Annotated in this window: 58 protein-coding genes and 1 pseudogene (1 of these 59 only partly in view); 22 read left to right on the top strand and 37 right to left on the bottom strand. The window is 48.9% G+C overall.

The annotated features are described in order from the left end of the window. On the top strand, nt 1-472 hold the 3' portion of the coding sequence (gene yihA, locus ACYVI1_RS25885) for a ribosome biogenesis GTP-binding protein YihA/YsxC (protein ID WP_460913876.1). It extends 131 nt beyond the left edge of the window; 472 of the gene's 603 nt are visible here — the last part of the coding sequence; the start codon falls outside the window, past its left edge; the stop codon is at nt 470-472. Nucleotides 473-591: 119 nt separating this feature from the next. Then, complete coding sequence (locus ACYVI1_RS25880) at nt 592-1,092, top strand: DUF5606 family protein (protein ID WP_460913875.1); 501 nt, start codon at nt 592-594, stop codon at nt 1,090-1,092. Nucleotides 1,093-1,267: 175 nt separating this feature from the next. Here ACYVI1_RS25880 and pyk read toward each other — a convergent pair whose 3' ends face one another. From pyk to priA, 8 genes are all read right to left on the bottom strand, one after another. Beyond that, nucleotides 1,268-2,704: a pyruvate kinase gene (gene pyk / locus ACYVI1_RS25875; protein WP_460913873.1), complete on the bottom strand. Its 1,437-nt coding sequence runs from the start codon at nt 2,702-2,704 to the stop codon at nt 1,268-1,270. Nucleotides 2,705-2,816: 112 nt separating this feature from the next. Then, nucleotides 2,817-3,119 (bottom strand): type II toxin-antitoxin system VapC family toxin, encoded by a 303-nt coding sequence (locus ACYVI1_RS25870; RefSeq protein ID WP_460913940.1) that lies wholly within the window; start codon nt 3,117-3,119, stop codon nt 2,817-2,819. 75 nt (nt 3,120-3,194) lie between these two features. Continuing rightward, on the bottom strand, nt 3,195-3,425 hold the full coding sequence (locus ACYVI1_RS25865) for a hypothetical protein (RefSeq protein ID WP_460913872.1): 231 nt from the start codon (nt 3,423-3,425) through the stop codon (nt 3,195-3,197). Nucleotides 3,426-3,500: 75 nt separating this feature from the next. Beyond that, the gene (locus tag ACYVI1_RS25860; RefSeq protein WP_460913870.1) at nt 3,501-3,902 is read right to left on the bottom strand and encodes a hypothetical protein; all 402 of its coding nucleotides are present in this window, start codon (nt 3,900-3,902) and stop codon (nt 3,501-3,503) included. Next, nucleotides 3,886-4,113 carry a DUF433 domain-containing protein gene (locus tag ACYVI1_RS25855; RefSeq protein WP_460913868.1) on the bottom strand — a complete coding sequence of 76 codons (228 nt, stop codon included), beginning with the start codon at nt 4,111-4,113 and terminating at the stop codon, nt 3,886-3,888. Before ACYVI1_RS25855 ends, ACYVI1_RS25860 begins: the two co-directional genes overlap by 17 nt. Before the next feature lie 116 nt (nt 4,114-4,229). Beyond that, the gene (locus ACYVI1_RS25850) at nt 4,230-4,457 is read right to left on the bottom strand and encodes a prevent-host-death family protein (RefSeq protein WP_460913867.1); all 228 of its coding nucleotides are present in this window, start codon (nt 4,455-4,457) and stop codon (nt 4,230-4,232) included. After that, nucleotides 4,454-4,714, bottom strand: a complete 261-nt coding sequence (locus ACYVI1_RS25845; protein ID WP_460913866.1) for a type II toxin-antitoxin system RelE family toxin — start codon at nt 4,712-4,714, stop codon at nt 4,454-4,456. Before ACYVI1_RS25845 ends, ACYVI1_RS25850 begins: the two co-directional genes overlap by 4 nt. Before the next feature lie 45 nt (nt 4,715-4,759). Continuing rightward, the gene (gene priA / locus ACYVI1_RS25840) at nt 4,760-7,285 is read right to left on the bottom strand and encodes a replication restart helicase PriA (protein WP_460913865.1); all 2,526 of its coding nucleotides are present in this window, start codon (nt 7,283-7,285) and stop codon (nt 4,760-4,762) included. 213 nt (nt 7,286-7,498) lie between these two features. On the opposite strand from priA, the gene ACYVI1_RS25835 reads away from it, so the two are divergent. Both ACYVI1_RS25835 and ACYVI1_RS25830 read left to right on the top strand, forming a co-directional pair. Continuing rightward, on the top strand, nt 7,499-10,681 hold the full coding sequence (locus ACYVI1_RS25835; RefSeq protein ID WP_460913863.1) for an SdrD B-like domain-containing protein: 3,183 nt from the start codon (nt 7,499-7,501) through the stop codon (nt 10,679-10,681). A gap of 123 nt (nt 10,682-10,804) precedes the next feature. Then, nucleotides 10,805-11,809 carry a YpdA family putative bacillithiol disulfide reductase gene (locus ACYVI1_RS25830; protein WP_460913862.1) on the top strand — a complete coding sequence of 335 codons (1,005 nt, stop codon included), beginning with the start codon at nt 10,805-10,807 and terminating at the stop codon, nt 11,807-11,809. A 56-nt stretch (nt 11,810-11,865) separates the two neighbouring features. On the opposite strand, the gene ACYVI1_RS25825 is transcribed toward ACYVI1_RS25830, so the two are convergent. Further along, entirely contained in the window at nt 11,866-12,417 is a 552-nt protein-coding gene (locus tag ACYVI1_RS25825) for an RNA polymerase sigma factor (protein WP_460913861.1), read from the bottom strand. A gap of 265 nt (nt 12,418-12,682) precedes the next feature. On the opposite strand from ACYVI1_RS25825, the gene ACYVI1_RS25820 reads away from it, so the two are divergent. Both ACYVI1_RS25820 and ACYVI1_RS25815 read left to right on the top strand, forming a co-directional pair. Next, on the top strand, nt 12,683-12,910 hold the full coding sequence (locus ACYVI1_RS25820; protein WP_460913859.1) for a hypothetical protein: 228 nt from the start codon (nt 12,683-12,685) through the stop codon (nt 12,908-12,910). Between the two features lie 122 nt (nt 12,911-13,032). Continuing rightward, on the top strand, nt 13,033-13,980 hold the full coding sequence (locus tag ACYVI1_RS25815; protein WP_460913857.1) for a YihY/virulence factor BrkB family protein: 948 nt from the start codon (nt 13,033-13,035) through the stop codon (nt 13,978-13,980). Nucleotides 13,981-13,990: 10 nt separating this feature from the next. On the opposite strand, the gene ACYVI1_RS25810 is transcribed toward ACYVI1_RS25815, so the two are convergent. Both ACYVI1_RS25810 and ACYVI1_RS25805 read right to left on the bottom strand, forming a co-directional pair. Further along, entirely contained in the window at nt 13,991-14,230 is a 240-nt protein-coding gene (locus tag ACYVI1_RS25810; protein WP_460913856.1) for a hypothetical protein, read from the bottom strand. 129 nt (nt 14,231-14,359) lie between these two features. Continuing rightward, nucleotides 14,360-15,133, bottom strand: a complete 774-nt coding sequence (locus ACYVI1_RS25805) for a PAS domain-containing protein (RefSeq protein ID WP_460913855.1) — start codon at nt 15,131-15,133, stop codon at nt 14,360-14,362. Between the two features lie 924 nt (nt 15,134-16,057). Here ACYVI1_RS25805 and ACYVI1_RS25800 point away from each other — a divergent pair. Next, complete coding sequence (locus tag ACYVI1_RS25800; RefSeq protein WP_460913853.1) at nt 16,058-16,243, top strand: hypothetical protein; 186 nt, start codon at nt 16,058-16,060, stop codon at nt 16,241-16,243. 123 nt (nt 16,244-16,366) lie between these two features. Here the strand turns inward: ACYVI1_RS25800 and ACYVI1_RS25795 are convergent, their stop codons facing one another. From ACYVI1_RS25795 to ACYVI1_RS25765, 7 genes and pseudogenes are all read right to left on the bottom strand, one after another. Further along, nucleotides 16,367-17,248 carry an HlyD family efflux transporter periplasmic adaptor subunit gene (locus ACYVI1_RS25795; protein WP_460913852.1) on the bottom strand — a complete coding sequence of 294 codons (882 nt, stop codon included), beginning with the start codon at nt 17,246-17,248 and terminating at the stop codon, nt 16,367-16,369. 34 nt (nt 17,249-17,282) lie between these two features. Further along, nucleotides 17,283-17,330: pseudogene (locus ACYVI1_RS25790) on the bottom strand (hypothetical protein); the annotation flags it as partial. Between the two features lie 595 nt (nt 17,331-17,925). Continuing rightward, nucleotides 17,926-18,825 carry an alpha/beta fold hydrolase gene (locus ACYVI1_RS25785; RefSeq protein ID WP_460913850.1) on the bottom strand — a complete coding sequence of 300 codons (900 nt, stop codon included), beginning with the start codon at nt 18,823-18,825 and terminating at the stop codon, nt 17,926-17,928. Between the two features lie 95 nt (nt 18,826-18,920). After that, complete coding sequence (locus tag ACYVI1_RS25780; RefSeq protein ID WP_460913849.1) at nt 18,921-19,796, bottom strand: hypothetical protein; 876 nt, start codon at nt 19,794-19,796, stop codon at nt 18,921-18,923. Between the two features lie 569 nt (nt 19,797-20,365). Beyond that, nucleotides 20,366-20,584, bottom strand: coding sequence for a hypothetical protein (locus ACYVI1_RS25775; protein WP_460913847.1), 219 nt, complete (start codon nt 20,582-20,584; stop codon nt 20,366-20,368). 143 nt (nt 20,585-20,727) lie between these two features. Further along, complete coding sequence (locus tag ACYVI1_RS25770) at nt 20,728-21,354, bottom strand: hypothetical protein (RefSeq protein WP_460913846.1); 627 nt, start codon at nt 21,352-21,354, stop codon at nt 20,728-20,730. A gap of 23 nt (nt 21,355-21,377) precedes the next feature. After that, a complete protein-coding gene (locus ACYVI1_RS25765; RefSeq protein ID WP_460913845.1) occupies nt 21,378-22,199 on the bottom strand; it encodes a 5'-nucleotidase, lipoprotein e(P4) family in 822 nt (273 codons plus the stop codon). Nucleotides 22,200-22,530: 331 nt separating this feature from the next. Here ACYVI1_RS25765 and ACYVI1_RS25760 point away from each other — a divergent pair, with 331 nt between their 5' ends. Both ACYVI1_RS25760 and ACYVI1_RS25755 read left to right on the top strand, forming a co-directional pair. After that, nucleotides 22,531-22,821 (top strand): osmoprotectant transporter permease, encoded by a 291-nt coding sequence (locus ACYVI1_RS25760; RefSeq protein WP_460913844.1) that lies wholly within the window; start codon nt 22,531-22,533, stop codon nt 22,819-22,821. A 53-nt stretch (nt 22,822-22,874) separates the two neighbouring features. Then, nucleotides 22,875-23,252 (top strand): hypothetical protein, encoded by a 378-nt coding sequence (locus ACYVI1_RS25755; protein WP_460913842.1) that lies wholly within the window; start codon nt 22,875-22,877, stop codon nt 23,250-23,252. 23 nt (nt 23,253-23,275) lie between these two features. Here the strand turns inward: ACYVI1_RS25755 and ACYVI1_RS25750 are convergent, their stop codons facing one another. After that, on the bottom strand, nt 23,276-26,323 hold the full coding sequence (locus ACYVI1_RS25750) for a ligand-binding sensor domain-containing protein (RefSeq protein WP_460913841.1): 3,048 nt from the start codon (nt 26,321-26,323) through the stop codon (nt 23,276-23,278). Beyond that, complete coding sequence (locus ACYVI1_RS25745; RefSeq protein WP_460913840.1) at nt 26,320-27,093, bottom strand: LytR/AlgR family response regulator transcription factor; 774 nt, start codon at nt 27,091-27,093, stop codon at nt 26,320-26,322. The genes ACYVI1_RS25750 and ACYVI1_RS25745 overlap by 4 nt, the downstream gene beginning before the upstream one ends. 259 nt (nt 27,094-27,352) lie before the next feature. On the opposite strand from ACYVI1_RS25745, the gene ACYVI1_RS25740 reads away from it, so the two are divergent. Further along, the gene (locus tag ACYVI1_RS25740) at nt 27,353-27,754 is read left to right on the top strand and encodes a globin domain-containing protein (protein WP_460913838.1); all 402 of its coding nucleotides are present in this window, start codon (nt 27,353-27,355) and stop codon (nt 27,752-27,754) included. Nucleotides 27,755-27,800: 46 nt separating this feature from the next. Beyond that, the gene (locus tag ACYVI1_RS25735; protein WP_460913837.1) at nt 27,801-28,067 is read left to right on the top strand and encodes a DUF4833 domain-containing protein; all 267 of its coding nucleotides are present in this window, start codon (nt 27,801-27,803) and stop codon (nt 28,065-28,067) included. 138 nt (nt 28,068-28,205) lie between these two features. Here the strand turns inward: ACYVI1_RS25735 and ACYVI1_RS25730 are convergent, their stop codons facing one another. The 9 genes from ACYVI1_RS25730 to ACYVI1_RS25690 all read right to left on the bottom strand — a co-directional run bounded on the left by ACYVI1_RS25730 (nt 28,206) and on the right by ACYVI1_RS25690 (nt 36,791). Further along, a complete protein-coding gene (locus ACYVI1_RS25730; RefSeq protein WP_460913836.1) occupies nt 28,206-29,111 on the bottom strand; it encodes a PhzF family phenazine biosynthesis protein in 906 nt (301 codons plus the stop codon). Between the two features lie 49 nt (nt 29,112-29,160). Next, on the bottom strand, nt 29,161-29,970 hold the full coding sequence (locus ACYVI1_RS25725) for an arylamine N-acetyltransferase family protein (protein ID WP_460913835.1): 810 nt from the start codon (nt 29,968-29,970) through the stop codon (nt 29,161-29,163). 63 nt (nt 29,971-30,033) lie between these two features. Further along, nucleotides 30,034-31,356, bottom strand: coding sequence for a S41 family peptidase (locus ACYVI1_RS25720; RefSeq protein ID WP_460913834.1), 1,323 nt, complete (start codon nt 31,354-31,356; stop codon nt 30,034-30,036). Between the two features lie 45 nt (nt 31,357-31,401). Then, entirely contained in the window at nt 31,402-32,337 is a 936-nt protein-coding gene (locus ACYVI1_RS25715; RefSeq protein WP_460913833.1) for a hypothetical protein, read from the bottom strand. Nucleotides 32,338-32,434: 97 nt separating this feature from the next. Next, entirely contained in the window at nt 32,435-33,046 is a 612-nt protein-coding gene (locus ACYVI1_RS25710; RefSeq protein ID WP_460913832.1) for a hypothetical protein, read from the bottom strand. Nucleotides 33,047-33,342: 296 nt separating this feature from the next. Next, nucleotides 33,343-34,137: a LytR/AlgR family response regulator transcription factor gene (locus tag ACYVI1_RS25705; protein ID WP_460913831.1), complete on the bottom strand. Its 795-nt coding sequence runs from the start codon at nt 34,135-34,137 to the stop codon at nt 33,343-33,345. A gap of 12 nt (nt 34,138-34,149) precedes the next feature. Beyond that, on the bottom strand, nt 34,150-35,193 hold the full coding sequence (locus ACYVI1_RS25700) for a sensor histidine kinase (RefSeq protein ID WP_460913830.1): 1,044 nt from the start codon (nt 35,191-35,193) through the stop codon (nt 34,150-34,152). Nucleotides 35,194-35,198: 5 nt separating this feature from the next. Then, entirely contained in the window at nt 35,199-35,504 is a 306-nt protein-coding gene (locus tag ACYVI1_RS25695; RefSeq protein ID WP_460913938.1) for a PDDEXK nuclease domain-containing protein, read from the bottom strand. A 363-nt stretch (nt 35,505-35,867) separates the two neighbouring features. Next, a complete protein-coding gene (locus ACYVI1_RS25690) occupies nt 35,868-36,791 on the bottom strand; it encodes a LysR family transcriptional regulator (protein ID WP_460913829.1) in 924 nt (307 codons plus the stop codon). Between the two features lie 92 nt (nt 36,792-36,883). On the opposite strand from ACYVI1_RS25690, the gene ACYVI1_RS25685 reads away from it, so the two are divergent. The 9 genes from ACYVI1_RS25685 to ACYVI1_RS25645 all read left to right on the top strand — a co-directional run bounded on the left by ACYVI1_RS25685 (nt 36,884) and on the right by ACYVI1_RS25645 (nt 45,644). After that, nucleotides 36,884-38,320 carry an NADP-dependent isocitrate dehydrogenase gene (locus tag ACYVI1_RS25685; RefSeq protein ID WP_460913828.1) on the top strand — a complete coding sequence of 479 codons (1,437 nt, stop codon included), beginning with the start codon at nt 36,884-36,886 and terminating at the stop codon, nt 38,318-38,320. Nucleotides 38,321-38,392: 72 nt separating this feature from the next. Next, nucleotides 38,393-38,656 carry a hypothetical protein gene (locus ACYVI1_RS25680; protein WP_460913827.1) on the top strand — a complete coding sequence of 88 codons (264 nt, stop codon included), beginning with the start codon at nt 38,393-38,395 and terminating at the stop codon, nt 38,654-38,656. 222 nt (nt 38,657-38,878) lie between these two features. Continuing rightward, complete coding sequence (locus tag ACYVI1_RS25675; RefSeq protein ID WP_460913826.1) at nt 38,879-39,160, top strand: hypothetical protein; 282 nt, start codon at nt 38,879-38,881, stop codon at nt 39,158-39,160. Nucleotides 39,161-39,819: 659 nt separating this feature from the next. Then, a complete protein-coding gene (locus ACYVI1_RS25670; RefSeq protein ID WP_460913824.1) occupies nt 39,820-41,175 on the top strand; it encodes a site-specific integrase in 1,356 nt (451 codons plus the stop codon). Nucleotides 41,176-41,198: 23 nt separating this feature from the next. Beyond that, nucleotides 41,199-42,188 (top strand): hypothetical protein, encoded by a 990-nt coding sequence (locus tag ACYVI1_RS25665; RefSeq protein WP_460913823.1) that lies wholly within the window; start codon nt 41,199-41,201, stop codon nt 42,186-42,188. A 161-nt stretch (nt 42,189-42,349) separates the two neighbouring features. Next, nucleotides 42,350-42,637 (top strand): helix-turn-helix domain-containing protein, encoded by a 288-nt coding sequence (locus tag ACYVI1_RS25660; protein ID WP_460913821.1) that lies wholly within the window; start codon nt 42,350-42,352, stop codon nt 42,635-42,637. Next, the gene (locus ACYVI1_RS25655; protein ID WP_460913819.1) at nt 42,634-43,068 is read left to right on the top strand and encodes a VRR-NUC domain-containing protein; all 435 of its coding nucleotides are present in this window, start codon (nt 42,634-42,636) and stop codon (nt 43,066-43,068) included. Before ACYVI1_RS25660 ends, ACYVI1_RS25655 begins: the two co-directional genes overlap by 4 nt. Nucleotides 43,069-43,127: 59 nt before the next feature. Beyond that, a complete protein-coding gene (locus ACYVI1_RS25650; RefSeq protein WP_460913816.1) occupies nt 43,128-44,369 on the top strand; it encodes an AAA family ATPase in 1,242 nt (413 codons plus the stop codon). 150 nt (nt 44,370-44,519) lie between these two features. Then, nucleotides 44,520-45,644, top strand: coding sequence for a BT4734/BF3469 family protein (locus tag ACYVI1_RS25645; RefSeq protein ID WP_460913815.1), 1,125 nt, complete (start codon nt 44,520-44,522; stop codon nt 45,642-45,644). Nucleotides 45,645-45,766: 122 nt separating this feature from the next. On the opposite strand, the gene ACYVI1_RS25640 is transcribed toward ACYVI1_RS25645, so the two are convergent. From ACYVI1_RS25640 to ACYVI1_RS25625, 4 genes are all read right to left on the bottom strand, one after another. After that, nucleotides 45,767-45,985: a hypothetical protein gene (locus ACYVI1_RS25640; protein WP_460913814.1), complete on the bottom strand. Its 219-nt coding sequence runs from the start codon at nt 45,983-45,985 to the stop codon at nt 45,767-45,769. Between the two features lie 83 nt (nt 45,986-46,068). Continuing rightward, nucleotides 46,069-46,437, bottom strand: a complete 369-nt coding sequence (locus tag ACYVI1_RS25635) for a hypothetical protein (RefSeq protein ID WP_460913812.1) — start codon at nt 46,435-46,437, stop codon at nt 46,069-46,071. 291 nt (nt 46,438-46,728) lie between these two features. Further along, nucleotides 46,729-47,106, bottom strand: a complete 378-nt coding sequence (locus ACYVI1_RS25630) for an FEKKY domain-containing protein (protein ID WP_460913937.1) — start codon at nt 47,104-47,106, stop codon at nt 46,729-46,731. A gap of 100 nt (nt 47,107-47,206) precedes the next feature. Next, complete coding sequence (locus ACYVI1_RS25625; RefSeq protein WP_460913810.1) at nt 47,207-47,530, bottom strand: DUF7668 domain-containing protein; 324 nt, start codon at nt 47,528-47,530, stop codon at nt 47,207-47,209. Nucleotides 47,531-47,605: 75 nt separating this feature from the next. On the opposite strand from ACYVI1_RS25625, the gene ACYVI1_RS25620 reads away from it, so the two are divergent. After that, entirely contained in the window at nt 47,606-49,075 is a 1,470-nt protein-coding gene (locus ACYVI1_RS25620) for an IS1182 family transposase (protein ID WP_460913808.1), read from the top strand. A 32-nt stretch (nt 49,076-49,107) separates the two neighbouring features. After that, entirely contained in the window at nt 49,108-50,499 is a 1,392-nt protein-coding gene (locus tag ACYVI1_RS25615) for a DUF4932 domain-containing protein (RefSeq protein WP_460913807.1), read from the top strand. Nucleotides 50,500-50,942: 443 nt separating this feature from the next. On the opposite strand, the gene ACYVI1_RS25610 is transcribed toward ACYVI1_RS25615, so the two are convergent. From ACYVI1_RS25610 to ACYVI1_RS25595, 4 genes are all read right to left on the bottom strand, one after another. Then, nucleotides 50,943-52,123 (bottom strand): IS3 family transposase gene (locus ACYVI1_RS25610; RefSeq protein WP_460913805.1). Its coding sequence is split into 2 segments (ribosomal slippage): nt 50,943-51,874 and nt 51,874-52,123, totalling 1,182 coding nucleotides; the frame shifts between segments, so codons are not numbered across the junction. 809 nt (nt 52,124-52,932) lie between these two features. After that, on the bottom strand, nt 52,933-53,385 hold the full coding sequence (locus ACYVI1_RS25605) for a hypothetical protein (protein WP_460913804.1): 453 nt from the start codon (nt 53,383-53,385) through the stop codon (nt 52,933-52,935). Nucleotides 53,386-53,657: 272 nt separating this feature from the next. Then, complete coding sequence (locus tag ACYVI1_RS25600) at nt 53,658-56,096, bottom strand: PAS domain S-box protein (RefSeq protein WP_460913803.1); 2,439 nt, start codon at nt 56,094-56,096, stop codon at nt 53,658-53,660. 302 nt (nt 56,097-56,398) lie between these two features. Next, the gene (locus ACYVI1_RS25595; RefSeq protein WP_460913936.1) at nt 56,399-56,848 is read right to left on the bottom strand and encodes a DUF922 domain-containing protein; all 450 of its coding nucleotides are present in this window, start codon (nt 56,846-56,848) and stop codon (nt 56,399-56,401) included. Between the last annotated feature and the right edge of the window lie 182 nt (nt 56,849-57,030).

Genomic DNA, 57,030 nt, shown 5'->3' with positions numbered 1-57,030 from the left:
GAGCCGTTCGACATTGGCCAAAATTTCAGGAAAACCCGGTAAAACTCAGCTAATCAATCATTTCACTATCGACAATGAGTGGTATTTAGTGGACCTGCCCGGCTACGGCTACGCGCAGGTGAGCAAGACGGAGCGCGAAAAATTTGCTGCTCTCATTGATGGCTACCTGACGAGCCGCCCGAATTTGCTGTGCATTTTTGTGCTGATCGATTCGCGAATTCCCCCCCAAAAACTCGACCTCGATTTCATGTCTAACCTGGGCGAGCGGGGACTGCCCTTTGTTATCGCCTTCACGAAAACCGAAAAACTTGGCCCTACAAAACTTCAGGCGACACTCGAAACGTATCGGGCTACGTTGCTCGAAGAGTGGGAGGAGATGCCCCAGTTTTTTGTGACCTCCGCCATTACTGCCGCCGGGCGGGAAGACATACTGGCGTTCATCAGGCCGCTTAATGAAGCGTATAAAAAATGATTGAATGATAGAATTATAGAATGATTGGATAGATTATAGGTTGCGTCAGCTATTCAATCATTGACCAAAAAGACAATACACCCACCAAACAGCACGTTACCCAATTACAAAGTCACTCTATGGAAGCATTAAAACAGATTGCCAACGTTGCCGGCTATAGCGGCCTTTACCGAATTCTGAAACCCGGTCGGGCGGGCGTGATTGTCGAATCATTGGACGACAAAAAAGTTAAAACCATGATGGGCCCGACGGCTCGCGTATCCGTTCTGAACGACATTTCAATTTATATAGATGGCGACGACGAACAATCCATCCCGTTAGGCGATGTGTTGTTGGCTGTTGATGAGAAGTACGGTGATAAGCTGACGATTGAGCCAAAAGCCTCAAACGAGCAGTTAGCTGATTTTATGGCTTCGGTTGTGCCTACGTATGACCGCGAACGCGTGCGGCCTACCGACATTAAAAAACTGATTAGCTGGTATGGTATTCTGCGTCAGTTTGCTCCAGACGTATTTACTGCACCGGCTGACACAACGGAAGAAGTAAACGAACAGGCTACGGTCGCTTCGGAGACCCCTGAAGAACCCGTTGTAGACGCGCCAGAAACGAAAAAAGTATAGGACTATAAGTCGTCCGGCCAGCTCATTAATGGAGCATAGCCTACAAAAACTTCATTTTCAGTGAGAACAGAAAAGCCGCGATGACCCTTGGTTTCGCGGCTTTTTAGTGAAAAAGAGTGGCGGGTTGTTAGCGGTCTTCTACTAACGATTCCTGACGGACAACTATCGACTCTTTTTAATCTACTGAACTCAGTTTGACCGTATTTGTCCGGCGCGACTGCGCCAGCGGCATACTGAGCGTATTAATAAAAATATCGCCGGAGACTAATCGTCCCTGACTGACCAGCGTTTGCTTGATACCTTCGACGGTTTGATCAACTGTTAAACTCAAATCAGGCTCATAAGGCATCACCTGAACTCCCCAGTATAGACCGAGTGTATTCCGAAGTTGGGCATCGTTGGAGAAAACCAGTAAATCAGCTTTGGGGCGGTGGTGCGAGAGTCGCACGGCGGTGTAGCCTGAGTTAGTGATGCCGATAACTGCCTTCGCTTTCGTGTCGCGGGCCAGGCGGCAGGCGCTCATCACGACGTTGTCGTTGATGACATTTTCGGTGGGCTGCTCATTGACGTGCGCGTGGTAGCGGTAATAAATTTTGTCGGTCGACGTTTCTACCTGCCGGATGGTATTGGCCATCGCTTCGACAGCCAGAATGGGGTATTTGCCCGATGCCGTTTCGGCGCTGAGCATGACAGCATCGGCCCCATCCATCACTGAGTTGGCGATGTCGTTGATTTCGGCGCGGGTTGGGCGGGCGGCATCAATCATGCTTTCCAGCATCTGTGTGGCCACAATAACCGGCTTGGCAGCCTTGTTGCACTTTTCGACCAGCATTTTCTGGATCATTGGCACTTCTTCGGCGGGCAGTTCAACGCCGAGGTCGCCCCGTGCCACCATCAGGCCGTCGGTAGCGGCAATAATTTCGTCGATGTTCCGGATCGCTTCGGGCTTTTCAATTTTCGCGATTACGCGGCTTTTTTTGCCTTTCGACTTGATGTATTCTTTGATTTCGAGGATTTCGGCGGCTTCCCGTACAAACGAGAGGGCAATCCATTCGGCATCATGTTCGAGGCCAAATTCGAGGTCAGCCCAGTCTTTTTCGGTTACGGCGGGCATCGACACCTTCGTGTTAGGCAGGTTTACGCCTTTCTTCGATTTCATCAAACCGCCATATACGACTTCGGTGACAATGTCGGTGCCTTCTTCCCGAAGCACCTTAACTTCCAGTTTACCATCGTCCATCAGAATGCGTTCACCCGGATGCACATCTTTGTACATGTCTTTGTAGGGTGTACTGACGCGCTCAGCAGTGCCAATGATATCGTCGTTGGTGAAAACCAGTTCCTGACCGGGTACCAGCATGACGCCATCTTTATTTTCGACGTTGCCAATTCGGATTTTCGGCCCCTGCAAATCCTGCAATACGCAGAGGTTAAGATTAAATTCGGCGTTGATTTCCCGAATGCGGGTGAGCCGCATCAGGTGGTCTTCGTGGGTGCCGTGGGAAAAATTGAGCCGGAATACATTTACTCCAGCTTTGGCTAATGCCAGCAATTGTTCTTTCGTTTCGGAAGCCGGGCCAATGGTGGCCACGATCTTGGTTTTCTTTGACATGGGACGGGAAAAATTGGGCAAAATGGGCCAGAAGCCGGTGCAAAAATAACCGGATGGTCTGATAAACGGTGGTGTTCACGGAAATTTTACGGGAGGAGCCAGAATACCCTGCTTACCAGATGGTGGTAACGACATTGCTATAAAGCGGAAAATTATGATCCGACGAAACAATTGTCAAATCGTCGGCAAGGGCCGTGGCCAATAGTATTCGGTCGAAGGGATCGCGATGGTGCTCGAAAAAGGGGAGTCGAGTATAGGCTTCAATGTGATTGGCCGATAAGGGCAGCCAAAGAAGGCCGGACTTTAGAACTGTTTTGATAATTTCAGGTAAAGGGTACTTAATACCTATATCTTTACCGACAGCGAGTTTTATGGCAATCTCGTAAAAGCTGATTGCGCTGACATAGACTAGCATCACGCGCCTTTTGAGTCAACAAAGATTCATCTGCTACATACCAGATTAGTGCTTATGTATCCAATAAAACATTCATCACATATAGTCTTTCAGGTCGTCTATCGGGTCATTAAATTCTTTGGAAAACCAATAATCGCCCACAAACGCTCCTTTCAGCAAGCCGGAGGTACGTTTTGGCTTTTCCTGAGCCTCCGATATTTCGTCAACAAGTGTCACAATTACTTTGGCATTGTCGCTTTTCACAGGCAGTTCTTCGTCCAGAATAATCTGCCCGTTTTTATAGGTTCCGGTTACTGTCGCTAACATGATCGTTGATTTTTAACAATAACGTAAAACACTCATAAACAATCCACATCGGCCACCACGCTCCCTGACGTAAACTCATAAGAACAAAAGTTCTTCACCAGATAGTAGTCTTTTGAGCGGTTCTGTTTTCTTACCCTTACTCAATTCATCAACGCTAATATGTACCAATTTGACCGGAGGTGCCGGTGGCGAGGATAAAAGATTGACTAATTTGGGTATAAACAGTTGTTGATGCGGCCAAAGTAACGTTGGAGTGTCGAGCAGGATAATAATAAATTCTGTATCGGCAAGATTTTGTTGGAAGGGGAGATTTTTATCAGCCGTGACGAAAAAGTGAAAGCCTTCCTGATTTAATCGGTCGCGCAAAATACCATTTTTCACGCCAAGCCAGCCTTTGTCCTGAACCGTAACTACGGGAAATTCGCTTAAAGCAGCTTTCATCCGTATGTCAATTTGCTCGTCAAGCAGAATGCTCATGGCGGGACCGTCGGCGGGTTAGGCGAGTAGCAGCAAGGGCTAATACTTCGTTCACCATAGAGCGGTTTATGTGTGGATAACCTACTAAAAACTCTTCTATCGTGCTATATTGAAGATAATCGAAAAGAGCCTGAACGGGAACGCGAGTGTCCCGAAAGACAGGTTCTCCGCCTAAAATATCGGGATCAGATAGAATGATGGACGTTCGCATGATCTGGCTGAATTATGGTAAAGATACACCTTTCGGGTCTGGATTGAAAGTTGAATTATAGCCTAACATACAATCCACATCGGCCACTACGCTCACCTGCCGCAGACCCTTATTGATTAGGAAGCTTTATCTGATTCATTCAGCCCTAATTCCTGCCAAACCTGATCACGGCTAAGCCAGCGTGTATTTTCAGCCTTTGTTTTCAACAGATGAACGTAATCCAAGAAATCTTCAAGTGTATCAAAATCAGCTAATTCTTTGGCCAGAGCCTGATAAGATTCATACGGCAATACGGCAAATTTTGGTTTACCTTCTTCTTCTATGATTTGTGCCTGTAGTGTCATTGATAAATATCTTTTCGGTTGCCAACGTTAATCACTTCAATAATTTTAAGGGCGTCTTCTTTATCAAAAAGGATACGATAATGACCAACCCGTAAGCGAAAGCCAGCTATTGGATAATTAGTCAACTTCTTAACATTCGTAGCTTCATCGGGATTGGCTGCTAACTGATCAAGTTTTACTAAAATTCGTCTGGCATCGGCTTTAGGTAGTTTCTTCAGGCTTTTTGTTGCTTTTTCCGTGAATAGCAATTCGTACATCGTAGCGAAACTTAATAGACTTCACTCAAATGTACTTAAAACAGATCACAAACAATCCACATCGGCCACCACGCTCACCTGCCGCAGGCCCTTGTCGGTCAGGACGTCATTGATGCGATCCTGAATGTAGGCTTTCACGGCTTTCACGTTCACCTTGTCGCGCTCGATCTTGACTAAAATCGTGAACAGAAACTGATTCCGAATCCGCTCGACCAAGGGCTCTTCCGGTCCCAATATGCGGCTGCTGCCCAGGGCGTCTGTCAACTCGGCGGCAAGGCGTTCGGCGGCCCGGTGGCTGATAACTTTGTCGGTATGCCGAACGGTCAGTTTAATCAGCCGCACAAAGGGTGGGTAGTTGAAATCACGGCGTTCCTGAATCTCTTCTTCATAAAGTCCTTTATAGTCGTTCTGAATAACTTTTTGCAGAATAGGCTGCTGCGGATTGTGAGTCTGAATGAGCACCGTTCCCTGCCGCCCGGCGCGTCGGCCCGCCCGCCCGCTTACCTGCGTAATCATTTGAAACGCCCGTTCTGTTGCCCTGAAATCAGGAAAATGAATGAGCCGGTCAGCATCGAAAATACCCACTAAACTGACGTTGTCGAAGTCTAATCCCTTCGTAATCATTTGGGTACCAACCAGAATATCGACCTGCCCTCCTTCAAATTCCTGAATGATTTGCTGATAGGCATTTTTGGCGCGGGTTGTGTCTAAATCCATTCGCAGCACCCGCGATTGGGGAAAGAAAATCTGCAACTGGTCTTCTAATTTCTCCGTTCCGAAGCCAATCGTGCGGACTTTGGTAGAGCCGCAGGTTGGGCAGGTGCGCGGAACAGGGTCTTTGTGGCCGCAGTAGTGGCAGCGCAGTTCGGCATCGCGCTGGTGGTAGGTCAGGCTTACGGCGCAGTTGGGGCACTCGGCGGTCCAGTCGCAGTCTTCGCATTGCATATAGGGCGAATACCCGCGTCGGTTCTGAAACAAAATGCTCTGCTCTTTGCGCTCGATGTTCATTTCGAGTGCGGTATGCAGGGCTGAGGAAAACTCACTTTTCATCGTCTTCTGCCGCTTCTCCTGTTGGGTATTGACCAGCAGAATATTGGGGAGCGTGGCATCGCCGAACCGCTTAACTAATTCGACTAAGCCATAACGACCCTGTTTGGCCTGAAAATAGGTTTCGAGGGCGGGCGTAGCCGACCCCAGCAGTACTTTGGCCTGCTGCCAGTGCGCCAGCATGATGGCCACGTCGCGGGCGTGGTAGCGCGGGGCAGGGTCGTGTTGTTTATAACTGGTCTCATGTTCTTCGTCCACGATAATCAGGCCGAGGTTGTCGAACGGCAGAAACACCGCCGACCGAACACCCACCACAAATTGATACTGCCCCGATACAACGCCCTTCCAGACTTCGACGCGCTCGTTGTCGGAAAATTTGGAATGATAAATGCCCATCTTGTCGCCGAAAACCCGTTGCAATCGCACCACAATCTGGGTCGTCAGGGCAATTTCGGGCAGCAGATACAACACTTGCGAACCACTGGCGAGGGCTTGCTGGATGAGGTCAATATAAACTTCGGTTTTGCCACTGCCCGTGATGCCGTGCAGCAGCACGATGTTCCGGCTCTCGAACTGCGTCATAATCTCCCCCGAAGCGGTGCGTTGAGCATCCGTCAGCCGGATTTCGGCCTGTGGGGCCAGATTATCCGAAAAACGCGGCTGGATAACCTCGAAGGTCTCGAATACCTTATTCTTGATGAGGGTAGACAGGGAGGACTGCGACAGCTCATCATCCTGGTTCAGAATCGACTTATCCAATCCTTTCTGATTGAGCAACGGATTGTGCTGCATGGGCACATGGCTGAGGTAGCGCATGACCACTTCCTGTTGCTTTGGCAGTTTATCGAGCCGTTGCAGCAACACCAGGAGTTGTTCTTTCTCTTCGTAATTGGGGTGCAGCCGAACTTTTCGTATCATTTTCGGGATGTATTTCTCCCGAACTTCCTCAAAAACGATAATGGCTTTTTTGCCCACCAGTGATTTAATCAGGGCGGCTACGTTGGTGCCTTCGCCCGCCAGCCGACCAAGCTCGTCGTAGGAGAGGGCCGGGTGTTTTTTGAGTTCAGTCAGTAAAACGCCCTCAAATTCGGTCAGTAATTCGGGATAATCGAAGTCGGGGTTGAACTGCACTTTCGACTGGCTGGAGATTTTCAGGCCCGACGGCAGGGCTACGTTCATCACATCGCCAATGCAGCACATATAGTACTCGGCCATCCACCGGAATAATTCGAGTTGGTAGCCTGTCACTAACGGATATTCATCCAGAACTTCGGTAATGTAACGTGCCTGATAAGCCGCAGGTGGTGAGTGGTGCAGTTTAGCTACCACCGCCGTCAGCACCCGGCTGTTCTTCTTGCCGAACGGTACAATCACCCTGGCACCAATTTTGAGTACGTCGGCCATGCCGCGTGGAACCCTGTAAGTGAACAACTTAGGGACGGGAATGGGCAAAATCAAATCGGCGAAGAAAGTGACTTCTTCGGCCTCAAATGACGAAAACAATGTGTTAGCCTGGTTCTCCACAACTCTGATTGGTACGTCCAGTAAATATACGGACAAAAAGCTCCGGCTACTGGCAAGGCTTTTGCCTACGAACACTTTAGTAAGTTTCGATAAGTGAACGAAATATGAAATAATGAAAATTTATAATTTATTATTTCCTGTTTGGTCACTAAATATTTACATGATGCTTACTGTATCCTACTCTTTTTTGTCAGTCTCAAAACCGCTTTTCCGATGAAACAACTTTCCGCAATCCAAGTAGTAATACCCCGGACATGGTTGATACTCCTCTGGGTAATTTTTGGCTGGTCAGGAATTGCCCAGGCTCAAGTGAAAGGGGTCGTATTTCGCGACTTCGACCTGAATGGCAGTCGATCGGATACGCTACCCATCGAAGCAGGGGTGTCGGGAATAACCGTCCGGGCTTTCGTGGACCTGAACAAAACGCCTGTCTCAACGACAAGCGGCCCCGATGGAACGTACTTTTTCAGCAGCACAGACGCGCCGGCTGGTCAACGAATCCGGATTGAATTTGACAATTTCCCCGCCGGTAATTACACCGGTCCGGCTGGCACCGGTAGCGGAACCAGTGTGCAGTTTGCGAAAGCGCCCGCCGAAAACGTAAATCTTGGCATTAACTACCCGGCCGACTACTGCCAGCGAACGGGTGTCCGCTTAATTGTACCCTGTTATGTCAATGGCAGTTCGCAGACCGATACCCTGGCCAATGGCGACTCCGTTTCCGATGAAAAACAGGCGGCTAAAGCGGATGCGTTGGTAGCGGTTGCTTATGAAGCGAATGGGATCGCCAGTGGTGTAAACTTCCCGCCCGATCACCTTGCCGCTGCCGGTCAGGTGGGGTCCGTTTGGGCGATGGCTTACCAGCGACGTACTAAAAAAGTGTTCAGCGCAGCCGTTGTGAAACGGCATATGAGTTTTGGTCCGCTCGGAACGGGTGGTATTTACATCACCGATGTGGTTGCCAAAACAACGACTAACTTTCTGAATGTCAACACAATTGGTATCAATACCGGCGATGATCCACATAGCAGACTCTTCGCCGATAAAACGAAAGCGTCTGCCGATCCCGGCTCCATGACCGCCATGGGCCGAATCAGCTTTGGCGGTATGGACATGTCGGAAGACGATAAAACACTGTATGTCATGAATCTGACCGATCGGAAGCTCTATGCGCTCTTTGTCGACTCACCCGCCCGGCTACCAGCGGACAGCGATGTGAAATCGTGGGCTATTCCCAATCCCGGTTGTTCCAACGGCGATTTTCGTCCCTGGGCTGTCAGGATGTACCACGGGAAACTGTATATCGGAGTTATTTGCTCAGCCGAAACATCGCAGCAGCAACGTGATCTGAAAGCAACTATTTACCGGTTTGACCCAACAGCGCCCGCGCCTGCCTTTGAGGAAGTGCTGGCGTTTCCGCTCGACTTTAGGCGCGGTTCTGCGGACTCGACCGGGACCTGTGCTCAATACGACCATTGGCTACCCTGGACCGACGCCTGGCCAACCCCCTGTGGTACCGGCAGTGAGCCATTCTTTGTGATGTATCCGCAACCCATCTTAACTGATCTGGAATTTGATGATGATGGGTCGATGATGATTGGTTTTCTGGACCGGTTTGGGCATCTGTCCGGCGTTTCTAATCACGACCCTAACGGCAACGGCTTTTATGACGGCTTTACCGGGGGCGATTTATTGCGGGCCTACAACAACAACGGCACGTTTGACCTGGAGAAAAATGGGAAAGCCGGACCGCTGACCGGCAATGGCGTGGGGAACAGCGAAGGACCTGTTGATGCTGCTAAGGTGGGCGGAGAATTTTACGCCAAAGACGAATGGTTTTTTGTTGACCACATCGCCCATGATGAAATAATGAACGGCGCCCTGGCTTTTATTCCCGGTTATAATGAGATTATTACGTCAGCTTATGACCCCATTGCCAATGTTTATCAATCGGGTGGCCTGAAGGTATTCAATGCCAGAACTGGTGCCGAAAATCGCAGTTTTGTTTTGTATACCCTTCATCCTGGTGCGTTCGGTAAAGCGTCGGGGCTGGGCGATACGAAGGCGCTTTGCGATCCGGCTACGGTCGAAATTGGCAATCGTCTTTGGTTCGACGACAACCGGGACGGCATTCAGGATGCTTATGAGCCGGGTGTCGATGGCCTCGTGCTGACCCTGCATGATATGGGTAATGGCGGTACTCTGATTGCCACGCAGACAACCCACGATGGCGGGCAGTTTTATTTCAACAACAGCACCGTGCCGGGTGGGCTGAATTACGGGCACCCGTATGAAATTCGGATGGATACCACTCAGCTATCGGTACTCGATATCACGCTTGCCGGTACGCAACCTCTCCTGACGGGTCAGCGTTATTATTCGCTATCGCCCGCCAACCGCGCCGACTTTGCTGCCCCCGACCTGCGCGATTCCGATGCCGGGTTGACAGGCGGCTCGGCCGTGATTGCCGTAATTACCCTCGATGCCGGTCAGAATGATTTCACGAACGATCTGGGCATTTACTCCTGCCCGGCGCTGACCAACGAAAAAGACACCGTAATGCTTTGCCCGCGCATGACGCTCGATTCCATTGTAACGGTCGGCAGTCACCTGAGCCGGGTCGATTCTGTTCGGTTTGTTCTGTTCAGCAGCCCACAGTCGGGTACGGCCATGTATGGAAACGACGGTATCGTGCTGGGTACGGTTAAGCCAGATTCGTCGACTAAGCGGGCCATGCTCTACAACCCGTCGGTCAACCTGGTTAATAACACAGCCGGTATTCTACACCAATATATCTACGCCATCATCTACCCAACGCCACAGAATCCTGCCTGTCGGCCATCCGATATAACCCTGCTTAAACTCGCTCCAGCACTATCAGCATCGGCCACGGGCGGTCAGTTAACCTGTACGGTGGAGAAAGTCACGCTAACTGGGCAGGCCCTGTATGGCGATGGAACAGCGGCTGCGGGGGCTGTATATGCCTGGACCGGCCCCAACAATTTCGCGGGTTTGGCCCCGAATCCAACGGTGTCAACGGCAGGTACGTATACGCTGACGGTGAGCGACCCGGCTTGCCCCAATGGGTTCACGACAGCTACGACCGACGTGATATCGAATACAATATCGCCGGTTATGACCACATCGCTGGTGGCCAAAACCTGCCCTGGCTGCATGGCCATTATGTCGGCTGATTGCCCGGAGGCAATCCTTTCCTGGACCGGCCCGAATAGCTACACGGCAACCGGTTCACCTATTGCGGTAATGGAGGATGGCACCTATACTGTAACTGCAACCGCCGGAAATGGATGCGTTGTTGTGGCGAGTTTACAGATAATCGCTTTTGAGTGTCCACCCCCCGGTTGTGTGGCTATTCGTTTTATCCGGCTTCGGTAATCTTGTTATAATCTTACTGGAAAAACTCCCCCTGGCGCAACCTTTGGGGAGTTTTTCCGTGTTAATAGTAAGTAATGCGGGTGGGAACCCGCAAAATGGGCGGGTTCCCACCCGCATTACGTTATGCAGCTAATTGATATTATTATCGTTGGCGGTGGCCCGTGTGGATTGGCTGCCGGTATTGAAGCCACGAAAGCGGGTCTTAGCCATTTGATTCTGGACATGGGGAGCCTGACCGAGTCTATTCGGCAGTATCCGCGCCGGATGCGGTTTTTCTCCACCGCCGAAAATATTGAAATCGGCGGACTACCGTTCCCCATTTCGGGCGTAAAGGCTGGTCGCGATGAAGCGCTTCAGTACTACCGCAAGGCTGCCGCTTATTACAAACTGAATTTTAAGCTGTTTCAGGAAGTCTGGACGGTTCAGAAAGAGGGCGACGTGTTTACGGTGACAACCAAAACGGGCGACCGCTACCAGGCCCGTAAGGTGATTATGGCGACGGGCTATTTCACCCGCCCACGCTGGCTCAACATTCCGGGCGAGGACCTGCCGCACGTTTCTCACTATTACGATGAGCCGTTCAAATACTCGTTCACTAATGTAGTCATTATCGGGGCCTCCAACTCGGCGGTCGAAGCGGCTTTGGAACTGTATCGGCACGATGTTAACATTACGGTGGTTCACCGGGGCGAAGATTTTCGGTCGACGGTAAAATACTGGTTAGTTCCCGACGTGAAAAACCGGGTGAAAGAAGGCAGGATAAAAACGGTTTTCGATTCGGTTGTTACCCAGATTGATGAGGGGCACGTAACGGTCAACAACCTAAAAACGGGCGAAGAAACCCGGCTTCCCGCCGATTTTGTGTTTATCCTGACGGGCTATATTCCAGATGCGGACCTACTTGCCCGTTGCGGCATTGACCTTGATCCGGCCACGCAGGTACCAGCCTATGACCGCGAAACGTTTGAAACCAACATACCCGGCCTGTATGTGTGTGGCACGGTGCTGGCCGGGATTTATACCGAGAAAGTATTTATTGAAAATGGCCGCGAACACGCTCAGGCCATCATCGACCACATCATGGGTCGGGAGGTGCATAAAGTAGCCGAACTGATCCAGCGGATTTAGGTATTGCTTATTAATTAAAAGTAATGGCCTGTTTTTCAATAATTTACCGACAATAATTAAATTCGATACTGCTGAGCGCACAGGTGCTGTATTTTTTCGCGGGTGCGTTTGAGTCGCATTTTCACCGCACTGGCTTTGAGGCCATAGCGTTCAGCAATCTCCTCGATACGAAGCCCTTCCTCATATTTCAGCCGCAGCAACGCCTGCTCGCTGGCGGATAGAGTTGCCATCGCCCGATTGATAACCTGAAGCGTTTCTTCGTGGAGTTGCCCTTCCTTCGATTCGGCTATATCCTGCTTCATACTGTCTTCCAGCGGGGTATAGTGTAATCGTTTGGCAATACGAAGCTGATCCGAACAATAATTATAAGCAATGGAATAGAGCCAGGTCGAAAATGTAGACCGCTCCTGAAACGCATCCAGTTTGTCGAATACTTTCAGGAAAATGTCGTGCGTGAAGTCCTGGGCTTTCTCCGAGTCTTTGGTCATAGACAAGCACCGCCGGTAAACTTTTTTGACATAGCGATTATAAAGTGTTTCGAAACATTGATTCGGTTGGCCGGGTAAGAGTTGACGAATCGTTTCTTCGTCGGTTAGAGCGATAGCCATTAAGAAGTGTAGGTTAACTGTTGGTAGTAAAAGTAAGAGCCTTTATGGTTACTACATACTATAGACTCCCGTTTTCTTATTTAGGTTACTAAAAATATACTAAACGGTTGGGTTTTTGTAAATTCATATTGTCCGTGTGTGGCCTTTGTGTTAACAAGTAGTAGTTAAATTGCCGTAATTGGGTAGGAGCTATGTTCCCCGTAAGATTTGCTGCTAGATCAGCGTTGGTGTTTTAGCAGCAAATCTGCGCTAACTTTATACGGATATGATAAGAGTAGTGACTGTAGCCATCGGTTTGGTAGTGTTGGTAGCCTGCGAAGGCGGATCATTCAGGAAAAAGAATTGCAAAAGCTGCGAGACGCTGACCAATGGTAAGGCGGGGCAAGTCTACAGAAACGAGCAGCAGGTTTGTGGTGAGGATGAATTATCGGCTTATATAATCGCCAACACGATTAACAACAGCAGTTTGACCGTGGTGACGACTTGTAAATGAACCGGCGTTTGTCGATTCAACTGGTCTGCACACTGAGCAAAACGAATACAGGCCGCACCCGAACCAAGTAAACTCTATACCTAAACCAGCCGTTACCTAATCATATCGATACCTGTTTCTCCTTGAAAAAAGTAATCCCTGTCTTGCGGTTGTTAAAAAATGCCTTCACCAACTGGCAGGCTAATGATCCGATCCGTATGGCCGGGGCAACGGCCTTCTTTGCCTTCTTCGCGTTGCCGCCCATCGTTATTATTCTCAGCAGCGTACTAAGCCAACTCTTCAACGACCGCTATCAACGCGTTAGCGGGCAGTTAGTTGAGGAGTTAGCCGATTTGTTTGGGTCAAAAAGCGCTACTCAATTAGAGGATATTTCGCAGCGTCTTCAATCCCCTAAGTCTACCCTGGGGCTGACCCTGCTGAGCGTTGGGTTGTTGCTGTTGGGATCAACAACCTTATTTGCCATCCTTAAAAACTCGCTCAACCAACTCTGGAATATTAAACCCAGGCCGGGCCATCGGTTTTGGTCTATCCTTACTGATAAGCTCACGGCCCTGGCGATTATTGTAGGCTCTGGCTTTTTATTTAGTCTTTCGGTACTGCTGGAACAACTTATGGCGCACGCCAGTATGGTCTGGTCACTGGCCTCCTTAGGCTACTATGAGGGCATGGCCACGGTTGGGCACCTGGTGGTGTCGGTGCTGATCCGCATGGTCTGGTTTGCGCTGTTGTTTAAGTTTTTGCCAGATGTCCGCCTTTCCTGGCGAGCGGTTTGGCCGGGTGCCTTTTTCACCAGTGTTCTGTTTAAAGTTGGCGAGACGGTCTTGCATCAGCTACTAATTCGCAGCCCGGTCGGTTCGTTGTATGGGCGGTCCGGCGCCATCATTTTACTCCTTCTATTCGTTTTTTACGCTTCGTTGATTTTCTATTACGGAGCGGCTTTCACCCGTCAGTATGGCGAGTGGACCCACATGGTTGCTCAACCCAGTAGCCACGCCATCAGCTACACCATTACCGAAGTTGCCCCCGGCAGCGCTACCCAGGACGTAGCCACTAAGGTTGACTCCGCATAAATTGGGGCATTTATAGGTTATCTCCGGCCGCTAAACTACCAAACTGTTCGTCAACCCCCCTAACCAGTTTCAGAGCCTCCATAACAGGAAGTTTCTGGGCCTGAGCAATCCACAACACCGTGTCTACAACCAGGTACGTATCAGGATGCGGAGTGCACTCCCGCCACACCGCGTAGGCATCCGTGTACTCATGCCCGTTTTGTCGGGCAATTTGCACCAAAAGCTCAACATTATCTGGCCGCAGATTCATGACGCAATCTACTAACAACTTCGGTATTAGTCGATTAGTCGTAATGCCGGGTAATGCCAGTTCTGAGTTATACAGGAAGAAAAAACACCAGACTATGCCTCTATCGCCAGCGTTTCAAACCCATTCAGCCTACCCCTTTTCGACAGATTCTCCCTGTTCAGTAATGTCCCAGCACACGCCCAATACCCATGCTGGCTGACCCTGATCATCGGGCTTAACCACGCCTTTGAGCCTAATGCTGCACACTTCATCGTACCGCCGGATTCGCACCACTTCCTCCAACGGCAGGTTGCCTTGTTTTAACTGCTCCACAAAGCGCCCGGCTACCGGTCGGTCGGCTTCAATGGCATAATCCAGATAGGTCTGATGCGAGATGGGCGTACCTGACTCCAGGCCAAACATCCGGTACATACCCTCCGACCAGAAGAAGCGATTCATTGCCCGGTCATAGTCCCAACTTCCAATGGCGGCCAGTTCCTCGGTTTGTTGCAGCAAGGTAAGACTCTTTATCAGTTCCTGCTCGACCTGCACCCGTTCGGTGATATCGGTAAAGAAACAAAGCAGCGTTTCCTTCGCCTGCTCGGTGATGAGTACCTCAAACCACCGTCCATCTTTGGGTAGCTGGTATTCTACACGCATTTTCTGGCCTGTAATGGCCACCTGCTGGTAGTAAGAACGCAGTTCATCTCCCTGAGGAAACACATCTTTGCAACTTCGGCCAAGTAAATCCTCCTGGCTTGCTCCTAATAAGGCAGCAGCAGCCGGGTTGACGAGTTGGTATTGAAAATCAACCGGCTTATTCAGCGCATCATAAACAATCTGATAAAGAATCAGGCCATTAAGCGAGTCCTTCAGCAGGGCCTGTAGTAACGCAGTGTCAGATAAGACAGTGGTTGATAACATCGCGATTAGGGCAGTAAGAGTTTAAACGAGCACCGGTTGAGTTCGGCAGACTAGATAAAGATGCATAATCGTATCAAATTTTACACCTAATTAAGTTAAGAGCGAATCTTTCTTGACTGGTAAGTAATTTTTTCAGAATGTTTTCAATGTTGTTAAAAAAATTTATTTTTGGGACTTGCTCACGGATGATAGTTGACCCAATATGAAGCTAACTATCCTTATCAACCTACGTATTTTATCGGCTTGCCTTGCCGTGTTGGCAGCCCATAGCTCAGTTATAGCCTATTTTTGGGATTATTCTGAGACAGCTCTGGCCTTGTTTGTTTTGTTCGGCTGTCTGGTTCTTGTTACCCTTCTCCTGTTGCTCATCAAACCCGCCCGCAGTCGTAGCCGAGCCAGGATGGGTGTTTCTCACCCTACCGTTTAATTAATATTTCCTGTTCGTTAAGTTCCATTGACCTGCATTTCGTTATCAACACTAAGCTAATTAGTTATGAATTCGAAATCGTCTATAATTGGCCCCTGGACACTGCTGCTCCTGGTTGCCGGACTATTGGTAGTAGTTGGCGCCCTGATGGTGTTTGGGTAGCTAAGTTCAGGGCAGGTAAGAAACCGGCCTCTGACAGGCTACAGTTCTGGTATTTACGTAATTGAGCCAGACGGGGATTTCCAGCCCAGAAATGGGTTGTGCCTTCTTAACCAGAACCGGCATCAACAGATTGACGACCATAAAAATGAGCGGCTCCTTCCTGATGATTTTGTGAAATCCGGGCAGGAAGTTGCCCAGCCGGCAATGAGTTGAGGCTGAACATCTGTGGCCAGTGTTTTCATATTCCGGGTACTTTTATAAATTTTTTGGTAGGACGTTGGTTGGCAGTGTCAGGCAGAGTAGATTCGGTTTTATGCCTATTCAACAGCCTGACAATGAACCTCCCGGCACTCATCAACGCGCGCGTCCTGGCGACGTGCTTTGCCCTGCTCTTTGGGCATTTTACGGTAATGGCCTATACTTATGGGTTACCCAAACTGGCCCGCATGCTGCTCTATGCATTAGTTCTGCTGACGCTTATTACGCTGGTTCTTTTTCTGATAAGACCGGCCCAAAAGTAGGTGAAGCACCCGTGCACCCAGCGAGGTAATAGCTTTATGAGCGGTGCTGTTCATTGCCCCCCGGTGGCTACCACTTCTGGTCGAATGAATTGCAGAACTACCTGCACGCTCACAGCCAGCGTTTTACACGCTTAACTGGCTGGTTACTCTCCGGAATTTGCGGAAGACGTACCCAAACAGGGTCTCATCCTCGAAAATGAGGCTGCTGGTGCCTTTCATGCCAATGCGGATGAGTTTTTTGAGGTGATGATAGTCGGTGATTTTGACCCTGACGGTAAAGAGTCCTTTTTCGTCGGGGGTTAGCGATACGTTCGCAATCTGACCGGTCACGGCCCCCCATTCATAAACTGGAAAAGCATCAACTTTCATCACTACCGACTGACCGGTTTTCACGTTCCCAATCTGCGAGGAGATCACCTGAATATGGGCGTAAAGTGGGGCATCTTTATAAACCAGCTTTGCCAGAATCGCACCGGCTTGTGCTTCTTTTTCCCCATCGAACACAAACGAAACGGTTCCGCTTTTCGGGGCTTTCAGCAGCAGGTGGTTGTTGTCCGTGATGGCAAACGCCCCGAACGACCCGCTGATGCGTTTTTTGGTGGCCAGTACAGTATTCCGTAACCGCTTGGCTTCTAAGAAAATATCGTTCTGGTTTTTGCTGATTTGTTTGTCAATACTGCTGATTTCCAGCCGTTGAGTGGCTATCTGTTTTGTCAGCGCACTGCGTTCACTGAGGTAGGTTTGATTAGCTGCTTCGTAGGCATTCCGGGCTTTCAGCGAATTGGCTTCGGCCTGGTTCAGGTCATTTTTGCTGACATCGCCCACTTTATAAAACGCCCTGCTCTGCCCCAACAGGCGCAGACTCTCCTCCGCTTCGTAAGTCAGTTTGAGCGATTCGGACCGCCATCGGGTTTGTAATGACGTGAGTTGCAGTTCTTTCAGCGATATGTCTTCCCGGATTTTCTGTGCATGTTTTGGAGAGAGTTCCCCAGGGCTGCATGCCACCGGCTACCTGTTGTGCATCCTGTTTCGACAAGTTTACAATTTTGTCGGTTTTGAGCGTGATTTTTGAGATTTGCTTTTTCATTGTTTTGTGTTGTTTACCTGATTTGTTTTTGCGTGCCTACTCTAAACGGTTTTCGGCGTCCCCGGCGTCGTTTGACTCTACAAAAGTGGTGGATATGAAGAGGCCAGACTAAAATTTTCCTGCCAGTCGTGGGCTTAATCGAATGAATCGTAGGCGTAGAAATTTGAGTCGTTTTCGGTGGTATAACCAGCACATTAATCCGAATTTTTTTAGCCGTATGCTCATAAAAAAGCCCTCCAACGCAAACGTCAGAGGGCTTGTAGCGATAGATGGGTACGCTTAGCGCACACGCATCCGGTAGGTGCTGCGCCCTACCTGGCCGATTACCGGGCCACCCACTTCAATGATGCGGGGCCGGGCCGGGCGGTTAATTTTCAACAGATTCGTTTTCATTAGTTATGTTGTTTTTAGTTGTGTTGTTTTTGGTTGACGGCTCAAAGGTGATGTATTCGGTTTGTTCTATCAATTACTTGTTTATGAGTTGCTTATCGAAGCGCCTGAACCAGCCAGAATCGTTCCTGAACCGTTCAATGACCCAAAGACAGTTTAGTTAAAACCCTGTTTTTTTACCGGCTTAATTTAGAAGCTGGTTTAGTTAGCGATATTCGTACACCATCCTGAGGGCTTCTTTTGAGGTTTCGATACCGTGGGCTGTGTTTGCCAACAGATGACTATCCCGAAGCGACGGAATGTGCTGTCTGGCTAACCGGATGGTTTCCTGAGCAGGGAACAAGAGGTCTTTTTCGCCCACAATCAGAACGATGTCGGTGGTTAAGCGATGCAGTTCTGATTGGTCGAGTGGGGCGGGATAATCACCCCGGAACTTGTGGTTTTTTAAGGCATACAACAGATAGCTGCTCATCAGTTCTCTATAGGCAGGGGGTACGCTGTGCGTCGGTGGGCAGAAAATGGCTGTATCCAAAAACTTGTTCAAATTGCCCGGCGTGGGCAACAGCATCGGCAGGAGGTTGTAGTACAGATTTCGGACCGACGAAGAAAACGGTTGGATGCCCGCCGGGTTTAACAGAAAGGCTTTATCAATCCGTTCGGGCGATGCCAGACATAGTTTCAGGCAGATAAGTCCGCCTAAAGAAGCACCGGCAATATTCGTTTTTTGCAGACCAAGCCCATCCAGAACCTGAGTTGCCCAAAGGCCGTAGTTCGTTGTTTTCACGGCTGGACACTGACCGTCGCTCAGGCTCGGCTGACCGTTCACCTCTACGATGTAATACCGGTAGTTTTCCCGAAAAGGGAGCAGGCAATTGTCCATATCCCAGAACAGGCCGCAGGTTCGGGCACCGGGAAAAAATACAATCGTTTTGGCATTCGTCAGGTGGCGGTTTGCGGCCCAGACCCGCGTAGTGCCGAATGCGGTTGGCACCGTAACTCGTTCGTAGGTAAACCCATTGCGTGCTTCTACCTGCCGGTTCCAGTTTTCCAGAAACAGGGTTGCTTCCGTTGGGTTTTTAAACGTTGACACTCGCTTTGATTTCATAGCTGATATGGTAATTCGCTCTGGCAAAACTATTTTTGCCAGAGCGAATTTTTATGTAATTGACTCGAAGAATAAGTTCAGGTGTACTTGGTGAACTATTTGATTAATTCATACACAAAAGGAGTCGTTGCTTCTTCCATCGTGTAGGCCGTCTCGATGTTTCCAGTAGGAGCCAAATCATACGTGAAGTAATGCGATTCCGTAATGACACCATTCCCTGCGCCAAACACAACGACTCCGTTAATTAAATGACTGCTCATGGTGCCATAAATGGGCAGGAAGAAATCAATGACATCGCCCAGTGATTCAGGACCAAACTGGCTCAGGTGCAGGTTTTCATTAACGCTTTTGTTGTTAGGCGTAACCGGGATGTTGTGCAGAAATTTACCGCTCTGAACATAATACCCATACCCAAACGAAGTAATAGATGCCTGATTTCCCGCAGCATTCTTTTGAAAGATTGATTCCAGGTCACTGTCTGGGTTGTAGTTAAATACATATTCAGACTGGTCGGCGCGGGCACCTACGGTAGGCTTGATGGATACCAGTCGGCCATTATCGTAGGCGTAATTCAATACCCGCTCATCCAGCGCATATTTCTTTGTGGCCGACAAATCTGTGCTCTTTGAGCTACCCGCGCGGCCATTGCCATCTAACGTAATCAGGTTGGTCCAGGCCAGGGCGTTGTTGTAAAAATGACTGACAAGAATCTGATTGCCAGCAGGGTACGTGTACTGAATCCGGTGGTGCTGGTCGTCGGCTTTGTCGAGTTTACCGTTGGCCCCGTAGGTTAGAACGGTCTTGCCTACTTTGGCCAGTCGGGACTTTACGATAATCAGCGATGCCTGGTCGGTTCCACTGGTACTCGCTGGAGTGGCAGGAATTACGTCCTGATTTTTCTCGCAGGAGAAAAGGCCGGTTGTTAACAGGATGGTCGTGATGACTGCGGTGTTTTTGAAATAATTGTTCATGGTTTTGTGTTGTTCACTGAGTTGTTTTGGTGCCTACTCTAAAAGGTTTTTGGCGTCCCCTGTTTGTAATTGATGATACAAATGTGGGGTAGGTCAGCGCGTAGGCCAAAGATTTCCCCGCCAGTTGTAGAAGACGTACTATGAATGGCGGGTGAGAGGAAATAAACTGCTTATTGACTTGTTCTATTTGTTTCTATTCGCTGAGGTATATACTAAATAGTGCGCTCAGTTTTCTATTGATTTCACGCATAGCACAGTGCCTGTTTTAAAAACTTTTTATTAAAGCTTTTTCATTAAAAATGCCCTGGAAAATATATTTTCCAGGGCATTTTTATTCTATCAAATTAATGCAGCAATAACAAACTATGTGTGGTGTGGCGTGGTGTCGGTTTCTTGAAACCGACACGATTGCTGACGCGAATATGTCGGTTTTGAGAAACCGACACCACATCAAGAACCGCGCGGGCGGCCCCGCCGACACCACATCGATGCACTTTTGCTGGTGTGACTACATTTTTTATAAGAATGTCCTGCAAATCAAACTATGTCATTTAAGTAAATTTCTATCGCTACAGATTCGGATTTTTACCCGTGTAAAGGGTTATGAAATTATCGTCTGTCAGAAAATAACCGTCGGTAGATACCTGGTCGCGCAGCACTTGCTCCCCAATAAATTGCAAAATAGCATCCCGTTGCGAGAGGGGCGTTTTCGTTAAGGCTTCCCAGTGTTCGGGCGTAGGAATGTTGATGATGGCTAAGGCGCTCCCACCGGCCAATTCATACCACATATCGAATGAGCCTTTCTGGCTTACTTAATGAACGGTCCCACTACGGCCTCCATTCGTGTAACGTAGCTGAGCGTTAATGGCGGGTTGCTGCTCGTCGGCAGGGGAATTTCGTTTCTTTGGCATTGTGCGGTGTTTTTGTTTAGTTAATTTCCTGCGTTTGTGCGGGCAATGGTTGTTACGGCCGACAACTCAATTTTGCCGGTTGGCTTCACCTTTCCTGCCATCATTTTTATGTATTTTCTGGTCGTGCCGGGAATGATATTCCCAGCCTCATTACACCTGCTACTGGATACAGAATCAGTGGAATAAATTGTATAGTCTGGTCGAATGAGCAGGGTTTCTGAACACGAAAATCCGCAGTCTTCACCACAGCCGCCTACGGCTACCTGTCGCTCACTAATCTTGTCGCCCGCTTTGGTAAACGTGCTTAAAACAACCTGATAGATTTCTGCCGGTGCCAGCCAGATAAGTCCGTAATACTGAGTCGTGTCGGGCAGCATCCCAAAGCACCGGCTGGGCGTATCGGGATTATTGACAAACAGCGTATCGGTGGAATTAGGATTGATTTCCGGAAAAGTTTCCGGCGAAAAATTGCCGGTGGTGTTAACGGTCAGTGGTACCGACAGAACCCTGAATTTTTGCCGGAATTGCCGGAACGCTTTTTCCTTCTCAGTTAGTAGCGTTGTTGCCCCCTGGTGGGTCGCCGGATTGGTCGAACAAGCGGCACTGGCAAGCAGAATGACCAGCGAAAGTAATCGTAAAGGGTTCATAATTTCTCCTGTTGTCATGGCACCTAATAACCCTGTAAGGCTTTGTGTTTCAGGTTGTCCGCTTCGGTTGGCGTTATGGTCTGGCCGCGCCAGAGGGCCGATTCCCAGTCGCCGTAAATAGCGTTGGGCAGGATGATAAATTTTGTGCCAAACAACGCCTGATTATCCGCTACCAACTGGCACCGTTTGTCGGCGTTCTGCTGGTAAAACAGCTTGTCGAAATCGTTCAGATTGTCGCCTACGAGCATAACAATCCGGTGTGTTTGCGCCACCGTCTGCCGACGCGGTTCCTTATCCGATGACTCCATTTTTATGACTACATGGCGGGCGTCGGCCTGCGGAAATCCGGCTGTCTGCATATTCCGAATCGTAGCGTCTAATTCATCCTGGCTGCGGTTGCTGATGTAGAAAATCTGCACGCCGTTCTGGGCCGCAAACTGGAAGAAAGCAACGGCTCCCGGCAAGGGCTTTGCACTGGCTTTAGCGGTCCAGGCTTTCCAGCTTTTTTCGGTATAGGTGGTGTGATTGAGCAGGTCCTGGGCCTGCTGTGGGCTATTGTCCAGGATGCTTTCGTCGATGTCGGTCACGATAGCTAAGGGTTTATCTGTGGCCGGGCTTTGCCGAAGCGTATCCTGTAGCTGTCGTTTCGCCAGCGCAAACGCCTGATAGCACAATGCCCGATACTCGCCCGACTGCTGTTGCCACAGAACGGCGTTCAGGCTATAGTCGAGGGTGGTGATGCTGCGCGATGTACTCTTATGCGTGACGGTTGGTATCGCCCGCTGGCTACAGGCCGATACGAGGAACACAGCGGTTGCGACGGAGAGGAGACGTTGGTATTTCATGAGGCATGTAGCGTATTTTAGTGTTCGTGTCCGGCTACCAGATAGCCGCTCTCCAAAATTGGCATCTCCAGGGTCTGCCAACCAAAGATTTCAGCATGAGTCGTATGGTTAAGGGCAACGAACCGGATGGAATGAACGATGAATTGCTTAGGTAGTTTATAAGAGTTTTTCGAATCGTTTGGATTACCAAACCAAACGACTCATTCGCCAATCTGCGTCTTACAATCAGCTACTTGTAGCCTTCATGGACTTTTTTTAGTGCCGACTATCTGGGGTCGGTAGTTTCGGGCTGTGAGTCAACGAATGAGTCACAGCAACCCGTCTCAAAACCATGACACTACTTCGTATTTACTGGACAATCGATGGCATCGCCCTGCTGATTGCCCTCTACTTTTTTCTGGACAGTATCCCCACCGCCACTCCCAGTTCGGGCTTTTTGGTCACGTGGTTTCTCCTGCTGGGATTTCTGGGTTCGACCTTAGCTGGAAGCTACTGGCTTATCAACCACGACCACCGCACCTGGGCCTTGCTGGTCGCCGGTGTACCCGCCGTTCTGGCCACGTTGCTGGGGCTGTGGATGCTCCTGCTGTTTATTGGCGGAAGCACTGGCGGCTGGAATTAACAGATTGAAACACCTCAATTACAATGCAGTAATGACCCCTAAACCCGTTCCCGATGGATTGGCAGGAAGAGTACGAAAAAGCCGCTGACTATGAGAAGCGGGCTTACGAAGCATTGCCTGTCGACAGCCTGATTGAGCAGATTAGCCAGGGCCAGTTCGGCACCTATAACATGATTTGGCGGGTGCTGGCTCAACGCGCTACGGTACAGCAGGTTGGGTGGCCGTTTTTTCAGGTGCTTGACTCCGATGCCGAATACCTCATCCGGTGTAACTGCGCCGAAGCGTTATTAACATTACTCGGACGCGAGGGCGTGATGGCGATTCTGAGGGAGGCTGCGGCACTTACCTACGGACCTTTGGCCGGGCGAATGACGCAGGTATCGGCCCTGAAACGGGAACTGAGTCAGCTATTGGGAACCGCTTCTGAGTGAGGTCGTTCTGCCAATGTCGACGGTTAGAGTAACGGTATCGCTATTGTAAACTGCGTGGCTGTTTCAGTCACAGCAACCGGGCGTTTGCTTAAATAGCGATACAGGGAAGTCAGGCTATCCAACCCCTGCTTGTTCGAGGTTTCGACAAAGCTTTTTCGTTGCAGATTGTTGCTCACATACAGGCTGTCGGCCTCGGCATAAACCCGGATGATGAGCGGATTGTCGTCGCCGATGGTGTTGTGTTTGATGGCATTCTCAATCAGGTTCTGGATGGTCACCGGCACAATCTGCCGGTCGAGATAGGGCGGGGCTACGGTAACGGTAATCTGTAACCCCTCATCGAACCGGGCCTTCTGGAGGTCGATGTAGTTCTGGGTGAAATTGAGTTCATCGGTCAGGCTAATCAACTCTTTGTCTTTGTTTTGCAGGATGTAGCGATAGGTCGCCGATAACTTTCGCAGAAACACCGACGCATCTTTAGGCTTCGTGGTAATCAGGCTGTTCAGGGAGGTCAGGCTGTTAAACAAAAAGTGCGGGTTGAGGTGATTAATCAGGTTTTGATAGTGAATTTCGGCTTTGTCCCGCTCCAGCCGACTTGCCTGTAGGTTTAAGTGATTGAGTTTCTTATTCTGCTGTGCCCGATACCGAATGAAGGCATACAGAAGCCCGTTAAGTACTAAAGCCACCAATACCCAGAACCACACTGATTTATAAAAGAGGGTATCGATGTCAACCGCCAGCGTACTCACCGGCGATTCGATACCGTTGCCATCCACCGCTTTCACCCTGAACACATACTCACCCCCCGGCACTTTACCATACGAAACACCACCGGGCGAGGTCGATTCCTGCCAGCGGTCCTCGTAGCCGTCGAGTTTGTGGAGGTAGCGATAGGCCGTTTGGGAAGGTTGAGCCAGTACCGAATAGGAAATAAAAAACGTGTTGTCATTGGCCGACAGATGCACCCGTTTGGTATCACGATGGAGTAGATGGGTTGTATCGGATAAGGCAATACTATTCAGCAGCACCGTATCTTTCGTTGCAGTCGACGTGAGCCGTTCCGGTTTAAATTCAATCAGGAAGCCCTTTTGTGCCGAAAGAATATGGCCATTACGCAGCGGAAACAGGTAAGTACTGTATTCCGAATCGGCTTCGTTGAACGGTAAACTGAAATTTTGAAATTGGTTTTTGGCGACGGTGAACACCGAAATCCGATGGTTAGAGGCTACCCAGATAGTACCTGATTGGTCTGCCAGTGCCGCTGAGCAATAATCAAAAGCCAGGCCCTCACTCTCTGTCCAGTGGCTGAGTTGTTTTGAGCGAGGTTCATACCGAAAGAGGCCATACCCATTGGAGGCTATCCAGAAAGCACCGGATTTGTCGGCTGTAACTGACGTGATGGTGTGTTTGTAGGGCAGCCCCCCCGGTATGTCAACCAACTCAAACTGACCGGTTGACTTCGAAAACCGGGCGAATCCTTCCGGGTAAAGTTCCAGCCAAAGGTCTCCTTTCCGGTCAGAAAGGGCATACCGTGCCATAAACTGGGGATGACGGGACGCCGACGGAATCCAATAGCTTTTCCACTGTTTGGTGGTAAGTTGATACCGAAAAACCCATTTATTATTACCCGTTATCCACAAACTATCGTGCTGTAGAAAGAAGCAATGCAGATACATTTTTTTGTCCAGCATCAGCGCCGGAAGCGGGATTTCTGTGAACGCCTTACGGTCTTTATGGAAAACAAACAGCGCGTTTTCAGTCCCAACATAGAGGTCTTTTCCGTAAGGTTGCAGGCTCGAAATGGGTAAACCGTAGGGGTATTTCTTTGTTCCGTTCGGTAGCTTATATACGTCGAGCTGATTGGTTCGGGGAAAGTAGTGCAGCAATCCGCGAATAGACGTTCCGAGCCACCACGAACCGTCGGTATCTTCCTGAAAACTGATGATGCCACGCTCATCGGTGAGGGCCGGAAACAAAGCACCCACATCATACGTGTCATAGAAGGCCCGTTCGGGGTTCGTATGCGAAATTCCGTTTGTCGTGCCCAGCCATACTGACCCGTCGGGATGCTGCCAGGCTCCCCAGAAAAAATTGGCGGCAACCGATGTATTTTTCGCGGGGTTATGCGAAAATTCAGTGACGTGGTAGGTGTTTGCCGCAATATAAAAAAGTGTGTATCGCCACGAACTCGCCCAGAGATTATGCTGCCGGTCCACGAAAATGGTGGCGATATCGAACACATCCGGTTTGCTTTGGCCGACCAGCGTAATGGTTTTAGTGACTCGCTGTGTGTGCAGGTCATAGACCATGATTTGCCGGGCGGTGTTATCCGAAAAAATCAATCGGTCATCGCCATCGAATGCCAGCGCCGAAACGTCGTGCTGCGTAAAAATGGACAGGTGCTGCGGGTTATGGCGATAGTTGATAAACCGCTGCTGGCTAATATCGAAGTAGTTGAGACCCTGTGCGTCGGCCATCCATAACCCATTTCGCTGTGGGTCCAGCAGCAGGCCATTTTTAGGAATCTGACTACGTACTGCCAGGGAGTCGGTCGGTGACTCGTTGGGAAAGGAGTCAATCCGGCCCGTTTGGGTCTGGTAGCGAAATAGTCCCTTCAGGTGGCTCGAAAACCAGATGTTGCCCGTGCGGTCGCACAGGATGTTCGTACACGAACCCAGTGCCTGACCATTCACGGTAGTGATGTTTCGGAAACGACCCGCTTTTTTGTTGTACCCACTGATGCCACTCTCTACGGCCATCCAGATGATGCCGTCGTGGCCTTCGCAAATATCCTGTACGGTATTATTCAGCAAACTGTTCTGGGTAACTCGCTGGTGCTTGAACGGAACGAAATGGCTGCCATCATAGCGGTTCAGGCCATCATAGGTGCCAACCCACAAAAAACCGTCGCGGTCGTGCAGGAAGCAATTGATGAAGTTGAAACTTAACCCATCTTTTTCCTGAATATGGCGAAACTCGAACGAAGCCGGTCGTTGCTGGGCGGCAAGCGGCCCAACGCTGAGTCCAATCCAGCCGCACACGAAGAGCCATCGACGTATAGCAGCCTTCATTTTTCCAGCCATTTTTTGAAGGATGGGGCTTTGTCGCGGCTGATTTCGATGTCGAACGAATGGTTGGGTGCTTTCAGTTTGAGGTTGAGTTTCAGGTTGGCCAGGCCCTTCACACTCCGCACCGCATTGAGGTTGATAATGCAATGCCGGTTGGCGCGGTAAAACTGGTCGGGATTGAGCAGCGATTCAATTTCGTCGAGCGTATCATAATCCAGGATGTACCGCTCGTTAGTGTTGGTGACCATAAAATTGAGCTGGTCGCGGGTGAAATAGGCCACCTCCGACACGTTGACGGGTATCCAGCTATTGCGGGCATTCCCCAGAAAATGCTCTTTAAACGTCGGTTTAGCTCCCGTTGGCGTGTTCAGGGCCTCCATCAACTTATGTATGTCGACGGCTATTTTGCCCTGGGTTTTGGTCAGCGTTCGCGCTTTGGTAATGGCCCGCCGGAGCTCGTCCCAGTCAACGGGTTTCAGCAGGTAGTCGATGCCGTTGGCTTTGAAGGCCTGGATGGCATATTCATTGTAGGCGGTAGTAAAAATGACGGGACAGGAGAGCTGGAATTTATCGAATATGGTGAAACTAACGCCATCCGCCAATTGAATGTCTGCGAAAATCACGTCGGGTTCGGCGTTTTCGGCAAACCAGCGCAGGGCCGTTTTCACCGAATTAACCGTTCCAGCAATCTTTACGCCCGGGTCGACTTCAGTGATGCTGGCTATCAACTCAAGGGCAACCAATTTCTCGTCTTCAATGATGAGGGCATTCATAGTAAACCAGATTTATCAGGACTAATGTACCGGTAAATCTTTCACTTTCAGCGAGTAGTTGCAACTATTCAAGCCCGAATCGTAGCGGATTAACCATGAATGGCAGCTATGCGAAAATGAGTCGTTTCCGCCTGTGCGGTTAAGTGGGACCGGGTAACGACTGATTGGCTAAAACCGACGGTTCGTTTTCAAAAGTTTGGTCATCGGCTTAACTCTTAAGTCCTTTACGAAGGAAATCGAAACCGAATACTAAGAACCTATGACACCTGAACAATTTGCACTCGTTAAACAAACCTGGAGACTCCTGCGCGACATTGACCCGTCGGTATTAGGGTCTGTCTTCTACGGTCAATTATTCATGCAGTTTCCCACGCTCCAGTCCATGTTTAAGACATCGATGGAGAGTCAGTATCAAAAGTTTATGGATATGCTTAGCCTGATTGTCTCCCGCATCGACCGGGCAGGCGTTACCGAAGAACTTGTTCAACTGGCACAGCGGCATACAGCCTATGGCGTTAAACCAGCGCATTATAAAGCCGTTGGGCAGGCCCTGCTCTGGACGCTGGAACAGGGCTTAGGCAAGGATTGGAATGCGGAGGTACATCGTGCCTGGGAAGCCTGCTATGACGACCTTACCCGAATCATGCTGAAAGAGGTATGAAATTTTAGTAATTTTCGACGTATAACTGGTCTCACGCCAACCCCCTTTGTGTGCTCATAAACCGTCATCCTCTGAATTCAATGCCTATGACCTCAGTTTAAATGCCTTTCGAAAACGGCCGCTTCACGTAGCCTGCCATCAGGGAAAACCAGTTGCGACTACGCTCATCCGTGGTCAACGGACCTGTCTGCAAAAGGTATTCGTGCAGGTAGACCCCAAACCTCATCTGATTCCCCACGTCCAGTTTATTGATCTGTACGGGTCCGCCACCGATACCGGTCAACCGATTTATGAACGAATAACGCCTGATTAACCCAACATTTTCTGATAAATGCGATCTACGCATCGATTTATGCTCACACTGGTAAGCACCTCAATTGTTGTACAAAACCCTGTCACGGTTCAAACCGACTATAAAGGCCAGGTAGCGGCCGGGTAGGTATCAACAAATTTAGTTTATACCGGCTGATTCGACGGCTATGTCAACTACATGCGACACGTTTGCCCGTCCGCCTACCCATAGGCCCGTAATCGTTTCCTGATCCAGATTAAGCCGTGCCGTTAATACACTCGGCGATGGGGGCTGCATCAGATGGCCCTGTTCAATCAGAAAAATCGATTTTTTCTGGTGAAGGTACGTGTACAAATAGCAGGCCAGTGGCCCGGCCGCCATGCCTGTGGCCGATTCTTCAGGAATACCATAGTAGGGAGCAAACATCCGGGCACCGGCATCCCGCCCAGGCTGCTGCACATCCGGCGAGAAAACATAATACCCAATCAGGCCCAGTCGCTCGCTGATGGTTTCGATAGCCGCTAAGTCCGGACGTAAACGCTCAACAGCCGCAGCCGACCGCAGGGGAACAATCATAAATGAATTGCCCGTATTGACCACTATCGGAACAAGGCCGTCGGGCAGGTCAGCGGCTGACAGGTGAAGCGAGTCAAGAATACGGGTTGTGTTGAGGTCAGCGGCCAATGTTTCCGGGAGCGTGAACGTGGGTGCCCGCTGTTCCATGAATGCCTGATCGTTCTCCAGGTGAATGCCCCGTACTCCGTCTACGGTTTCCATCGAAGGGTGATTGCTGGTTAGTAACCCTTGTTGAGCGAGGTACGAAAAGGTAGCGATGGTCGCGTGGCCGCACTGGGCAATTTGCCGAACAGGCGTAAAAAACTCCAGCTTATAGTCCGCTACCGATGAAGCTGAAACGAAGGCGGTTTCCGAAAGTCCTACGTTGGTTGCCATACGTTGTTTGGTAGCCTGGTCGTACTGGTCGGCGTTCAGAACGATGCCTGCGGGATTGCCTCCCTTATTGGCATCCACAAATGCCTGAACAACAGGAATAGGTAGTTGGTGCATAGTTGTTGGTGTTAGAATTAGCTCACGGTTAACAAACTGCCTACGGTGTTCATTCTGAACTGATTAAGTAGCCCTTTGAATCGGCGAAGTTATCGACTGAATTCAACTTAATGCCAAAGTAACTGGCTAACAGATACATAAAATGCGGATGGGTAGTAACCGGCGTTTCAACCGTTTGCCCGTTTATCGTTTGTTTCAGATGGTTATCCGTCAGGGTGATCCGGCCAGACTTCGTCACAAGCGTACAGAGTTTATTCTGCGTGAAATAAGAGGCTTCGGACAGTTGATGAAACCGGCACATGGGAGCAAACTCATCCAGTTGCCGGGGAATAAGCGAAAAGATATACCCAATAACCCAGTCGCCAGTGTCAACCTGCTGCTTTAAGGCTAAATAATCGGCGTCATGCGTTGTAATCATATACCGACCACTGGGGTCATGCTGAATCTCATCGAGACGTATCGCCAGTGGATACAACGGAAATCGACGACCAAAACCAACATCAACCAACCAGTCGATCCCATCAACATTGGCCACGATAGCTACGTGATCGAATTCGGGGTTGAAGCCCTTCTCCGGGTCGTAAGCCCGCCCCGATACGCGCTTTACCCGAAAGCCGATCTGATTGAGCAGTTCGTAGAAAAGACCGTTCAGTTCGTAGCAGAATCCGCCCCGTCGGCGTGTAATCAACTTATCGAATAAATCATCTGTTTCCAGGCTGATTTCTCTACCCAGATGAATGTCTAAGTTCTCGATAGGTATGCTTAACAGGTGGTGGTAATGAAGTTCCTGTAAGCTGAGCACACTTGCCTCTACCGGACCTGCGTACTGAAGACGCTGTAAATAAGCATGGATGTTCATTAGAGTCGAATTTGCACGTTCGGTTAAAACGCATTCGTACTGGTAGAGCAACCGTTTGACGGGTTAGTCGAGTGGGGCAACGTTCACTACTGAGTTGATCTGACGCCCTTCGTGCTCCGTGCGGGGATTCGCCGGGTCGATTGTCCACTGCCCGTCAATAATAAATTTGTAGCTTGCCTTACCGGGTTCCAGTTCGACATCAGCTACCCATACGTTCCCCTGACGGATGAGCGGATTGGCCTCTTTCGACCAACTATTGAATGTTCCCGCCACCCGGATGTCCTTCGCTTCCGCATAGCCCCTGAGCGTGAACCGATGCTTCGCAAACCGGGGCGGGTTATTAGCCAGTTCAGCCATCAAGCTACGTAACGCTTCGCGCCAGTCGGGGTCCAGGTGCGTTTGTGTCAACAGATTTCGATAAGCTATGAGTTGTGCTGTGTACAAGGCTCGGTTAGCCAGTACGACGGTATCAGGCGCAACTCCCACACCTTCCCAGTTGGTCTTCGTAATGGGGCTGGTTGCCCGGCCTACCGGCACATGGACGGTAAAGTTCCCGTTAATACGCAGCGTACCGCTGGGATTGGCACCGCCCCGTGTCGTGTCGCCAACCAGCGTGGCCCGTTTCAGGGTTTTCAGGAAATAGGCAAGTCCTTCAGCACCGGAAAACGTTCGTCGGCTGGTCAACACATAGAGGGGCTTAATGCCGTAAGATCGGCCAGGCACCTGGGCATAGGTCCACGACTGCACTGTGCGGTTGCCTGTGCGCCAATAGAAATCATTCAGGTGCGTAGGCTGACCGAAGAAGTAGCTGCACAGGAAGGGAATGGCATGTTCGGATATAGCGCCACTGCACTGCCGCAGGTCAATGATCAGCGCGTCGGTATGGGCGAGGTAATTCATAACCGCCGTATACGTTTCGCCCGCAAACTCAGGGGGAGCCAGGTACTTAAAGTTAACGTAGCCGAGGTTTCCCTTCAATACGGATACGTCACCAATCCCAAAATTATCGCGGGGCAACTCCCGGCGCAGGGCGGTCTGCTCGGCCTCCCGTTCCTGGGGCGTTGGTTCGCTATGCCAGATCTGATCGGCTGGAACCCCGTTGGGATAATACGTAACGTTGAGATGGCGATCATGGGAGATGGCCTGCAAATCCTTAGTCAGTTGATGGGCCAGTACATGTCCGTTCGTAATCGTATCATACGTGCGGAGTCGGCCGCGAACAGATTGCTCCATCTGCCCGGCAACGGCTGGAAAGACATACTGCTCGTTCAGCAGTTTCAGCGTAGCGTCGATGGTATTCTGCCGCTGTTCGGGTGAAAGAGACTGCGCCGACAGCACATTGGCGAACGTCAGCAGGCCCAGTAAGGCAAGAAAAAAGGATTTCATAACCTGGTTCGTTTACTTGTTTGCGAGTTGCTGAATTGGCGCTGCTTAATAGCTATACGTAGCGGTTAGCGTCCCACCGGCACTCCGGCTCACCCGCTGAATGGGGTAATTCTGCTCGTTATACGTGTAGACGAAGGTTTCCCGGCTGATTTCACTTCCATCTTTATAGCGCACGATTTTGGTGCCATAATTACTGACCCGGAACGTAACATCGGGCAGGTAAGGGTAGGTAGTCAGCAGGTTTTCGACGTGTTTTCCGTCGTCTACGTAGTTTCCATAATGAGTCGTCGTCTCTAAAGCATAGTTACCGGATGCCGGACTTTTTACGAACTGGGAAACAACGCGCAGGTTGCCCCGACTATCGTACTGGTACGTTTGTCGGGTTTCCTGTAGCCCGTTAAACCGATCTTCAGTATCAACCTGAAGCAATTGATTCGTCGGCGAGTAGCCATATTGATGTAGCTTCAGGCGTTCTCCGGCTGACGAATATTCGTCTGTCCGGGCCACCTGATTACCCTCGTAGTGATACTGCACGTAGCCGCCCCCCACGATGTTGACTCGGTTCAGGCGCTGGTCGGGGCCGTACAGAAACTGGTACACTGTGCGCTGCACCCGACCCGTACCCTGGTTGGCGAGGTACTGGCTGGTGTACTCCACCGGCTTGTCGGCGGCATCGAACTGAATCTCCTGAAAATCGGTATTGGACCAGGCGATTTTCAGGGTTTTAAACACCCTGACTGTCCCGTCAGACGGAGTACCGGTTGAGCTGCCCGGTTTTGTGATCGTTGAATCACGGGGCGGAGTGCCAACCGTACCCGACTCTCTGGCCGGGTCAACAGGATGGTGGCAGGCTGCGGCCAGCAAGGCTATTAGAAGCGCAAAAGCTATTTGAACAGGAACCGCAGCATAGCCTACGAATTTGTGCGGTCTTAACTGTATGGCGAAGGACGTTGCGTGGAGCGAAACGGGTACCGTTTTCATGATGAACTGAATCTGTTTTAGTGTAGTAAATAAGGTGTTTGACGGTTGTTTTCGGATCACCACCCGGTAGGCAGTGATCCGAAAAAAAGAAGACTACTCACTTCGTTTTATAGTAGCGCAGCTCACCACTTTCAAAACAGGTTTTGCCATTAATCGTGGTAAGCGAGCAGAACCAGTTAACGGACGTTTGGGGATAGAGTTTAGCCGACTCGACATCATGCGCGAAGACATCGTTGTTGTACACCTTGCCGTTGGCCGGATAGAATTTAAACTGCATGTCGCCATTGTCGTCCAGGTCGATCTCATACGTGCCATTTTCTTCGATGCGCTGGGTATCTTCCGAGGTGTAGGTGTTGGTGGAGGCCGTCACAATACTCCAGCCCGTCCCATCGGCATTGATGTGATATACCGATCCAAGCGACCAGGCCGGCACGGTATGCCCGTTACGACTGACGATATTGGTGCCGCTCACGCTGGTGTACATCCACTCACCAACCATCTCGGCGGGTACGGGTTTGCGGGGGCCGCTGCCGTAGTCGCCGGGCCGAACACCATCACCCGGCTGGCAGCTCATGCCAACCAGCAGCAGTGCCAGCGTAAGCAGGGTTGTCCAGGGAGTGGCCGAAATCAGTTTCTTCCCGAAGCGGCTGGAGGTTACCCCTTCGCAGGCAGCGGCTGTGTGCATGCCGCTCAACATTAAATTTTTCATGATAGTCGTCCGCAAAAGCGGTTGTTTGATAGTATTGGTTGTTAAAAGAGTTCCGGGCAGCCGGAGCGGTCGTTTGACCGGACAAACGTAGGGAGTAACTGTAGGCCCGGAAAGGCGTGTCGGGCCGAATTGCGTATATGTCCATCTCAATCGACAGAATTGAATGCCGAAAAAAAGTCGCAACGGGTTTTCAAACCGGATTGGGTCGGCTACCGCTAAAACGCCGATGAGTTCGAAGCGCCAGGTTTGCACCCAACGTTACGACCTCATCGGCGTGGCGGGAAAAAAGCACTGGTTTATTTACCCATCCATTCTTTGAAACGCGTCAGTTTCTCCCGACTCACAACGACTTCTTTATCCGTGTTTGGCTTGAGTTTTAGGGCAAGCCGGTTGCCAAAATACGTCTGAACCTGATCGACACTCGCTATCGAGACCAAAAACGACCGGCTGATGCGAAAAAACTGCGTGGGGTCCAGCATTTCCTCCAGTTCATCTAAACTATAGTCCACGATCATCTTTTTGCCGTCGGTCGTTCGGATCTGATTCAGGCGGTTGTCCGAGAAGAAATAAGCAATCTGGCGCGTATCGACCGACAGCAGTTTGGCCGAATACTGAACCAGAAACCGCTGTCGGTACTCTTTCGGCAGGAGCTGTTTTTGTAACTCCTTCACTAAATTTCCCATCATTACTGACGTCTCTGCACCGGTTGGCGAATGGGGGGCTTTCTGTCCAATAAATTTGTCGAGTGCAGCCCGGAGCTCGTCTTTCTGAACCGGCTTAAGCAAATAGTCGATGCTGTTGACCTTGAAGGCTCGTATGGCATATTCATCATACGATGTGGTAAAGATGACCGGAGAATCGACTGCTATCTGCTCAAAAATCTGAAAGCTTTGCCCATCGGCCAGTTCGATGTCCATCAGAATCAAATCGGGCGTTGATGGCTGGCCGGGACCATTCGCGCGGAGCCACGCTACCGTTTCGCGAACGCTGCAGGTAACGGCTGTTACCGTCGCGGTGGGTTCGACGCTGGCCAATGTCTTGATAAGTTTTTTGGCCGCCATGTCTTCATCTTCAACAATCAGAACGTTCATAGTGAATTGACTTTAAGAATAGTACGGATTGGCAACACTACCCGCCACGATGAGCGGAATGGTAACGGCAAATTCATCGGCCGTTTCCTCAACCAGAATGTCGCCCTGATTGAGCAGCCGGAATTTGGTGGCGATGTTTCGGAGACCAACTTTTGTAGAAGGCAGTTGCTGAGGTTTCTTTTGCAGGTTATTCTTCACTGTCAGCCGCCCATCGGGCTGCGTCGCGACCTCAACAATCAGCGGCTGCGTTTTATCAATGACGTTGTGCTTGACCGCATTCTCGATGAGCAGTTGGAGGGTTAATGACGGCAGCAGGTAGGTTTCATAGGGCGGCTCAATCGCTACCGTTAACCGGAGGTTATCGCCATACCGGGTCTTTAGCAGGTGGAAGTACGACCGAATAAACTGGAGTTCTGTATGCAGATCAGTTAGTTCGTGTTCGTTGGAACGCAGCAGGTAGCGGTACACTTTGCAGAGTTCATTCAGAAAGTCCTCGGCTTTTTCGGTATCCTCGCCAATCAGATAAGACAGGGTATTCAGGCTGTTAAACAGAAAATGGGGATTGACCTGTTGCTTCAGGCTTTCCAGTTGGGTTTGGAGGTTTTCTTTTTTGAGAGCTTCCGCTTCTTTTTCTGATTTGAGCAGCCGGTTGAAATTATAAACCGCTTCCTGCACGCCGATAATGAGGCCACTGAACAGCAAAGCGCCGGGCAGGGTCTTCATGAAGGCTTCCTCTGGATAGGGCGTATGATAGTTTATACTATTTACGGCTGCCATATCAGCCCAGTCGATTAGCACAGAAGCCAGCCAACAAACGGGCAGGATGAACAGAATGCGCTTACGAGTTTGGTAGAGGTGTGGATACCGCCCCCGAAGCCGAATCAGTATCCAGCGGAGCACTTCCCAGGTGACGGTTGCCAGGAGCAGAAACTCAGCCGAATATTTAAGCGTATCGAGATTCAGCGGTTTAGCGAATACCCGGTACGACAGTACGTCGAGCAGCCACAACAGGCTAATGCCGCTCAGGCGAATCCATCGATCATTAACCTCGTTCATGTAACCTACAGGCTCATTGGTTCGTATATCAAAGCTAACCAGGGTTGGTCATAACCCAGTAGGTGTCCCCGGCTGAACTGCGTAAAAATAGGGCTGAACTGCGCGAATATGGGTCCCAACAACCGAAGACCATAAGCCTCTGGATGACCGGTCAAAGGGTCGTCGGTTAGTTCTTTTCGAATTTCATCTACTAACTGTTGCTCAATTGGTAGATGAAATTGATACTTACTGGCAAATAATTGGGTATTATTTTCTGGAAGCGTATACCGGACTACGGTATCATTTTTATCCGCACACAACAAAACACCAATCGTGGGAAACTACCCGGAAGGCGCCAAACGTTCAACTAAACCTCAACCCGGCCAAAAACACTGAACGATTAAAGTGAACCGTTTTATTGGACGCAAAAAGGCTTGTTTTCGGCTACTTCCTGCCTAACCGCTGTTCGTTTAAATGTCTAATTGCGGGTGGGACTGGTCAGAATGTGAACGGGGTGTGAAACCAAATTTTATTCCCTTTGCAACCCCGTATACCGATAAAATTACCCGGCAAGAAAATCGCGCCAGTTAAGCCTGAGAACGGCCTTTTCTTATCAGTGGGTGTAGGACAACGATCAACCGTTTTGAAAGCCGGTCTGATACCCGTGAGAAGCCCCATCCCTGCTGGCGGTAAAATCAAAAGTGCTCATACCAGCCAAAGTGCTGCTGAATGATTCTCATTTTATTTTCCCTGAGGTAAGTCAAAAATGCCTGCGCCACGGGAGAGAATAGCTTGTCTTTATGCCAGGTAAGCATCCAGGTCGTTTGAAGGGGCAGGCCAACGACAGAAATAATGTGTAAATCGTTGTTCATCAATTCATTCTTCAGCCCAATCAATGGCATTATAGAGTACCCCAGGCCAGCCAGCAGTGCCTGTTTAACCGCTTCGTTTGAAGTGAGTTCCAGCCGCTTTTGCACAATAAGATTGCCATCTGCAATAAACTTTTCCATCATAGACCGGGTGCCGGAACCTGCTTCCCGGTAAATAAGGGGGAGCGTTTCCAGCAGAGCCGGGTTGTTATTGCCCTGGCCCGTTTCATCCGGACAAGCCCCCACCAAGTACAGTTTGTTGGGCATCAGCACCAGATGTTGTACAGCGAGCTGCTGCGGCAAAATAGACACCAGCGCAAAATCGACCTCGTTGTTGTTCAGACTATCAACCACCTTTTGCCGGTTCGTCACGTCCATCGACAGCTCAATGCCGGCGTGCTGCTGCATAAAACCCGACAAAAAATAGGGCATCACGTACTTCCCCGTCGAGACAACAGACAGGGTTAACTTTCCGTACAGAAGCCCTTTGTAGGCCAACGTTTTATCATTGATCGCCTGAACTTCGTTGAGTACTTTTTGGGCCGCCCAGGCAATCTCGCGCCCGAAATCGGTCAGGTGAATCCGTCGGCTAATGACTTCTGTCAGGGGAATGTCAAATTGATCCTGAAAGTTTTTCAACTGAATCGACACCGCAGGCTGAGTTAGATGGAGTTCTTCGGCCGCCCGGGTGATACTCAGGGTTTGCGAGATTTTGACAAAGACGTGTAGTTGGTGCAGCGTGTAGTTCATAAAAAATCCTTATGCTATTCATCAAATATATAAATTTTCACTTATACTAATCTCCTCACACCTTTGCAGCACATCTTTCATTAACTAAGTAAATGACCAGAATAACCGTAGCGAAGGGCGATGGCATCGGCCCTGAGATTATGAATGCCACCCTCGCCATTCTGCTGGCCGCCGACGCTCAGATCGAACTGGATGAGATTGAAGTAGGTGAGCAGGTCTACCTGGCCGGAAACATGTCCGGTATTTCGACTGAATCCTGGGAGGTAATCCGGCGCAACCGGGTGTTTCTTAAAGCACCCATTACAACCCCCCAGGGGGGCGGCTACAAAAGCCTCAACGTCACGATTCGGAAAATGCTGGGGCTTTATGCCAATGTACGGCCCTGTATGAGCCTGCATCCGTTCGTTAAAACCAAACATCCCGGCATGGATGTGGTCATCATCCGCGAGAATGAAGAAGACCTGTATGCCGGTATTGAACACCAGCAAACTGACGAAGTCGTCCAGTGCCTCAAACTGATCAGCCGACCTGGATGCGAAAAAATTGTGCAGTACGCCTTTGCCTACGCCCGGCAGTATGGCCGTAAAAAAGTTACCTGCTTCACCAAAGACAACATCATGAAACAGACTGATGGCTTGTTTCACCGGGTATTTGACGAGATAGCCCCGAACTTCCCCGACATTGAGAACGAACACTGGATTGTAGACATTGGGGCCGCCAAACTGGCCGATACCCCACAGGCCTTCGACGTGATTGTGATGCCCAACTTGTATGGGGACATCCTATCGGACGTGGCGGCTCAGCTGGCGGGGTCGGTGGGGCTGGCGGGGTCGGCCAATTTAGGTCAGGAGTGCGCCATGTTTGAAGCCATTCACGGCTCGGCTCCCCGGCGGGCCGGACAGAACATGGCCAATCCGTCGGGGTTATTGCAGGGCGCTATTATGATGCTCAATCACATTGGGCAGGCCCATGTTGCCGAGCGGGTGCAGAATGCCTGGCTTAAAACCATCGAAGACGGCGTGCATACCTACGACCTGTATGAAGAGGGCATCAGCCGACAAAAGGCAGGAACAAAGGAATTTGCCCAGGCTGTGATCGCCCGGCTTGGACAGCAGCCGATGACCCTGACACCGGTGTCCTACCGGCATACGAAGGTTCTTGACTTACCGGCCTATGCCCGCAGGGGGGCAGCCCAAAAAGACCTGTTGGGGGTGGATGTGTTTGTCCACTGGCCGGGTAGCGATCCGAATGAACTAGCTGCGCTGGTGGGTGAAGTGGCAACGACCGAACTGCCGCTGAGCATGATTACTAACCGGGGAATAAAGGTGTGGCCCAACGGCTTCCGGGAAACGTTTTGCACCGACCACTGGCGGTGCCGTTTTCTGCCCACTCACGGGGAGCCCATCGATAAGGAGTCTATTATCAGCCTTTTATCGAGAGCCTTTGCCAACGGTATCGACACGATTAAAACCGAAAATCTTTACGCCTTCGCCAGCAAACCTGCCTTCTCCATGGGGCAGGGGCAGTAGCCAATGGGGGCTTACAAAAAATAGCCCTACCGCTTTTAGTCAGGTGTCGTTTTTCATTCAACTCATTTTCTCATGAAACTCCAATTAATCAATGGGCGGTTCAGCCCGCAGGATGCCTTAGCTATTCTGACAAAAATGACCCATGTCAAAGTGAGCTACCAGGAAGAGCAGATAAAGGCTTCTGATCGTGAAGAGGATATTAAATCCCGCGAGAAGCGCATTAAAGAGTTACAGCGAAACCTACAGGAAGCCCGGGAGCACATTGCTGCCAATGGCCGGCACAGCGTAAGTTTACAAGCCGAGATTGTACTGACTGTTGATGAACATACCCCATAGCCCCTGAAAAAGACCTGGCTACTGGCTAGGCGTTCGGAATTCAGGAACGTCGTTTCGGGCTGCGTCATTGATGACGGCATCGCCGGTCGACGACTGGTGTTTGGTTCTTACCCTGTTTGCTGCTTTTGGGTCAGGTAGCCCAACTAATAAAACTCCCTGCTTAGGAACCATACCCGGTGCTTTTGCCTCTGACAATCTTTCAACTCATAACAAGCAGAAAAAATGAATAAACTTGACACGTTAACCTTAATCGAGGGTGATTTCTCGGAAGAAGAAGCCAGGGAGATTTTACTGAATATTTTTTCTTTCAAAATCAATTTCCATCGATTGAGAAATTTCAGTTCACAAGAACGGTTTGGAAAGCACGATGAAATCGCTCAAAAAAGGATTCCCGAATTAAAAAAGGAAATAGAAAAAGTGTTGCAGGTGGTTTCAGAAGCCAAATCAAAAAATAAGAGATTGATAATTACGTCAGGAATAGATATCTATCTGTCGGATGATTAATTGAGAGAGTCGGGTTTATCGGCACTCCCCTTGCAATTTTTGTGTAATTCTCTCCTTCAACTTGCTGCGGGCTTTTATAGCCCAGCGACGACCGCACCGGCGGACCGGCCAAACCTGCCTGGGAGCTGTATCGCCCTATCAATAAGTAGATTAGGATATCTTTGTAGGCGCGGTGGTTGGAATCGGTGGTGTGAGTTGCTCAATGTATTGAAAGCGGCTGGGCAGGTCGCGAATGTGGTCTTGCATAGTTGTCAATTTTAGGTGAAAATTGACAACCTATATCAGGCTAAGACACTCTATTGACACCATTAGCAACACCAAAGCCCGACAGCTTACCAGCCGGGCTTTGGTGTTGCTAATGGTGTCAATAGAGTGAGTTGTGTTAGTAATGGTATTAGGAGAAAACAAAAAAGCACTTAACATTACCTGCTAAGTGCTTGATTATCTATAGTGGGAGTTGACGGGTTCGAACCGCCGACCCTCTGCTTGTAAGGCATAACATTGATACTAATTATAACTTGTTATCAGTTGTTAATTCTACTGTAAATCAGTGAGTTATTGGTATTGGGTTATTGTCGTTTGTTGTGGATACAGTATTATTTATTATATTTGTTTAAACCACTGTTTAAACCAGAACAGCCGGTTTAAACAGGTTGGGTATGGCAAAGACAACAGACCACAAGGAAGGAAAAGCAACCGTTAAAGTTGTCTATTATACGAGTAAGACAATAGCTGACGGGAGCCACCCGTTTATGGTTCGCATCACAAAAGACCGGAAATTAAAATACATTGCAACCGGCCTAAGCCTAAACCCGAAGTTCTGGAACCCGCAGAAAAAAGAGATTCGCAAAAGCTACCCTGAACCCTACCGCGAGGAGTTGATAAGGAAGTTGCGGCAGTGGGAACACAAGTACAGTAATGCCGCTGATACCTTAGCGGATGCCGATGAGATACACGACGCAACCAGCGTGGCCAGCAAGGCCATTGAAGGCCGCAAACAGGCCCGTAGCATTACGCTACTGGCTTACATTGACCAACTCGCTACGGCAATGGTTGCAGCCCGGCAAAAGGGAAACAGCATAATTTATCGAGACCTTAAAAATCAACTTGCTGACTTCCTGCACGAATTACACGGCTCCCAAAAGAAAGACATTCCCTTTGGTGACGTATCAGTACGATTCTGCAATCAGTTAGAAAACTTTTTCCGTGGACGGGGCAATACAGACACGACCCTAAGCAACCGTTACCGAACCCTACGTGCTGTATTTAATAAAGCCATTGCCGAGGGAGTAGCCAAACCAGAGCATTACCCCTTTGCCCGAAACGTAGCCGAAAAACATAAATTCAGTATCGGCAAGTTTGACATCTCAACCCAGAAACGGGCCATTAGCCGGGATGACGTTCGTAAGGTTGAAAACTTTATACCAACAGGTTCGGCTACCGGTCAGTGGGCAGGCATTAAGAATGCAGCTGAGGTCGAACGGCTCTCACTGGCAAGGGCCATATTTCTATTTTCTTTCTATTGCGGGGGGATAAACTTTGTTGACATGGCTAAACTTCGCTGGCGCAATATCACCACCGATGCCGAAGGCTTTGCCAGGCTGACCTACATCCGACAGAAAACAGGCGGTAAGTTTTCAATTCGGCTGTTAGGTCCGCCCCTTGCTTTGATTGAGCAATACCGCCCTGACACTAACAACGACCTCGACAGTTACGTTTTCCCTATCCTGAACACCAAACTGCATCCCGCGCAAAAACAGGTTGATAACCGACTCCATAAGATTTTAGGTCAGGTGAATAAAGACCTTAAACAAATTGGCGAACGGGCCGGGATAAAAACCCCGCTGACTACTTATGTTGCCCGGCACAGCTTCGGAAATATCCTACGGCAGAATGGCACGGCTACGGCTGTGATTAGTCAGGCAATGGGCCACAAGACCGAGGCTGTGACTGCTATCTACCTGGATTCATTCGCGTCGGAAACCGTTGATGCTGCCTATGATGGGTTGCTGTAATAACACGTCTATACTCGTTTATCATGTTGGCTGAGAATCATACCATACGAACCAAGTTCTTTGAAAAACTTCATGGACTACAGATAGACCTACGGTCTGAACTGGTGTTTTATCCAGAACGAATAACCGCGCTAAACGGGTGGAAGGAATTGCGTTTTTACTGGCTATACTTCGATAAAGAAAAAGACGCTGGCGAAAATCCATTTGCTAATGAGATTGAGCAAAATCTAAGCCAGCGAGGAGAAGAATACCTGCAGTCTTACAAGTCACAGTTAAGGCGATTATTAAACGAGCAGGTGTGTCCCTTGCAAACTATTGTCGCCAATGAGATTGAAGAAGTAAGGAGAATGACAAGTGATATACCCGACCGTTGGTACTCGGTCATGATAAAAGGAAAAGAAGAATTGACAAATGATCGCTTAATTCCAAACGAATACCATGAACTGTTGCTACTATTTGCCCAAGACCTGAAGGTCATTGCCCGGACTGTTACAACGGCTTTAGGCGAACCGGTTAAGTTGTCAGTACCGGATAATATCCCGCTACCCGGCACACCCGCCACCGATCAGAATGCAACGGCTACCGCGCCCACCTCAACACCACAGGAAAACGACAAGCCGAATGAAGCGGATTCCCCTCCAGACTGTAAAACCCTATTTATTAAAGAAGCCCAGAGGGAAGTAATAAAAAGACAGTTAAGCTTTGATTTAGATGAGACTAATAATACCCGACTATCAGACCTGTTAGAACTTGATCCGCCTACTGAGAAGATTCACAGTAAAACCAAAGCGAAGGTATTAGCTAATTACTTCTGCCAAGTCTATGAAGCTGGACATATTAATAATGTTGATTACACAAAAAACGATATAGGAGAATGGTTAGCCTACTGGTTTGTTAAACCGAACGGAAAGCCATATACAGCAGAAACGTTTAAGGACTATCTACACATGAAAAAGGAAAATAAGAAGCTGAGCAGTGAAAAAATGATGGATAGAATAGTTTACCACCCGTAGTCCGGTTGCAAATACGGTTCATCCGGTTTTTGACTTTATCGTTGGTAGATGATTGATAATTAGTTGTTTATCATTCATACTGCCTAACAGGAACTCGGACACTTAATCCGGTTTTTTGGTTTTGTTTTCATTTGCTGCTGTAAAACCAAGCACAGTAAGCAATGACCAACTACAACGAATTATTCGATAAGCGCTTGTCCGTTATCGAAAACAATCAGCGCGAAATCTTAGCCAAACTCGCCGTAAGCGCCCCTGTTGCTGATGAAATAGGAGGAATCGAGTTAGCCGAACAAATTACCCGGCTCAGCAAAGCAAGAATCTACACGCTCGTTTCGGAGCGAAAACTGCCTCACAAAAAACGGGGGAACCGGCTCACATTTCGACGTTCCGAATTATTGCAATATTTGGACGAGGGGAAACGTGAAACGATAGGAGGTCCTGACGCATGAACACGGCCTTACACCATCTCAACCGCCTTGCCGACGAAGCGAAGGCCGCAAAATACCCGTCCGTTCGCGCCAATTATATTCCAAAATCCAAGTTTGACGACCGCACTGCCAACGGATTAACATCGTGCGTTTTGGAATGGCTAAAACTCAATAGCCATTTCTGCGCCCGAATCAATACAGGCGGTATTTACGATGAGAAATTGAGGAGATACCGACCATCTGGCGCAACGCTGGGTGTACCTGACGTTATCGGCTGCATTCGCGGCCTGTTTATTGGCATAGAAATTAAGGTCGGCTCCGAAAAACTGAGTGCAGAACAGAAAGACGTGGCCCGCCAGATTGAGTCCTCACCCGGTTATTTCGTAGAAGTTCGATCATTCGAGCAACTCTATTCCTGGTACGAAAACCTCACCCGCCCGCCGTTCGCTTAACTCAAAAAAACGGGCGTCACACCTACCAGAGCGGACACCCGTAAAAACCTAAAAAGACGATGCAAGTTAATCAGAATCAAGCAGATACTCAAAGCAAAATACCCAGTAAATTCACCGCAGGCAACGGCTCAGTCTGGCTTCTACTTGATTTTCGTTCGGGCAAACCCTACTACGAATTTTCTAACGAGGGAGCGGCCAAAAGTCAGGACCGAAGTAAAGGCCGGGCAAGAACGATGGTGGAAGCAACAACGGTCTACAAATCGGCCCAATCAGAACAACAAGGCGGTAATAAGCCCGTTGATGAACCCGCTGAAGAGGTAAATATTCCCGACGGTGACGACTTTAACAGACCAGTATACGAGGGAGAAATTACAGCCGAGGATTTATTGAACCGGAAGGCCGAAGAAATGCCTTGTCTGATTGGTAAGATAATGCCTAAAGTCGGCCTTGCCGCTGTTGTCGGTAGTTCAGACACGGGAAAGTCATCACTACTCCGGCAGTTAGCCTTTTGTGTTTGTACGCAAGATAATTTTTTGGGGCATCTTGTTAAGGCCAAATGGAGAAGCGCAATTTTTGTCAGTACCGAAGACGATGAGATGGCAACGTCTATTTTGCTAAAACGTCTGAACAAATCGCTTCGCGTGAATCCGGCTCATGGTAATGGCCTGCGATTTATTTTTGATACCCACGACTTATTAAAACAGTTAGACAAGCGCCTAACCGATAATCCCGCCGACCTGGTTATCATCGACGCATTTGGCGACCTCTACACGGGCGATGCCAACAAGTCAAATCAGATACGCCAGTTCTTGCACGATTACAGCCAGCTTGCCCAAAAGCACCAATGCCTGGTGCTGTGGCTCCACCATACAGGCAAGCGTACTGACGATGATGTCCCGTCAAAACACAACGCAATCGGTGGGCAGGGGTTTGAAGCAAAAATGCGCCTGTTGATGGAGCTTCGGAAAGATTATCACGACCCCGATAAAAGGCACCTCTGCATCACAAAAGGAAATTATCTTCCAAGCGAGTATAAGGAATCCAGCTACGTACTAACGTTTGAAAACTTTCTGTTTCAGGATACCGGCGAACGCGTACCGTTTGATCACTTGGCCAGGCCGAAGGAACCTAAAGACCCCGACGCAGAGGGCAAGGCCAAATACGCTCAAATTCAGGAGGCCCGAAAGAGCGGGCTTGAAGGGCAGGCCCTGGCCGACAGGTTGGGCTGGACAAAAGGGTATATATCGAAAATCGAAGCGCGTTTTGGTCCTAAAACTGATAACGAAGCTAAAGTTTCCTAAAAGCTTCCTGTAGGAAACTATTGGAAACTCGCTAAATAAGCCTTCGTGGGTTCAGCAAAAACAGCAGGAAACTGTGTTAAAATCTCTCCAATCTAAGGCGTTGATTTTCAGCACATAAAATAGTTTCCAGTTTCCTGCACACTAAGGGATTTGGAAACTGGAAACTCTGTTAAAATCGGTCCTGAAATTATGGTTGTTATAGAAAGTTGTCTGAATGTTGTCGTCAGTCGGTGTACTAATTATTTTGCTAAAAGCACTCCCACCGACATAAACCTGTACGAATGGTTGACCGACTGCACGTATGTTGAAGAGGTGGAGCGGATTCGGGACATGCAGACAAAAGAGGAACGTGACAGGGCCAAGAAAACACTTCCCGTTGTTTGCCCAAGCGGAACGTTCAGCCATGTCGAGAAGGAAAGTTTACTGAACCACAGCGGACTGATTCAGTTTGATTTAGATGAAAAGGATAACCCCCACTTTACCGATTGGCAATTCCTGAAACGACAGCTTGCTAAAAATATAAACATTGCCTACTGCGGCTTATCCGTTTCAGGTCGGGGTATTTGGGGTTTAATTCCCGTTGCTTATCCTGACCGGCATGAGCAGCATTTTGACGCCTTGAAGCGGCTGTTTAAAAACCGGGGGTTAACTATTGACAAATCCTGCCGGGATGTGAGCCGAACGCGCGGCTACTCAGTTGACCCTACGGCCTATATTAATCATTCTGCTGTGCCGTTGGCAGTATATGATGAGCCGGTAATAGAGCTGCAGCAGGACTTTAGTTACAGCTCTGATGCAGATAAAGATCGGCAACGGGTTGAGGTTTGTATAGGGGAGGTACTGCGACGGGGAACGTATTTAGGGGAAAGTTACGGCGAGTGGTACCAAGTCGGGTGTAGCTTGGCCAATGCCTTTGGTGAATCAGGCCGGGATTATTTTCAGCGAGTCAGCGAGAATTACACGAATCACCAGCACAACCCTGATAAGCAGTTTACAGCCTGTTTAAAAGCCAATTCAAGGGCTACGCTGGGAACATTCTTCTACTACTGTCAACGAATCGGTATCGAATGGAAAGACTTGCTTCCTGGTGTCTCCCAATGGCAGGAAAAGCCGCAACAATATCAAGATACGCGGGTTTCTAAACCGGCCAATCGAGAGTCAATGCCCCGCGCTCTCTTCGCATGGGATGCTGCTAAAACACTTCGCTTCATTCGTGGGGCGGTTATTCCTGATGGATATGACGAACATATCTGGCCACCCGAAACAACGATTTAATTACCCATAGCGACTACAATACCCAACCATAACACGCAGTAGGGTCAAGCCGCCGGGCCGTTACTTTTACCAATTTCTGGGTTGACCCTTTACCTCGCAACTTTCAGCCGCCACATCGCCCTCTATTTCGCCAGCACTTGCTTTGTACAACTGGCCCGCGAGTCTTTGTATTTCTGCATCGCTATAGGGTCGATCTCGAACATTACCGGATTGGTTTGCATCTCTAATAATTCCGCTTCGGAGAAGTGCCTCTGCTCGTGGTAGGGCCGACCCAAGTGCAAACCCTTCGGTGAGTTGACTGGCGTGCTGGATTTCTTCTTTGAGGTACGAGGTGATTTCATCAGCATTCGGGCTTAGGTCTACAAAGTTACCAAACTCGGCTATTTACTTCCCTCTCGCTGACTTGATCATGGTCGAGGGGAGGTTATAGGTGTATAGTGACGGGCTTGAACGCTTTTGGATTCAGAAAATACGTATCCAGTGATTTGCCTTTAGCCAGCAAGCCCGCATCAATCAGCTCACCCGTTGCGTGGGAGAGGTTAGGCCGGGACATGGACACTAATCTCTGAATGTCCAGTTTGGAACAGTGACACAGGCCCGTCGTCGGGTCGTGCCGACTCGCCAGAATCATCAGTACCCGGATGGCCCTGGCCGATAGAGCACATATCTGGGACAGGGTGTACTCGTCGGGTTGGTAGACTGTCGCACTACAAGCCTGCTTTGCGCTCACATACGGGTTTGCATTGTGGCGTAGCTGGTAAGCCGCGCTTCTGGATTTGTCTATATGTACCATATATCCGCCTGATAGGTAAGTAAATGTAGCTATTGTACCATTATGAGACAATAGGCGAAGAGGAAAACAGGCAATGGTTAGTCCCCATTACTTTTAACCCTATTAATCTCACATAGCAAACAACCAACCTGCACTACGCTGATTAGTAGCACTACGGATGTGTATTATACCGCTCATACTGTACTGCGATAGTCGGGTCGCTTTGCAGTTTCGTACAAAATCCGTCACTTGGGTTATATTTTGTTGAATCGAGGCTTTAAGTAATCATAATGTAGATTATAGAACAAGTGGCTATTGGTTGGATGGGTTAGGAAAAACCGTCAGAAACAAGACGTCTTTCCTAACTCTAGTCCGCCAAGCTATTCCATACTTCTTATCCAAGTAGGTAAACACAACTTGGCTGTATTCTCGTAGACAGCTATCGTCGGCTGGCCTTACACACCCAAAATCTTCGTACATGAAGCCAAACTGTTTCTCGATAGACGAATCTTCAGCACGCCTAACGGGTGCGAATCCACCTTGTAGAAGCAATCTGGGTTTATCACTGGTGACGTCTTGCTGGGCTACTGATGAGTTGTAGGATACACAACGCTTCGAGCTTTGCCCAGGCACACTGCCGATGCTGGTTAACAGAAGAAGTAGGATGGTACAGACTGATCGAGCGACCATGATATGATTTTGGATAGATAACACGATTAGACAAGACGTTATACTCTCCATTAACATTTCTTAACATAAATTCAGTGGCTGTTGCAAAAGGCCCATCAGGTTAGGGGACAAGGATATCCCAAAAAGAATAGTTACCTAAGGTTTCGTTTACCAACACAAGTATTTGCAAATCTGCTTTATTGCCCTCAAACCATAAGTCAAAATGGACGAGTTGTTCATTTGAATCGTCAATATCAATAACAAGCAGGTCCTCATAAGCAGATTCTGGCGGGTCTGTCATTACGCCGGGATAAGTTGAAAGCTCATGGCTGATGTCTTCTGCAGAGCATCTTTTTATTGCACTTGCGTCCATGATAGCCGTATAATTGCCGGTGATAAGATTACTTACTATGCTGGCAAGGACTTGACGAATAAAATAGCTCATTTTAGACTATCAAAGAAACGCTTAAGGTCGCTGGGGCAAAAGTAACTCATTGAGGTCTTGATAGGTTAACAGTCTATGCTAGGCTATCATCCATCGAACCCCTCGCTGGTCAAACTTGTGCCAGCGCGCCATTACTACCAGCAATTGCTAGAAGTTGTCGATTTTAGTTTTATCAGGCCGCTATTTGAACCCTTTTATAGTGCGATTGGGCGTCCATCGATTGATCCCGTGGTGTTTGTTAAGTTGCTGTTGGTTAGTCACCTAGAAAATATCGCTTCGGATCGTAAGCTACTGGAACTGGCCAACCTGCATCTGGGCATTCGCGCCTTTTTAGGCTATGACATCGAGCAGACTTTACCCTGGCACAGCACCCTCTCCCGCACTCGCCAACGCATCCCGGTTTCTGTTTTTGAAACTTGCTTCACCCATATTGTGGGTTTGTGCATCCACAAGGGACTCGTCAGTGGCCATACTCAGGTGGTTGATTCGGCCTATATCAAAGCGAATGCATCGATGAGTCGGCTAAAGCCAAAGCCTTCCATCTGGTCTTCTGAGGTAAATCGTACTACGTTAGGGAAACCAGGCACTCCCCGGCTAACCACTACCGCGGATCGCTTACAGCACATTCACCGTTTTCATACCAATATTCAGAAAGCAGCCCTTAATAAAGCAGGGCAACTCCTGAGCAATCTTACCCATTATAGCCCCACTGATCCCGATGCCCGCATTGCCTTCAAGACGGGGAAGCCTCGCCAGTTAGCCTATATGACGAGTGTAAGCGTTGATGCCGCTCAACATGTGATTACCCCTATTCAGGCAGGCTCTGCCGACCGTCGCGATAGCCGCAACTTACTACCCATTGTCGATACGACTCAGGACCGCTTAAAGCGTTTTGGCGTAGTCATGAGTAACATAGTGGCTGATGCAGGCTATAGCTCAGGAGAAAACTATGAACTATTAGAAAATAGGGGATTGACCAGCTTCATTCCTCCTCATGGCGAGTACAAAGACGAGCGGTCAGGTTTTCGCTACGATGCCAAGAGTGATAGTTACACGTGTAGTCAAGGCAAACGATTAGCTTTTGATCGACTGGTCGTTGATAAGCAAGGCAACCCCAAGAAGCGCTACATGGCTAAGGCATCCGATTGTAATGGTTGTCCCATTCATGAGCAGTGCAAGGGTAAAAAAGCCAAGGAAAAGCGACTCCATCACACATCCTATAAAGCCTATTATGAGCGAATGACGAATCGGTTATCGAGCCGATTAGGCAAGCGTATGATACGGCTTCGGTCAGCGACAGTTGAGCCGGTTTTGGGTAGTCTGATCAATTACTATGGGCTTCGTCAAATCAATACTCGGAGCCGCGAAGCTGCGGCTAAAGTGATGTATATGGCAGCTATGGCGTACAATCTGAAGAAGTACCTACGCTTTACTCCCGTTGAACAAAGCGGAATGGTAATCGCTCTACCAATACCTGATCAGTTTTATTTTATACTCATCTACTTTTGCAACAGCCACGGTCATTATACAACAGTTAATGGGTAGATTGACCTTTAATACTTTATACTTTAGTTCTCATGAGAAGCATTCTACTGGCTGTTTTTTTGACCCTGCCTTACTTTATTTTCGCTCAGACGAAAGTTACATACCTACTTCGAGTCCAAGGCGATACAGTTCGATGGGAATTCAACGCTAACAACTCGGCCGCAGTTGTGCGATTCTCTAAAATGGATTCCGTCGATAATTACAACGCTCCCCAAAAGCACGAAGGCAAAGTCTGTTTTTTTGTGTTTGCCACAGGAAACCAAAGAATTACCGTCGAGCATAACGGTGGTAAACTTCCTTCGCAACGCATTGCTTTGACTGACGGGACAAAGACAAAGTACATACAAGTAAATTTCTCCGGCTCTCTGACTGCACATTACCAACCGACTTATCAACGACGATTTCGAGGTACAGTTACTTATGAGATTCCAGAAGCCTATGAACTGGCAAACATTGCGATGGCTCTGACGGAAGAGGGCCAGAAAGATGTCAATATGACTGAGCAGTCTGGTGAGTACTTCTCGCAAGTGAAACAGTATTTTGCTCCATTCTCTAAACACCCTCTAATTGTGCGGTTGAACGAACGGTTAAAACAGGACGGTTATAATTTTTATTATGGCACCCGCGAGAACGCATATGCAATGGAATTAACTAAAAGCGGCCAGCTTGCCAATCGGGGGGTGTACGAAAATATCTATCCAAGAAGTAACGATATGGCTGAGCACCCCGACCAGTGGGGTGATTTCGTCAAGAAGTCAAGCTTTCAAAAATTCTACACGAATCATCAGCCATTCTATCAGAAAGATATTGCTGATGTAAGTCGGTTGCTACCGGTTAAAAAAATGCAAGATTGGCTCGAGGTTCAGTTCCCCGGTATTCGCTACGATGGTCAGCGGGTGGTGTTTTCACCCTTAATCAGCGGCGCGCATTCAGCACAAAAATTTACCGATCAGGGTTATCAAGAGAGCTTAATGTTCATCTGCGATGCTAAAGGTTTCGACCGAAGCAAACTTACAGAACCACAAATTGAGGGGTTGTACTCAGGCGTTGTCTTTACCGAGATTGACCACAACTTTGTTAATCCAGTCAGCGACAAAAATCTTCAGGCTATAAACGATACTTTTAGTGATCGTGAAAAATGGGTAAGGAAAGGCGATGCTGACAATTACGGAAGTGCCTACGAAGTCTTCAATGAGTACATGACCCATGCTGTACATCTACTATACATCAAAGATAAGTACCCACTTGAGGTGTATGAGTTGGTGCGTAAAGCGCGTGTTAAGCTCAATGGTTCTCAGCGTGGCTTCTATAGATTTGAAGCATTCTTAGACGAATTACAACGGGTTTATGAAAGTCGAAAGTCAGGGGAAACTGTATCCGATTTGTACCCAACAATGTTGAAATGGGCGAAGAACGTACAATAAATAACCTTAGAGGAATTGTATTTTAAGGAGTTTTGGTTGCGCTTGCATTACTACTTTACTTCTTATCTAAGTCTCTTAATATATTCATAATTATAAAAGGGACACTTAAAAAATACATTCATTGGCTAAAGTTTTGAATGTTCATTTATTGTACTTTACCTTTTTACAGGTCTATAGTGATCGTTCTTAGAGTAACGTTATAACCCTCAGAAGCTTTACTTTTGAACTGGATTAAAACCACTACCCTGTAATGCCGAGTTGTACCCTTCAGATAAATCCACTTCTAATAGCTCTGTTAACGCTTATAGTCGGCCAAGCACAAAGTCAATCAATCGTTGAACAACAAAGCTTTGCGGTTCGGGGGGGGACTGAGCGGTGGAATCGATTTAGGCGTTGGGTTCAAAAAGGATTACTGGACTTGCAACAAAATACTGGACAAATCTTTAAGCAACATTTTGCAGTTGCCCATTATAATAGTCAAAAGGGGAAAGATAGCCCAGCGCCGAATGCCTTCTCTGACGATTGTACCAAATCTCCACGTATTCAAACACTGACTGCTTAGCTACCGCTCGGCTTTGAAAAACTTGCTGATAGACCATCTCTGATTTCAGCGTCTTAAAAAAACTTTCCGCTACGGCGTTATCCCAACAGTTTCCTTTACCGCTCATACTTTGCAAAACAGTCGGGCATTTTTTTAGTAAGCCCGTAAACGCATGACAGGCATACTGAACTCCCCGGTCAGAATGAAAGATGAGCCTTCCTTCGATAGGGCGGTTTTTAACGGCCATTTTCCAGGCAGGAATAGTCGTTTCAGCCGCCTTCATCGATGTACTTAATGACCAGCCTATAATTCTGCGATCATATAGATCCATGACAATCGTCAAATATAGCCAGCCTTCATTTGTACGGATGTAGGTTAAATCGGACACCCAGGCTTGGCCCGGTTTTACCGGATTAAACTGGCGATTTAAGTGATTTTCTGCTACTGGGTAGTCATGCCTTGAGTCTGTAGTAGTGACCACATATTTTTTCTGAATGACACTTTTCAAATTAGCCTTCTTCATCAGTCTGGCTACGCGGGGCCGGGATACGCTTACACCTTGAGCGACAAGATCATGGGTGATTTTCGGACTGCCGTATCGACCTTTACTGCCGGTAAATGCGGTGTTTATTAACTCCAGGATAGCCTCATTTTCTTTCGCTCTTTTAGCAGGTCGTTGGGCTATCCAATAATAGTAGCCACTGCGGCTTACTTGTAGCACTTTGCACATCGTCTCAACGGGGAACTCACGTTGGTGAGCCTTTATAAATCCGAATATTTCCCACGGTCCGCCGCGCGGTCGCTCCTGGAGAAGATGCCGACCGCCTTTTTTAGTATATCGCGCTCTAATTCGGCCTGTTTAAGCTCCTTTTTCAGACGTACTATTTCTTGTTGTTCTTGACTAACTTGAGACCGGCTACCGGCTCCGGTGTTTTGAGAAGCCACTCGTTCCCGGCGCCATCGGGTTAGTATCTGTGGCGTAATGCCCAATTCATCAGCGGTCACTTTCAGAGAGCCTTTGGCATCGGCCAACTCCACTGCCATTCGTTTAAATTCCTCATCGTACTGCCTCCTGGTTTTCATAGTTCACTAAGTTAGATCATGCTTAACTTAATGTCCAGTTAAAGGTAGCAGGTCCATACCTCAATCCTAGTCTTACTTATTATGAGCTGACAAGCCTCACCAGAAAAAGGTCCCTGCTGATTGGATGGACAGCTCGATTAAGGGCATTTTATGGTAATAACCTGGCCTATTACACAGCTCCATCCCGGCTTACTCGGGTTCAAAATATTGATACTGTTCAGTTTAGTCACCTATCACAGACCTCGCTAAATTTAGGTATTCGGGCCGAGTGGAATTTGGGTAGATTTCAACTTGGAGCCAGCATAGACTTACTGGGTTTCAGTTTTTTAGGACGTTCCCGAGTGGGTAGAGTCTATTCGTCTACTGGTCTTTTTAATCACACAGATTCCTTAGGTCAAGCCATACAAAAGCCCTTTCAAGGTCAAGATGTCTTTCAGTCCGCATCGCCCACACGAGTCAATGTGAAGCTTTTAGGCGATCATGATCGCGGCATGTTAACCACGGAGATATATGGGCGCGTTTACCTAGCAGCCAATACTGCTTTGAAAGTAGGTTATCAATGGTTGACCACTGAAATGGCTATTGCCAACCCAGATCAAGTAGCTAATAACAATCGTTTTCGTAATCGGATCGGTTTACCCTACGTTGCCTTAACGTTCCCGCTTAATCCTTGGTAAACACAATAATGCCTATCCTGATTAGGTAGGCCAAACGTCATATTATTCTTACACTAATTTTATAACTCAGATTATGTTATGTGAAATAAGATAGAAGAGAATGCCCTATTATATAAGCTTAAGATCTTAGAATTATTTAATATCTTCTTGCAAAATTAATCCTGAATCCTTTTTTAAAAGATAGTGTCGGTATGTAGGATTATTAAGATAGATGTTAAGCCAGAATTCTTGTTCTGTCACTTCATTTACCGTAATAGGGCTAGGGCTGTAACTGATTGGTTGCAAGTAATTAGCGACAAGACGATAGTAGTAAGTCCGTCCACGCTTAAAATGAATATAGATCGTTTTGTTATTCTTAAGCTTAAACCCTAAACTATCCGCATCAGTCTCAACTAAGACATAGCCCTCACTTCCACGTTTGCCAATTTCAATCGGGCTATCTGGATTTAAGGTAGTTCTCAGTTCATATCCGTCTCCAGTCGATTTTAATTGATGAATATAAATTTGAGCTAAGGCAGAATTTTGCGCATAAATTAGCTGAGCACTTAACAGTATGCCAGCCATGAGTAAGATGATTGATTTCATAGTGAAAAATCCAGTTATATAAGTCCAAATATGTAAACCTACCCGACACCCAAAGCCGGTGTGAGGGCACCTTTACCCCTTAGTGGTGATGTCGTCTTGGCTATTGGATTGAGCCAGTAGTCAGGCGAAGGACCACATTCGGCAAGAAAGCAGTTCGGAAACGAACGGTAAGTTCGTTAGGTACTCCTTCAATCAGAGACAATCCTTCGAGCGGTGGTTGGTGTCTACAAGGGAGCAAACTTCTGTACCTTGGGTTGCCGTATACGCGCCGATTAAACTGGCAGATAGACACTAAAGGTAGACCCCTGACCGGGCTGACTGGTGGCCGTAATCGCTCCGCCATGATTGGCTACTACCTTTTCACAGATCGCCAGGCCAATGCCCGTTCCCGAAAACTCGTTTTTGCCATGAAGCCGCTGAAAAACCTGAAAGATGCGATCCAGATATTTCTCCTCGAAGCCAATCCCGTTGTCACTCACCTCAATGTGATGATAAGCAATAGCCTCACGGCTCGGCTTTAGGCCAAGGGGTAACGTCTCAGCGGCTACCCATCCGGCACTTACTCGAACCACTGGGGACCCAGTTGGCTGGCGGAATTTAAGCGCATTGCTCAACAGATTCTGGAATAGCTGCCTCAGTTGAGAGGGGTCCCCTTGCACCGTTGGTAGGGAACTGACCTCGACCACCCCACCCGTCTGCTGAATAAGCAACTCTAAATCAGTCAGCACCCACTCAATCACCTTATCCAGGGGAACCTTGGTGGGCGTGTTCTGCCCCGTGGAGATGCGGGAAAAACTCAGCAAGTCCCGAATCAGCGTTGACATCCGACTGGCAGCCGACTGCATCCGGGTTAAATAGTCAACGCCCTGGCCCAACTGATCGCTAAACTGGCTCTTCAGCAGATCACTAAATTGTTGAATCTTGCGTAAGGGCTCCTGGAGGTCATGGGAGGCAATGTAGGCGAACTGTTGTAGGTTCTCATTGGAACGCTGCAAATCCTGAATCGAGACTTGCAACTGCTCAGTGCGCTGCTGTACCTGCTGCTCTAAGGCCTGAGCATTTTGCCGCAGGGCTTCCTGACTCTGCTTCAACTCGGTGACGTCGAAGACAAGGCCTGAAAAACGAACAATGCCCCCTTGTTCGTTGAGAATCGTCTTGCCTTTGGCATGCACCCACCGCTCACCATTATCGTCGCGTAGGGTCCGAAAGATGATGTCGTGCACTCCGTCACTGTGGGGTCCCAAGATCCGGGTATTCGCCTGACGGACTTGCTCCCGATCATCCGGATGGACTCGTTCCAGCAACAGATTCGCAGTAACGGGCGCATCGGGGGGAAGGCCAAACAAGTGCTTACAGGTCGCCGACCACTGAGCGGAGCCCGTCACCAGGTTATAGTCCCAGGTTCCCATCTCAGTTGCCTCAATAGCAAAGGCCAACTGGTCCTTATTCTCTTGTAGGGTTTTGCGGGCTTCGACCTGGTCGGTCACCTCGTACGCAAACACTAAAATACCATCGGTTTCCCCCATTTGGTTAAGAATGGGTTGATAAATAAAATTAACGAATACTTCTGTTTTGACGCCCCCTCCTTTGTCAACCGATAACGGCAGTTCCTTGCCAATAAAGGCCTCACGGCTTGTAAACACCCCATCCAGGAGTTCAAGAAAGCCCTGGCCTTCGATTTCAGGCAGGGCTTCCCGGACTGGTTTGCCCAGCAGATCGCGTTTGCCTACCAACTCCAAATAGCCAGGATTGGCCAGTTCAAAGATGTGTTCAGGCCCGCGCAAAAAGCAGTGGGCGGCCGGAGCCTGCATGAAGAAATCGTGTAGCCGCTGCCGTTCCTGTTCCGTTTTTTCGTGAAGGGCCTGTTCGGTTAGTCGTCGCTCGGTGACATCAATACACGAACCGGCGTAGCCCCCAAACGTGCCCTGATCCATATACCAGGGCTGCCCCGCCACGGTACACCAGCGGATTGCCCCATCCTGACGCCGAAGTCTAAAGTCAATGGCGTAGGGCTGCCGGGCGGCTACGTCGGACAGGAACTGTTGAGCGGCTCGCGCTTGATCCTGCTCTAGAATGGAAACGGTCCACCCCCCGCCCAGGTGAGCCGCGAAGGGTCGGCCGGTCCAGTCAATCCAGGTTTGATTAACATAGGTGATAGCTCCCTTCGCGTCGGACATCCACAAGGCAACCGGCGAAGCCGTCATGATTGCCTTGAAAATACGTTCCTTTTCAAGCAGTTCTTTCGACTGGGCGCTAATCTTGGCATCAAGCCGTTGGTTTTTTTCCAGCAACTCTGACAAACTAACCACAGGTTGGCCATAGGTTTCCCTTTGTTGGGGATGGGCATTCTCCGATGCTGTTACCTTCTCTTCGACAACATTCAGCAGATTGACCAGTTCATCTGCAATTTGCTCTATGCGAATCAGGCCCTGACGGGCTTCATCAACCCTTCCCTGCTGATAAAGGATAATCAGGTCACGGGCCGTAGTATGAATAGCGGCATGGACCTCTTCAAGGGTCTGCACTTCGGATATACCCTCATGAGCAATCAAGGCATGGCTGTAAATCCAGCGGCCAACCGCACAGGCATATTGGGATAGAACCGTCGACTGCTCCTCCGGCATTTCGTCGTAAAGGATTGCCCGCAGGCGGCTTTTAAAGAGTAAGTGATTGGCTTTGGCCTGCTGGAAATCAAGGTGGCTAACGGACATTGGCTTAGATTTGCACCGGATAAAAAGCGGTTGACCAGCGCGAAGATACTTTTCCTGAAGCGAATTCTAACGATTAGCGTTGCGGTACCGTCCCTGCATAGATTTCCGGCAGCATCTCACCCACCCAAATCCTGTATCCGCCGATCAACCGACTGATTAAGTTCTACTTGTAATTGCCGCAACTCCTCTACGGTCGTTAGGTAGCTTGGAATAGGTTTCTTTCCCAACGACGACACTGTATCGGTTGCCGGCAACAGAGAGGTAGGGCACCTTAGGGACTTGCCCCTGTTGTTCGCCAATCGTTATGGATTTATAAGTAGACTATTAATTTTTTGATTCCATTTTTTTTGTTCTGATCGATTTCGCGAATGATTGGTTTCCTCATCATATTGCAAGTCCATCTGATTCGCTTCAGCTAAAATCGATTTAAAAATCAGGTTGATCTTTTCAACGTAATTGCTCTTTAATAGAATAGTTGACTTGATTACCTTGTTAAATCTTAACGCACATAATTGACCTATATTAAAATGGCCTTGTTCATGTTGGAGTAGTTCATCAGTTTTTTTATCTGGTTGCACCCAGGAAGTTCCTTTTAAAGAAGTAAACACCTGCCAATCAAGGTTAACCGTATCGCCATGAACCGAAAGTACTTTATAGGTATAATTAACTTGCCAGTAGGTCGTGGCCGAGTACTTCGAATCAGCCTCTACGGGGCCGCTAAAATCCTCCCAGCTTAACTTTCCGTTTGCAATTATTTTGTTAGCATATACGCTCTGGGCCTTACTGGCTATACCAATAAAAGCAGTTAAAAAGAGGGTAGTGGTAAGATAGCCGCTGATGACTTATCTTAGCCCGATGATAAGCGAAGTTAAACAATACACCTGCTCCCGCTGTGGTAGTGTCAATTTACGCAAAAACGGGCACTCGGCCGAAG

Source organism: Spirosoma areae, assembly GCF_054781775.1.
Note: the sequence above shows the minus strand (reverse complement) of the source record. Positions and strands in the feature narration are given on the sequence as shown.

Coding starts and splice junctions, on each gene's coding strand:
- ACYVI1_RS25630 (WP_460913937.1), bottom strand. CDS start 47,106: ATGGTCGCTCGATCAGTCTGTACCATCCTACTTCTTCTGTTAACCAGC.
- ACYVI1_RS25750 (WP_460913841.1), bottom strand. CDS start 26,323: ATGAAGGCTGCTATACGTCGATGGCTCTTCGTGTGCGGCTGGATTGGA.
- ACYVI1_RS25635 (WP_460913812.1), bottom strand. CDS start 46,437: ATGGTACATATAGACAAATCCAGAAGCGCGGCTTACCAGCTACGCCAC.
- ACYVI1_RS25730 (WP_460913836.1), bottom strand. CDS start 29,111: ATGCACCAACTACCTATTCCTGTTGTTCAGGCATTTGTGGATGCCAAT.
- ACYVI1_RS25865 (WP_460913872.1), bottom strand. CDS start 3,425: ATGTTAGCGACAGTAACCGGAACCTATAAAAACGGGCAGATTATTCTG.
- ACYVI1_RS25820 (WP_460913859.1), top strand. CDS start 12,683: ATGATAAGAGTAGTGACTGTAGCCATCGGTTTGGTAGTGTTGGTAGCC.
- ACYVI1_RS25855 (WP_460913868.1), bottom strand. CDS start 4,113: ATGCGAACGTCCATCATTCTATCTGATCCCGATATTTTAGGCGGAGAA.
- ACYVI1_RS25745 (WP_460913840.1), bottom strand. CDS start 27,093: ATGAATGCCCTCATCATTGAAGACGAGAAATTGGTTGCCCTTGAGTTG.
- ACYVI1_RS25710 (WP_460913832.1), bottom strand. CDS start 33,046: ATGAAAAATTTAATGTTGAGCGGCATGCACACAGCCGCTGCCTGCGAA.
- ACYVI1_RS25880 (WP_460913875.1), top strand. CDS start 592: ATGGAAGCATTAAAACAGATTGCCAACGTTGCCGGCTATAGCGGCCTT.
- ACYVI1_RS25825 (WP_460913861.1), bottom strand. CDS start 12,417: ATGGCTATCGCTCTAACCGACGAAGAAACGATTCGTCAACTCTTACCC.
- ACYVI1_RS25860 (WP_460913870.1), bottom strand. CDS start 3,902: ATGAGCATTCTGCTTGACGAGCAAATTGACATACGGATGAAAGCTGCT.
- ACYVI1_RS25805 (WP_460913855.1), bottom strand. CDS start 15,133: ATGTTATCAACCACTGTCTTATCTGACACTGCGTTACTACAGGCCCTG.
- ACYVI1_RS25715 (WP_460913833.1), bottom strand. CDS start 32,337: ATGAAAACGGTACCCGTTTCGCTCCACGCAACGTCCTTCGCCATACAG.
- ACYVI1_RS25765 (WP_460913845.1), bottom strand. CDS start 22,199: ATGAAATACCAACGTCTCCTCTCCGTCGCAACCGCTGTGTTCCTCGTA.
- ACYVI1_RS25660 (WP_460913821.1), top strand. CDS start 42,350: ATGACCAACTACAACGAATTATTCGATAAGCGCTTGTCCGTTATCGAA.
- ACYVI1_RS25800 (WP_460913853.1), top strand. CDS start 16,058: ATGAACCTCCCGGCACTCATCAACGCGCGCGTCCTGGCGACGTGCTTT.
- ACYVI1_RS25740 (WP_460913838.1), top strand. CDS start 27,353: ATGACACCTGAACAATTTGCACTCGTTAAACAAACCTGGAGACTCCTG.
- ACYVI1_RS25830 (WP_460913862.1), top strand. CDS start 10,805: ATGCAGCTAATTGATATTATTATCGTTGGCGGTGGCCCGTGTGGATTG.
- ACYVI1_RS25870 (WP_460913940.1), bottom strand. CDS start 3,119: ATGCTAGTCTATGTCAGCGCAATCAGCTTTTACGAGATTGCCATAAAA.
- ACYVI1_RS25605 (WP_460913804.1), bottom strand. CDS start 53,385: ATGAAATCAATCATCTTACTCATGGCTGGCATACTGTTAAGTGCTCAG.
- ACYVI1_RS25785 (WP_460913850.1), bottom strand. CDS start 18,825: ATGAAATCAAAGCGAGTGTCAACGTTTAAAAACCCAACGGAAGCAACC.
- ACYVI1_RS25655 (WP_460913819.1), top strand. CDS start 42,634: ATGAACACGGCCTTACACCATCTCAACCGCCTTGCCGACGAAGCGAAG.
- ACYVI1_RS25665 (WP_460913823.1), top strand. CDS start 41,199: ATGTTGGCTGAGAATCATACCATACGAACCAAGTTCTTTGAAAAACTT.
- ACYVI1_RS25675 (WP_460913826.1), top strand. CDS start 38,879: ATGAATAAACTTGACACGTTAACCTTAATCGAGGGTGATTTCTCGGAA.
- ACYVI1_RS25780 (WP_460913849.1), bottom strand. CDS start 19,796: ATGAACAATTATTTCAAAAACACCGCAGTCATCACGACCATCCTGTTA.
- ACYVI1_RS25700 (WP_460913830.1), bottom strand. CDS start 35,193: ATGAACGAGGTTAATGATCGATGGATTCGCCTGAGCGGCATTAGCCTG.
- ACYVI1_RS25600 (WP_460913803.1), bottom strand. CDS start 56,096: ATGTCCGTTAGCCACCTTGATTTCCAGCAGGCCAAAGCCAATCACTTA.
- ACYVI1_RS25620 (WP_460913808.1), top strand. CDS start 47,606: ATGCTAGGCTATCATCCATCGAACCCCTCGCTGGTCAAACTTGTGCCA.
- ACYVI1_RS25720 (WP_460913834.1), bottom strand. CDS start 31,356: ATGAAATCCTTTTTTCTTGCCTTACTGGGCCTGCTGACGTTCGCCAAT.
- pyk (WP_460913873.1), bottom strand. CDS start 2,704: ATGTCAAAGAAAACCAAGATCGTGGCCACCATTGGCCCGGCTTCCGAA.
- ACYVI1_RS25680 (WP_460913827.1), top strand. CDS start 38,393: ATGAAACTCCAATTAATCAATGGGCGGTTCAGCCCGCAGGATGCCTTA.
- ACYVI1_RS25760 (WP_460913844.1), top strand. CDS start 22,531: ATGACACTACTTCGTATTTACTGGACAATCGATGGCATCGCCCTGCTG.
- ACYVI1_RS25725 (WP_460913835.1), bottom strand. CDS start 29,970: ATGAACATCCATGCTTATTTACAGCGTCTTCAGTACGCAGGTCCGGTA.
- ACYVI1_RS25640 (WP_460913814.1), bottom strand. CDS start 45,985: ATGAAATCACCTCGTACCTCAAAGAAGAAATCCAGCACGCCAGTCAAC.
- ACYVI1_RS25690 (WP_460913829.1), bottom strand. CDS start 36,791: ATGAACTACACGCTGCACCAACTACACGTCTTTGTCAAAATCTCGCAA.
- ACYVI1_RS25615 (WP_460913807.1), top strand. CDS start 49,108: ATGAGAAGCATTCTACTGGCTGTTTTTTTGACCCTGCCTTACTTTATT.
- ACYVI1_RS25705 (WP_460913831.1), bottom strand. CDS start 34,137: ATGAACGTTCTGATTGTTGAAGATGAAGACATGGCGGCCAAAAAACTT.
- ACYVI1_RS25835 (WP_460913863.1), top strand. CDS start 7,499: ATGAAACAACTTTCCGCAATCCAAGTAGTAATACCCCGGACATGGTTG.
- ACYVI1_RS25670 (WP_460913824.1), top strand. CDS start 39,820: ATGGCAAAGACAACAGACCACAAGGAAGGAAAAGCAACCGTTAAAGTT.
- ACYVI1_RS25770 (WP_460913846.1), bottom strand. CDS start 21,354: ATGAACCCTTTACGATTACTTTCGCTGGTCATTCTGCTTGCCAGTGCC.
- ACYVI1_RS25755 (WP_460913842.1), top strand. CDS start 22,875: ATGGATTGGCAGGAAGAGTACGAAAAAGCCGCTGACTATGAGAAGCGG.
- ACYVI1_RS25810 (WP_460913856.1), bottom strand. CDS start 14,230: ATGAATCTGCGGCCAGATAATGTTGAGCTTTTGGTGCAAATTGCCCGA.
- ACYVI1_RS25850 (WP_460913867.1), bottom strand. CDS start 4,457: ATGACACTACAGGCACAAATCATAGAAGAAGAAGGTAAACCAAAATTT.
- ACYVI1_RS25650 (WP_460913816.1), top strand. CDS start 43,128: ATGCAAGTTAATCAGAATCAAGCAGATACTCAAAGCAAAATACCCAGT.
- ACYVI1_RS25625 (WP_460913810.1), bottom strand. CDS start 47,530: ATGAGCTATTTTATTCGTCAAGTCCTTGCCAGCATAGTAAGTAATCTT.
- ACYVI1_RS25775 (WP_460913847.1), bottom strand. CDS start 20,584: ATGTGGTATGAATTGGCCGGTGGGAGCGCCTTAGCCATCATCAACATT.
- ACYVI1_RS25685 (WP_460913828.1), top strand. CDS start 36,884: ATGACCAGAATAACCGTAGCGAAGGGCGATGGCATCGGCCCTGAGATT.
- ACYVI1_RS25845 (WP_460913866.1), bottom strand. CDS start 4,714: ATGTACGAATTGCTATTCACGGAAAAAGCAACAAAAAGCCTGAAGAAA.